At 63.1% G+C, this 57671-nt stretch carries 54 protein-coding genes (2 of these 54 only partly in view); 32 read left to right on the forward strand and 22 right to left on the reverse strand.

The window, feature by feature from the left end:
• Positions 1 to 2061, reverse strand: partial view of a metallophosphoesterase gene (locus GR167_RS05870; protein ID WP_160972487.1) — the 5' portion only. Its footprint begins 1047 nt before the window's first position; the window shows 2061 of its 3108 coding nt (coding positions 1-2061); its start codon is at positions 2059 to 2061; its stop codon lies off the left edge, out of view.
• 602 nt (positions 2062 to 2663) lie between these two features.
• Here GR167_RS05870 and GR167_RS05875 point away from each other — a divergent pair.
• On the forward strand, positions 2664 to 2906 hold the full coding sequence (locus tag GR167_RS05875) for a helix-turn-helix domain-containing protein (RefSeq protein WP_090270951.1): 243 nt from the start codon (positions 2664 to 2666) through the stop codon (positions 2904 to 2906).
• An 836-nt stretch (positions 2907 to 3742) separates the two neighbouring features.
• Here GR167_RS05875 and GR167_RS05880 read toward each other — a convergent pair.
• The 3 genes from GR167_RS05880 to GR167_RS05890 all read right to left on the reverse strand — a co-directional run bounded on the left by GR167_RS05880 (position 3743) and on the right by GR167_RS05890 (position 10455).
• Positions 3743 to 5623 (reverse strand): sel1 repeat family protein, encoded by a 1881-nt coding sequence (locus GR167_RS05880; RefSeq protein WP_160972488.1) that lies wholly within the window; start codon positions 5621 to 5623, stop codon positions 3743 to 3745.
• Between the two features lie 48 nt (positions 5624 to 5671).
• A complete protein-coding gene (locus GR167_RS05885; protein WP_160972489.1) occupies positions 5672 to 8473 on the reverse strand; it encodes a Stk1 family PASTA domain-containing Ser/Thr kinase in 2802 nt (933 codons plus the stop codon).
• A gap of 236 nt (positions 8474 to 8709) precedes the next feature.
• On the reverse strand, positions 8710 to 10455 hold the full coding sequence (locus tag GR167_RS05890; RefSeq protein WP_160972490.1) for an SLC13 family permease: 1746 nt from the start codon (positions 10453 to 10455) through the stop codon (positions 8710 to 8712).
• Positions 10456 to 10611: 156 nt separating this feature from the next.
• Between GR167_RS05890 and GR167_RS05895 the strand changes: the two genes are divergently transcribed.
• A complete protein-coding gene (locus GR167_RS05895; RefSeq protein WP_160972491.1) occupies positions 10612 to 12000 on the forward strand; it encodes an SLC13 family permease in 1389 nt (462 codons plus the stop codon).
• Positions 12001 to 12003: 3 nt separating this feature from the next.
• Here GR167_RS05895 and GR167_RS05900 read toward each other — a convergent pair whose 3' ends face one another.
• Positions 12004 to 12495, reverse strand: a complete 492-nt coding sequence (locus GR167_RS05900; protein WP_160972492.1) for a MarR family winged helix-turn-helix transcriptional regulator — start codon at positions 12493 to 12495, stop codon at positions 12004 to 12006.
• 215 nt (positions 12496 to 12710) lie between these two features.
• Between GR167_RS05900 and ectA the strand changes: the two genes are divergently transcribed.
• From ectA to ptsP, 8 genes are all read left to right on the forward strand, one after another.
• The gene (ectA, locus tag GR167_RS05905) at positions 12711 to 13241 is read left to right on the forward strand and encodes a diaminobutyrate acetyltransferase (protein ID WP_160972493.1); all 531 of its coding nucleotides are present in this window, start codon (positions 12711 to 12713) and stop codon (positions 13239 to 13241) included.
• Between the two features lie 56 nt (positions 13242 to 13297).
• Complete coding sequence (gene ectB / locus GR167_RS05910; RefSeq protein ID WP_160972494.1) at positions 13298 to 14584, forward strand: diaminobutyrate--2-oxoglutarate transaminase; 1287 nt, start codon at positions 13298 to 13300, stop codon at positions 14582 to 14584.
• A 5-nt stretch (positions 14585 to 14589) separates the two neighbouring features.
• Positions 14590 to 15003 (forward strand): ectoine synthase, encoded by a 414-nt coding sequence (locus tag GR167_RS05915; RefSeq protein WP_160972495.1) that lies wholly within the window; start codon positions 14590 to 14592, stop codon positions 15001 to 15003.
• Between the two features lie 14 nt (positions 15004 to 15017).
• On the forward strand, positions 15018 to 16442 hold the full coding sequence (locus tag GR167_RS05920) for an aspartate kinase (protein WP_160972496.1): 1425 nt from the start codon (positions 15018 to 15020) through the stop codon (positions 16440 to 16442).
• A gap of 148 nt (positions 16443 to 16590) precedes the next feature.
• Complete coding sequence (locus GR167_RS05925) at positions 16591 to 17055, forward strand: DUF1178 family protein (RefSeq protein WP_160972497.1); 465 nt, start codon at positions 16591 to 16593, stop codon at positions 17053 to 17055.
• Positions 17056 to 17113: 58 nt separating this feature from the next.
• Entirely contained in the window at positions 17114 to 17758 is a 645-nt protein-coding gene (locus GR167_RS05930) for an SDR family NAD(P)-dependent oxidoreductase (protein WP_160972498.1), read from the forward strand.
• Positions 17759 to 17908: 150 nt separating this feature from the next.
• On the forward strand, positions 17909 to 19147 hold the full coding sequence (locus GR167_RS05935; protein ID WP_160972499.1) for an aspartate kinase: 1239 nt from the start codon (positions 17909 to 17911) through the stop codon (positions 19145 to 19147).
• A 69-nt stretch (positions 19148 to 19216) separates the two neighbouring features.
• Positions 19217 to 21457: a phosphoenolpyruvate--protein phosphotransferase gene (ptsP, locus tag GR167_RS05940; protein WP_212769835.1), complete on the forward strand. Its 2241-nt coding sequence runs from the start codon at positions 19217 to 19219 to the stop codon at positions 21455 to 21457.
• A 4-nt stretch (positions 21458 to 21461) separates the two neighbouring features.
• Here the strand turns inward: ptsP and GR167_RS05945 are convergent, their stop codons facing one another.
• From GR167_RS05945 to GR167_RS05955, 3 genes are all read right to left on the reverse strand, one after another.
• Positions 21462 to 22622 (reverse strand): cytochrome P450, encoded by a 1161-nt coding sequence (locus GR167_RS05945; RefSeq protein ID WP_160972500.1) that lies wholly within the window; start codon positions 22620 to 22622, stop codon positions 21462 to 21464.
• A gap of 63 nt (positions 22623 to 22685) precedes the next feature.
• Positions 22686 to 23453 carry an EcsC family protein gene (locus tag GR167_RS05950; protein WP_160972501.1) on the reverse strand — a complete coding sequence of 256 codons (768 nt, stop codon included), beginning with the start codon at positions 23451 to 23453 and terminating at the stop codon, positions 22686 to 22688.
• Positions 23454 to 23504: 51 nt separating this feature from the next.
• On the reverse strand, positions 23505 to 23993 hold the full coding sequence (locus GR167_RS05955; RefSeq protein ID WP_160972502.1) for a GNAT family N-acetyltransferase: 489 nt from the start codon (positions 23991 to 23993) through the stop codon (positions 23505 to 23507).
• A 116-nt stretch (positions 23994 to 24109) separates the two neighbouring features.
• Here GR167_RS05955 and GR167_RS05960 point away from each other — a divergent pair, with 116 nt between their 5' ends.
• Both GR167_RS05960 and GR167_RS05965 read left to right on the forward strand, forming a co-directional pair.
• Entirely contained in the window at positions 24110 to 24715 is a 606-nt protein-coding gene (locus GR167_RS05960; protein ID WP_160972503.1) for a flavin reductase family protein, read from the forward strand.
• A gap of 69 nt (positions 24716 to 24784) precedes the next feature.
• Positions 24785 to 25654, forward strand: coding sequence for an S-methyl-5'-thioadenosine phosphorylase (locus GR167_RS05965; protein WP_160972504.1), 870 nt, complete (start codon positions 24785 to 24787; stop codon positions 25652 to 25654).
• 75 nt (positions 25655 to 25729) lie between these two features.
• Here GR167_RS05965 and GR167_RS20110 read toward each other — a convergent pair whose 3' ends face one another.
• Entirely contained in the window at positions 25730 to 25900 is a 171-nt protein-coding gene (locus tag GR167_RS20110) for a hypothetical protein (protein ID WP_212769872.1), read from the reverse strand.
• Between the two features lie 337 nt (positions 25901 to 26237).
• Between GR167_RS20110 and GR167_RS05970 the strand changes: the two genes are divergently transcribed.
• The gene (locus GR167_RS05970; protein WP_160972505.1) at positions 26238 to 26780 is read left to right on the forward strand and encodes an adenine phosphoribosyltransferase; all 543 of its coding nucleotides are present in this window, start codon (positions 26238 to 26240) and stop codon (positions 26778 to 26780) included.
• Positions 26781 to 26848: 68 nt separating this feature from the next.
• On the opposite strand, the gene GR167_RS05975 is transcribed toward GR167_RS05970, so the two are convergent.
• Complete coding sequence (locus GR167_RS05975; protein WP_160972506.1) at positions 26849 to 28264, reverse strand: FAD-binding oxidoreductase; 1416 nt, start codon at positions 28262 to 28264, stop codon at positions 26849 to 26851.
• Between the two features lie 39 nt (positions 28265 to 28303).
• Positions 28304 to 29137, reverse strand: a complete 834-nt coding sequence (locus GR167_RS05980) for an MBL fold metallo-hydrolase (protein ID WP_160972507.1) — start codon at positions 29135 to 29137, stop codon at positions 28304 to 28306.
• A 238-nt stretch (positions 29138 to 29375) separates the two neighbouring features.
• Here GR167_RS05980 and GR167_RS05985 point away from each other — a divergent pair, with 238 nt between their 5' ends.
• A complete protein-coding gene (locus GR167_RS05985) occupies positions 29376 to 30272 on the forward strand; it encodes a DMT family transporter (protein ID WP_160972508.1) in 897 nt (298 codons plus the stop codon).
• A gap of 22 nt (positions 30273 to 30294) precedes the next feature.
• On the opposite strand, the gene GR167_RS05990 is transcribed toward GR167_RS05985, so the two are convergent.
• The 9 genes from GR167_RS05990 to coxB form a co-directional block, all read right to left on the reverse strand.
• A complete protein-coding gene (locus GR167_RS05990) occupies positions 30295 to 30879 on the reverse strand; it encodes a GNAT family N-acetyltransferase (RefSeq protein WP_160972509.1) in 585 nt (194 codons plus the stop codon).
• Positions 30879 to 32141: a M16 family metallopeptidase gene (locus GR167_RS05995; protein ID WP_160972510.1), complete on the reverse strand. Its 1263-nt coding sequence runs from the start codon at positions 32139 to 32141 to the stop codon at positions 30879 to 30881. The genes GR167_RS05990 and GR167_RS05995 overlap by 1 nt, the downstream gene beginning before the upstream one ends.
• On the reverse strand, positions 32138 to 33526 hold the full coding sequence (thrC, locus tag GR167_RS06000) for a threonine synthase (protein WP_160972511.1): 1389 nt from the start codon (positions 33524 to 33526) through the stop codon (positions 32138 to 32140). The genes GR167_RS05995 and thrC overlap by 4 nt, the downstream gene beginning before the upstream one ends.
• Entirely contained in the window at positions 33523 to 34221 is a 699-nt protein-coding gene (locus GR167_RS06005) for an SURF1 family protein (RefSeq protein ID WP_160972512.1), read from the reverse strand. The genes thrC and GR167_RS06005 overlap by 4 nt, the downstream gene beginning before the upstream one ends.
• A 244-nt stretch (positions 34222 to 34465) precedes the next feature.
• Positions 34466 to 35266 carry a cytochrome c oxidase subunit 3 gene (locus tag GR167_RS06010; protein ID WP_160972513.1) on the reverse strand — a complete coding sequence of 267 codons (801 nt, stop codon included), beginning with the start codon at positions 35264 to 35266 and terminating at the stop codon, positions 34466 to 34468.
• A gap of 24 nt (positions 35267 to 35290) precedes the next feature.
• Positions 35291 to 35869: a cytochrome c oxidase assembly protein gene (locus GR167_RS06015; RefSeq protein WP_160972514.1), complete on the reverse strand. Its 579-nt coding sequence runs from the start codon at positions 35867 to 35869 to the stop codon at positions 35291 to 35293.
• A gap of 1 nt (position 35870) precedes the next feature.
• The gene (locus GR167_RS20115; protein ID WP_212769836.1) at positions 35871 to 36047 is read right to left on the reverse strand and encodes a cytochrome c oxidase system small membrane protein; all 177 of its coding nucleotides are present in this window, start codon (positions 36045 to 36047) and stop codon (positions 35871 to 35873) included.
• Between the two features lies 1 nt (position 36048).
• On the reverse strand, positions 36049 to 36987 hold the full coding sequence (gene cyoE, locus GR167_RS06020) for a heme o synthase (protein WP_160972515.1): 939 nt from the start codon (positions 36985 to 36987) through the stop codon (positions 36049 to 36051).
• An 88-nt stretch (positions 36988 to 37075) separates the two neighbouring features.
• Positions 37076 to 37924: a cytochrome c oxidase subunit II gene (coxB, locus tag GR167_RS06025; RefSeq protein ID WP_160972516.1), complete on the reverse strand. Its 849-nt coding sequence runs from the start codon at positions 37922 to 37924 to the stop codon at positions 37076 to 37078.
• Between the two features lie 195 nt (positions 37925 to 38119).
• On the opposite strand from coxB, the gene tldD reads away from it, so the two are divergent.
• Together tldD and dprA are read left to right on the forward strand one after the other, a co-directional pair.
• Positions 38120 to 39541, forward strand: coding sequence for a metalloprotease TldD (tldD, locus tag GR167_RS06030; protein ID WP_160972517.1), 1422 nt, complete (start codon positions 38120 to 38122; stop codon positions 39539 to 39541).
• A 96-nt stretch (positions 39542 to 39637) separates the two neighbouring features.
• Positions 39638 to 40780, forward strand: coding sequence for a DNA-processing protein DprA (dprA, locus tag GR167_RS06035; protein WP_160972518.1), 1143 nt, complete (start codon positions 39638 to 39640; stop codon positions 40778 to 40780).
• An 8-nt stretch (positions 40781 to 40788) separates the two neighbouring features.
• Here the strand turns inward: dprA and GR167_RS06040 are convergent, their stop codons facing one another.
• Positions 40789 to 41232, reverse strand: a complete 444-nt coding sequence (locus GR167_RS06040) for a hypothetical protein (RefSeq protein ID WP_160972519.1) — start codon at positions 41230 to 41232, stop codon at positions 40789 to 40791.
• A 152-nt stretch (positions 41233 to 41384) separates the two neighbouring features.
• On the opposite strand from GR167_RS06040, the gene topA reads away from it, so the two are divergent.
• The 3 genes from topA to GR167_RS06055 all read left to right on the forward strand — a co-directional run bounded on the left by topA (position 41385) and on the right by GR167_RS06055 (position 45510).
• Complete coding sequence (gene topA / locus GR167_RS06045; RefSeq protein ID WP_160972520.1) at positions 41385 to 43979, forward strand: type I DNA topoisomerase; 2595 nt, start codon at positions 41385 to 41387, stop codon at positions 43977 to 43979.
• A 203-nt stretch (positions 43980 to 44182) separates the two neighbouring features.
• Positions 44183 to 44887 carry a CoA transferase subunit A gene (locus tag GR167_RS06050; protein WP_160972521.1) on the forward strand — a complete coding sequence of 235 codons (705 nt, stop codon included), beginning with the start codon at positions 44183 to 44185 and terminating at the stop codon, positions 44885 to 44887.
• The gene (locus tag GR167_RS06055; RefSeq protein WP_160972522.1) at positions 44887 to 45510 is read left to right on the forward strand and encodes a 3-oxoacid CoA-transferase subunit B; all 624 of its coding nucleotides are present in this window, start codon (positions 44887 to 44889) and stop codon (positions 45508 to 45510) included. The genes GR167_RS06050 and GR167_RS06055 overlap by 1 nt, the downstream gene beginning before the upstream one ends.
• Before the next feature lie 33 nt (positions 45511 to 45543).
• On the opposite strand, the gene GR167_RS06060 is transcribed toward GR167_RS06055, so the two are convergent.
• The gene (locus GR167_RS06060; RefSeq protein ID WP_160972523.1) at positions 45544 to 46380 is read right to left on the reverse strand and encodes a lytic transglycosylase domain-containing protein; all 837 of its coding nucleotides are present in this window, start codon (positions 46378 to 46380) and stop codon (positions 45544 to 45546) included.
• 358 nt (positions 46381 to 46738) lie between these two features.
• Here GR167_RS06060 and GR167_RS06065 point away from each other — a divergent pair, with 358 nt between their 5' ends.
• The 13 genes from GR167_RS06065 to GR167_RS06125 form a co-directional block, all read left to right on the forward strand.
• Positions 46739 to 46933, forward strand: coding sequence for a Flp family type IVb pilin (locus GR167_RS06065; RefSeq protein WP_160972524.1), 195 nt, complete (start codon positions 46739 to 46741; stop codon positions 46931 to 46933).
• Between the two features lie 247 nt (positions 46934 to 47180).
• A complete protein-coding gene (locus GR167_RS06070; RefSeq protein ID WP_160972524.1) occupies positions 47181 to 47375 on the forward strand; it encodes a Flp family type IVb pilin in 195 nt (64 codons plus the stop codon).
• A gap of 220 nt (positions 47376 to 47595) precedes the next feature.
• Entirely contained in the window at positions 47596 to 47820 is a 225-nt protein-coding gene (locus GR167_RS06075) for a pilus assembly protein (RefSeq protein WP_370741251.1), read from the forward strand.
• A gap of 175 nt (positions 47821 to 47995) precedes the next feature.
• Complete coding sequence (locus GR167_RS06080) at positions 47996 to 48202, forward strand: hypothetical protein (protein ID WP_160972525.1); 207 nt, start codon at positions 47996 to 47998, stop codon at positions 48200 to 48202.
• A gap of 119 nt (positions 48203 to 48321) precedes the next feature.
• Entirely contained in the window at positions 48322 to 49188 is an 867-nt protein-coding gene (gene cpaB / locus GR167_RS06085; protein ID WP_160972526.1) for a Flp pilus assembly protein CpaB, read from the forward strand.
• Positions 49189 to 49395: 207 nt separating this feature from the next.
• A complete protein-coding gene (locus GR167_RS06090) occupies positions 49396 to 50823 on the forward strand; it encodes a type II and III secretion system protein family protein (RefSeq protein WP_160972527.1) in 1428 nt (475 codons plus the stop codon).
• A 4-nt stretch (positions 50824 to 50827) separates the two neighbouring features.
• On the forward strand, positions 50828 to 51496 hold the full coding sequence (locus GR167_RS06095) for an OmpA family protein (protein WP_160972528.1): 669 nt from the start codon (positions 50828 to 50830) through the stop codon (positions 51494 to 51496).
• A gap of 214 nt (positions 51497 to 51710) precedes the next feature.
• A complete protein-coding gene (locus GR167_RS06100; RefSeq protein ID WP_160972529.1) occupies positions 51711 to 52982 on the forward strand; it encodes a CpaE/TadZ family protein in 1272 nt (423 codons plus the stop codon).
• A 22-nt stretch (positions 52983 to 53004) separates the two neighbouring features.
• Entirely contained in the window at positions 53005 to 54459 is a 1455-nt protein-coding gene (locus tag GR167_RS06105) for a TadA family conjugal transfer-associated ATPase (protein WP_160972530.1), read from the forward strand.
• Between the two features lie 5 nt (positions 54460 to 54464).
• Positions 54465 to 55433 (forward strand): type II secretion system F family protein, encoded by a 969-nt coding sequence (locus tag GR167_RS06110; protein WP_212769837.1) that lies wholly within the window; start codon positions 54465 to 54467, stop codon positions 55431 to 55433.
• 11 nt (positions 55434 to 55444) lie between these two features.
• Positions 55445 to 56401, forward strand: a complete 957-nt coding sequence (locus GR167_RS06115; RefSeq protein ID WP_160972531.1) for a type II secretion system F family protein — start codon at positions 55445 to 55447, stop codon at positions 56399 to 56401.
• A 10-nt stretch (positions 56402 to 56411) separates the two neighbouring features.
• On the forward strand, positions 56412 to 56972 hold the full coding sequence (locus tag GR167_RS06120; protein ID WP_160972532.1) for a tetratricopeptide repeat protein: 561 nt from the start codon (positions 56412 to 56414) through the stop codon (positions 56970 to 56972).
• A gap of 30 nt (positions 56973 to 57002) precedes the next feature.
• Positions 57003 to 57671, forward strand: partial view of a tetratricopeptide repeat protein gene (locus tag GR167_RS06125; protein WP_160972533.1) — the 5' portion only. It continues 180 nt past the right edge of the window; 669 of the gene's 849 nt are visible here — the first part of the coding sequence; its start codon is at positions 57003 to 57005; the stop codon falls past the right edge of the window.

A 57671-nucleotide genomic window follows, 5' to 3' on the forward strand; every position in this document is an offset into this window, starting at 1 on the left:
GAAGGAGAAAAGATAGTCGCCTCGGAATGTAATGCTCTTATTGTAGACTGTAAGAATACCCTTCTCGATAAACTCATCAAGCAATCCAGATGGCAGATCTATGAGATATTGTTCGCTATAGCTCGAGGTTAGAGAGGACCATTTATTTTCATCAATTCCTTGAATATCATTCTCAAGCATTGATCTCGCAATAAAGCTAAGCAGATCAATTTTATCACTCGACGCGAAAGCGCCCTCCTGAACATCTTCAATATTAAAGCGCCCCAAAAGGCACTCGACATACCGCTCCAGCAAGCGAGCTTTATTCAACGGTTTAAATTCAGGATCCTGACTGAGCGTTTCGACTACAACAGCAACACTGCTAGCAAAGATAGGCTCATCCATTTGCCGAAAAGATTCGACTACCTGGGAGACAACGCCATTGATAAACGCCTCCCCAGTCCCCTGTCTTCGCGCAGAAACCATTTCTCTAATATCAGAGACATCCAGCTCTACGAAATCATAGATTTCGTCGTGTGTTGCGTCCAACTTTGGACTAAAGCTACCAGAGTGGACAGGACCTCTCCGCTCTGTGCTTATGAAATAGAGAAAGCGGACACTCGGAAAATACTTTTCCGCTACATCCCTGAAAAGGTTGAATTGTTCGGGGGCGGATAGACTTAGGCCATCAACAATTACAGATAAAGAACCTTTCAAGGCAAGAGTTTCAATTTCCGCATGCGTATACCTGACAAGCAAAGTTCGAGATACCTCTCGAAGAATGGATGCCCTGTCAATTTTGTGTTCCCTAGCATCAAAAAATGCCGCAACCCTACCACTCTCATCAAAGTTCTCACTAAGCGTTTTGAAGGTCACGAAAGCAGCGGTTGTCAACCCGGAGTCGGGTGGAGCGATGTAGAACTGATCTCTAATTGAATTTTTTACAGTTTCGCTAATCAGCTGCGCAGGCTGTAGCCATTTATCGTCTTGATTGGCTGGTAGTGCTCGCACCTTAGGAATGGAAAAATCCGTTTGCTTTTTTGATTTTGCGCGAATATTTTCACGATACCAAGCAGTGTAGTCAAACGAATCTGCGTCTCGGTATCTCATTAACAGTGAATCTTCTGATGGTCTTTCACGGTAGAACTTTCCATCTTCCGGGCGAGGATAGGAACGACCGTTTTTAGCGAAATCTTCTCCGGCAACGAACAGCCTCCGGCTAGCGGAGTAGGATCTGTATTCGACCTCAAATCTTTTCTCAATTACATTTGCGCGAATGATAGAGTACCCATTTGTGCCCTTGGACCAGTTAGCCCGCAAAGGCGGTGATTGCATATACAGACAATCAGAATGTCCTTGACTCAACTTCGATGCATCGTTGGTGTGCACGTGACCAAATAGCGCTATGTCAAAATGCTGTGTCAGCAATTTAGTCACTGCCGACCTGGTATGCTCTTCGAGCCAATCCAATGGATGGTGTAGCAAAGCGATTTTTAGGTTTGTCGGAGGAAGTGACTTGGCCAATTTCTCCAGCACAAACGGCTCAATTCTCAGTTTGCCTCTATCACTTTCGTTCTCAGACCTACTACGGGACAGCCAAGTAGAGTTCATGCCGACAAAAGAGATTGACCCCTTTGTTTTTGAGTAACCATAGTAAGAGTGTTGGTCATAAGGTCCTAGGAGTTCTTCAAGCTCCATATAGTTGGCAAGAGGATTCTGCCTTTCTACCTTGTCAGGTGGATAAATATCGTCATGATCCCCGAATAGATAAGAACTACCGGTGTCTTGAAGATAACCATCCGTGAACTCTTCACTGGTGGTAGATCGTTGGATATCGTGGTTCCCGGGAACAGTCAGAACTTCATGTCCGAGCTCTGTCAATGGGCCAATCAAGAGTTCAAACAAGTGTTCGTAGTCGCTTTGGTTGTCACCTGAGTTTACCAAGTCACCTGTAAAAGCCGTATAGATTGGACCGGAGGTTCGTAGACGCTTTAGGTCATCAAGCAGATATTCCAGGCGCTTTCTGTTCTCTGCGTCGTTTTTAAAATGAAGGTCACTTAGGTGAACAATATGAGCTTCCATGGCCGCCTTGATGCTACAAATTTGTTTGACGCATTATAGATGTCATCCAACACTTGGATGTACAATGTATTTTGCTGACAACCTTCCATCCACAGTGGGGGCGAGCTCTGGCAGGATATATGAACGATGGCTGGGCAGCTGTCTCAAACGACAATAATTGTGTGCCCTTGGCAGACCGCTGTCTGCGCAAAGCTGACTTAGGTGTTGCACCTGGGCGCTGTTCATCGATGCTTTACTTACCTTTGTACCCTTTAGAGCGCGCCAAGTGGATCAGCGGTAACTGCTTGCCTGCGAAGTGCATATCAGCAATGGACTTGGCGCGCTGAGTGGCTAGTTGATCGCAGTCAGGGTTTGAGTTGGGGGTGAACAAATTGCTTGAAAGGTCGTTTGCTTCAGCCACCGAAGCTCCCGCATCTATCATCCGTAGGTAGTCTACAGCGCGAACAAAAGTCCGCCCTCGCTGCACTACGTGACGCACTACGAAGAATGCAACTACCGTCAGTCCAAAGATCCACATGTGACACCCGTAAATATCCATTTTTTAGATAACTGAATTATGGATATAAGTGCTTGCACCATCTGACAAGGGTGGAATGCGGTGAATGCCAAAGACGCTAGGTGATAAAAGGCACGACGCACTCGTTGCATATATCAAAACATGCAGGTTGGCCGCAGGACTGAACCAAGCCGAAGTTGCCCAACGTTTGGGTGTATACCAGTCACACGTAGCGCGCATCGAGAGCGGGCAGCGACGTATCGACGTTATTGAGCTGATCAGACTTGGAGAAGCGCTTGGATTTGACCCAGCAGAGGCGGTCCGTAACCTTTCGGAACTCAAGGCATAATGCTGCGATAAAATTTTTCGAGGGGGGTATCTACCCTATCCGCGCGGCCAGCTTCCCCCGTAGGGCCTGCCCTGAGCAAGCCGCTAGGGCCAGCCCGAGCTTAGCCGCTAGAGCCTATAGGGCCAGCGCTGAGAGCGATCTGAGGGTCGGGTGGGGCCCATGCCTAGGGATACACCCATCGCCTGCCTTGTGCTTGATCTGAGCAAGCCTGCCCTGCCCGCCCTATCTGTCTCTTTTCTGCCCTGCCCTGACTTGTGTGCCCCCTTCAGAGAGAAAGCCCGATTTGCCCTGTTTTGAGCTGTATCTGTCTCAAAAAAGAGCGGAGCTCAGCCCCGGCGCTAGCCCAATAGCAGCCCATAGAGCTAGAGCAGGTCAGCCCTAGGCCGGTGAATGCAGGCATAGAGACGCCCAGAGAGCTAGTTGAGAGCTAGCCCGAGAGATGGAGATGAGATTAGAGGCTCAGTAGGTAGGACCGCATTAAGGCTATAGATGATCCCTGCATCTAATAAGCTGGATTCAGCTCAGAGCCGGGATAGAACTAGCCCTATGCATGTCAAATGAACAGTAATGCCGTCGGGTTTAGAATAGACTTCCTGTTCAAGTTAATTCTGCTTGCAGTTCGCTCTAGTGTGACACAAAGTGGGACACGCAAGCAAACCACACGCTTGATAGCCAAATCCTTTCAGTGGCTTAGAGAAATGGTAGCGAGTCCGGTACTCGCCTCCACGATTTTCCTAAAATCCATCCCATCCCGGCCCGCAACGGCAGCACTGCTTCGGCGTGCGATTTTTCACGGACTTCCGGACATTTTTCCCATCCGGAACGCCCTACCCCGATCACTCCTCAATCCGCGCCCGCAGCGCGCGCAGCGTCTGCGGACCGAAGGCACCGTCCAGGGCACCGGTGTAGAGCCCGTCATTGCGCAATATTTTCTGCACCGCGATGCGGGTATGCGGTGACAGTTGGTTGGGGTTTCCCAGCAGGATATTCTGCGCGTGATCCGATCCCATCGCCAGACCCGCCATCAGGTTGGCCGCCGCTTCCTCGGGGTCGTAAGGCACGCCCTGGCCGTTGTCGTAAAGCACCCCGAGATTGGCCATCGCTTCGCCGCTGCCGTGATCGGCGGCGGCCTGATACCATTCGGCAGCGGCTTGGGCGTTATAGGGCACGCCCTCGGCGTTCAGGTGCATCGAGGCGGCGAAATGCATGGCGACGACATTTCCGGCCCGCCCGCCGTTTTCGAACCATTTCAGCGCCTCTGCGGGGTTCTTGGCAACGGATTGGCCGTTCTTGTAGAGCGCAGCAAGGATCGCCATCGCCTGACCGCTGCCCAGCTCCGCCCCCTTTTGCGCCGCCTGGAACGCATCGGCATACTGGCCCGCCTTGTGATAGCCACGGGCGATCTGGGCATAGAACCGGGCGGTATCGGGCCATTGTTCGATATCCGCGCGGCATTCGGCGATCACCGCCTGTTCGTCCAGATCGCTATAGGCGATGCCGAGATTAGGCCCCGGGCGATCGGGATCGAGCGGGGTCGCCGCGACCCGGTCGCAATCCTGCACCTCGTCGGTCACCCGCGGGGCCTGCGCGACCGGTTCCGGCGCCGGTCGCGCCGCCGGGACATAGCATTCCCACCAGCTCAGGCAGCGCGGGTCGCTCAGGTAATCGGGGCGCGGCGCGGCAGTGCGGGCCGCGTTCGACCAGCGCGCGGCATCGCCGCCGCCATTTTCTTCGTAGAATTCCGCCAGCTGCCGCATGGCCCCGGCATGACCGGCCTGCGCCGCCCGGAGCCAGTAATTTTCGGCCTTGCCCTTATCGGCGGCGATAATCCCGTCCTCGCCATCCTCGTAGATGTCGCCGAGAATGAACATCGCCTCCAGATGGCCAGCCGCCGCTGCCGCTTCGAGCCATTTCACCAACTCGGTCATACTGGCACTGACGCCGATGCCGTCCTCATGCAGCAGCGCCAGGATATACATCGCCTGCGCGTTTCCGGCGGCAGCAGCCAGAAAGAAGGAGCTCGCCGCGGCGCCCTGATCGACCGGAACACCCCGCCCGGCCATACGGATCAGCCCCAGCCGCAGCATGGCCTGCGCATCGCCCATGCCGGCGGCGCGTTCGTGCCAGCCGATCGCGGTGGCGTCGTCACGTTCCACCCCGCGCCCGAACCCGTAAAGCGCACCAAGCGCCGTCATCGCGCCCACATGCCCCATATCGACCGCCTTGCGATAGAGATCCGCCGCGCGGACATGGTCCGACGGATTGTCCGACAGCGCCAGCTGCCGCGCGCCGAGATAAAGCGTCTCCGCCTCGGGCGGCACCGTCTGCGGTGCCTCCTCAGCCTCGGCAACCGGGGCCGGTTCGGGGCTGGCCGTTTTCTCCTCGGCCACCGCTTCGGTTTCGATCCGGGCGGTATAGCCGATCTGGGGCGCGCCGGTCGGCGGGCTGTCCGGCGCGGCGATGGCGACGCCGTCGGCATAGCTTTCCACCGTCCAGGGCGTTGAAATCGCGGTCAGGCCCAGGCCGGGAATATCGGCCAGCAGCCGCACCGAATCGCCCGGCGCAACCGGGGTGTTGTCGGGCAGCGTGATAAAGACCCGCGCGCCGTCCCCGACCCGGGACACCCGGCCTTCGACCTGATCGGCATATCCCGGCAGGGCGAAGCTCAGCACCCCGGACAGCGCCAGGGCCACGGTTAGGCTATTACGCAACTTCATGTATCTTCTCCCCTCCCGGGCACCCGGCCCCGATAAATCCTGCCCACGTCATTGCGAAGCCCCCTCTTCCCGGATGCACGAAAAGGCCAGTGTCATCGGCCCCTTCTTCGGGTCCGTGACGGTGAGGGCGCATTGCTCCCCCTGCCGGGAAATTGCCAGCGTCTTGAGGATTTCGCGGAACATCAGGGCGATCTTGCTCACTTCCTGGCCGATGATGCCGCCACTGCTTTCGGACCCAGCCCCGTCGTCCTCCATCGATTTCAGCGCGGAGGGATGCAGCCGCAAAACGTTGTCTGCACCGTTTGCCATCGGCAGCTTGATGACCTCCTTGAGCGCGCCGTCCTTTTCCGTCGACCAGGTCAGGATCAGGATGCCCTGCTCCTGCGCGATTTCCATCAAGCCGCGAATCTCGGTGGTCTTGCCGCTGTCGCTTGTATGGGTTCCGGCAACCCGCCAGCGTCCGATCCAGCCGCCGCCATCGCCCTCGGGTTCGGGCTGGGCCGTGTCCTCTTGCGGCGCTGGAGCCTCATCGCCGCCCTGCACCGGCATCACGATCAGCATGTTCACCACCGTTCCCTTGGGCTGCGGCGATCCGATGGCGGGAACGGTCGACTGCACCATGCCAGGCACTTCATCGTCCTTGGCGGGATTGCCGGGGCTGATCGACCCGGCGACGAAGAAGTCATCCGCCTCGATCATCGACGTCGCGACCGCCGGGGGCTTGCCGCTCACCGTCGGGATGGGGCGTGTTTCGGCCTCGTCGTCGCCCTCACCCTCGTCGTCGCCTTCGTCACCCGCTTCATCGCCCCCCTCTTCGCCGGGCTGCTGAGCGCGCAGCCCATAGACCAGCGGCTGCACCGTGGTGAACATTTCCTGTTCGCTTTCCGCCTCGGGGATGCTGCCGTAGATTTCGCCGGGTTCCTTGCCCTCGGGCGGCGGATCGCCTGCCGCCGGGTCGCCGGGGGTAAGCCCGGCGGCGCTCAGGATGCCCCGCGCCTTGGCGATATCCGGTCCCGCGATTGTCGGGACTTTGACCATCGGGCGCGGGCCGTATTTGGTCATCACCACCTCGGTCAGCGGCGGCAGCATGTCGCCTTCGTCATGGGTGGCGTGATAGATGTACTCGGGCTTGTATTCGATCTTGTTGGCCGCCAGCCCCTTCTTGACCACCGGTGTCAGCCCGGCATCCGAAACCGCCTCCTTGGCGGCGGTCTCGGTCAGGCCCAGGACCTCGGGCATCTCGACCAGTTCCTCCTCTTCCTCGGGGAACTTGTCGAGCACGGCCAGCTTCACCCCGGTCCAGATCCGCGCGCTGCTGCCCGGCTTGGGATCGCTTTTCACCACCGTGCCCGGGGTCTGGCCCTCTTTCGGTTCGACCATTTCCGGCTTGCCCGAAATCACCAGTTCCGCGTCGTTCAGCATCCCCGCCGCCGTCGCCAGCGATTGGCCCACGATTTCCGGCACGGTGGTTTTGCGGCAATGGGGCAGCGGGGCGAATTTGTCTAGCGTCTCCATCAGGACCGGCTGGTCGACGGGTTTGCAGCCATCCTCGGTCACCAGCACGATCGGGTCGGCCTGGACCTTGCTTTTCAGCGCCGCGATCCGGCTGAACCCTTCGCCCTCGCGGCAAGTGTTGAACAGGGTGCGGATCTGGCTCACCTCACCCCACCATTCCGACGATTTGCGGCTGGCGACCAGGTAGAGTTCCTGTTCCACCGCTTCGGGCTGACCGTTCAGCCCGGCCAGCGGCCCGCGGAAAAACGACGCCCGGCAGGCGCCGGTCTTGTCGCTCAGCAGGTTGCGCAATTCGCCGATCGCGTAACAGGCCGCCGGGCCGTCCAGCGCCTGCCGCGTCCGTTCGAGCTGCCGGGCGTAATCCGCCTGTTCCTTTTCGAATTGCCAGGTCAGCCGTTCGAGCGCCTTGTCCTTCTTTTCCAGCTCGTCGAAGTTCTTCACGTAGTCCAGCACTTCGTTCTTCGCGTCGACAAGGTCGCGCTTCATGCTGCGCTGCTGGTTGCGTAAAAGCACCATGGCGGGATCGTCACCGATCAGGTCCTGCCCCATCACTTCCCAGTTGCGGTAGATGCTGGAAACGATCTCCTGTTCGAGAAGCCGGTATTCATGCCCCAGGGCGCGGCATTCCCTGTCGGCCAGCTTGATGGCGCGATCCAACGCGGTCCGCGCCAGCCCGTAGCGGCATTCCTTGACGTATTGGTCGTATTCTTCCAGCACCACGGGAAGTTCGCCGTAGAAATAGATACTGACATCGCGCCAGCTCTGTTCCATCGCAGCCTTCATCGCCTCGGAAAAGGATTTCGCCTCGGACATGCGTTCCAGGCTCGCCGCCGAGAATTCGACGAAGGCCTTGGTGACCTTTGCCGCATCCGGATCGGCGAATTCCTTGATATTGCCGGCAAACCCGGCCCAGTCCTTCACCGCGAAACCCGCGTCGATCCTGCCGCGCCAGTTGTCTTTTTCACTGCTCGACAAACTGTCCGAGGCCTCGACATAGGCTTTCATCAGGCATTTCACGCCATCGGATTTCAGCTCGGACGCGGTATAGGGCGCCAGATAGACCCCCGCCGGGGTCAGCGATCCGGCGCCAAGCGCCATGTATTTGATCAGTTGCGTCGTGGTCATGTTTTCGCTGACACAGGTATCGAAGGCCTTGCCCCCGACACGGACCCAGAACGGATCGAGCTGGATCGAATAGGACGGCGGCAGGCAGTCGTGCCCGTCCTCCTTCACCTTATCCATCTGGTCCTGAAAATCGTAATCCGGCTGAAAGCCCACACGTTCAGCGAACCCCGGAAGCGCGGCCAGCCAGAGCATGATCGCAGCAATCACCATGACGGCGGCCCGGTTCAGAAGGCGGGGGATTGGGACCAATTTCGAAAGCAGGGACATCGCGAATATCTCATGACCGCGCCGGACCGCCGCACTGCCGGGGGTATCCCCGGAAACCTTTGGCTCAGCGTAAAAAATCGTTGCACCGACGATGCTTCGGCCCCGGGGGTGGCAACAATGACATAGGTCAACAAACCGCGCCTTGTGCCGAAGGCCAAGCCGATCCAGACCGCCCCGGTTCAGAACGGCCAGAGCAGCGGCACCAGCAGCAACACGATCGCCACCGACACCGCCGTCAGCGGCACCCCGGCCAGCACGAAATCGCGCAGCCGGTAATGGCCCTTGCCGTACACCAGCAGCAGCGCCGGTTCGAGCGGCGCGATGAAGGACAGGGACGCCGACAGGGTGACGATCACCGCCAGCGGCCGCGGATCGATGCCAAGCCCGTCGGCAATCGCCACCGCGACCGGCAGCACGGTCAGCGCGGCGGCGGCGTTCGACAGCGCCTGGGTCAGCAGGATCGTCAGCAGCGACAGCATGATCAGGACGGCAGTCTGCCCCAGCGGCGCGACATGGCGCAGGATGCCCCCGGCCAGCCAATCCGCCGCCCCGGTCTGCAGCATGGCAAGGCCAAGGCTCGACATGCCGCCGATCAGGATCAGGATGTGCCAGGACACCTTGGAAAAGGCATCGCGCAGGGTGAAGCGCCCGGCCAGGATCAGCGCCATCACCGCGCTCAGCAGCGCCACACCCATCGGCAACAGCCCCAGCGACGACACGATGATCGCCGCAAACAGCGCGACCAGCGTGTACCAGCCCTCCCTGCGGCTGGGCGCGACCTGTTCGGACCGCCCCGACAGGTAGATATCGACATCGTCGTCGATGCGTTCCATCCCCTCGGCATTGCCCGCCAGCGACAGGATATCGCCCGCCCGCAACCGCATCAGCCCGATCCGGGCGGTGCGGTCATAGCCCGCGCGCCGCACCCCGATCACCGACACGTCCGGGGCCAGCCGGCGCCGCATCCCCGCCACCGACAGCCCGGTCCAGCGCGATCCGGGCAGCAGGATCGCCTCCGCCGTGACCTCTACCGGGGCGCCTTCGGCCACCCCGTCGAGCTGAAAACGTTCGTCCGCCGCCAGCCGTGACAGGGCGGCGGCGGAGGCGTGGACAAGGATATGATCCCCCGCGTGGAGCTTGCGGCGGGCATGCGCCGCGACCCGCCCCGTTTCGATATCGATGGCCAGGGCCGTGGCACCGAGATCGGCCAGCGCCAGATCGCTGAACGCCGCCCCATCCGCCTTGCCTTCGGCCACGACGATGAGATCGGCGAGGAACTGATCTTCGCGCAAGACCCGCCCGACGCCGCGTTCGCGTTCGGGGATGAAGTGATTGCCCAGCAGCACCACGGTGACGATCCCGGCCCCGGTCACCGCGAACCCGACCCAGAAGAATTCGAACATGCCGAACGGTTCCAGCCCCATCCGCGTGATCACCCCGCTGGCCGCGATATTGGCCGAGGTGCCGATCAGCGTCGCGCAGCCGCCCATCATCGACGCGAAAGCCATCGGCATCATGAACCGCCCCGGGCTGACCTTGGCCTTGTCCGCCGCATCGCCCGCGATGGGCATCATCACGGCGGTGGTGCTGGTGTTGCTGAACACCATCGACAGCGCCGCCGAAGAGGCCATCAACCGCGCCACGATGGCCGCGGGCGCCCGGCCGCCGCGCCCGGCCAGCCAGGCCGACAGCCCGCTCATGGCGCCCGATTCCGACAAGCGCCGCGACAGGATCATCACGCAGGCCAGCACCACGATGGCTTCGCTGGAAAAACCCTGGAACGCTTCCTCCACCGTCATCACGCCGCTGGCGGCCAGCAGCAGGACCAGGCTCAGGGAGGTGACTTCGGGCGGCACGATTTCGGTCACCAGCAGCGCCGCGGCGGCGATGAAAAGCAGCAGAACGAAAGCGATTTCAACTGTCACGGCGCGCGCCTCTCCTGCCCGGGGTTTGCCCCATGGTGCGGATTGGCGCGGATTTGTCCATGACCTCTTCGACGTCAAGGACAGGAAAGCCGCACCGTGCTGGGGGCCGCACCTGCCGGGCCTTTTCAATCCCGCAGGCGCTGCTAGGGTGCCGCCATGAGCTTCAAATCATCCGCTATCGCGCTTGGTCTTCTGCTGCTGATCCTGCCGGTCATCCTGCCCGCCCCGGCGGGGATGCCCGATGCGGCGTGGCTGGCCGCCGGGCTGGCCCTGACCATGGCCGCCTGGTGGCTGTCCGAGGCCCTGCCGCTGTCGGTAACCGCCCTGCTGCCGCTGGCCGCCGCACCGCTTCTGGGCATTTCCGGCATCGCCGAGGTATCGGCGCATTACAGCAATCCGCTGATCATCCTGTTCCTTGGCGGCTTCCTTCTGGCCCGGGCGATCGAACGCTGCGGGCTGCACCGGCGGCTGGCCATCGCGCTGCTGGGCGCCGCAGGCAAGCGGCCGACGCATATCCTGGCCGCGGTGATGGCGACCACCGCCTTTCTCAGCCTGTGGATCAGCAACACCGCCTCGACCATGGTGATCGCGCCGATTGCCGCCGCCATCGCCGCGTCGCAGCCCGACCGGCCGCGTTTCGGCACCGCGCTGATGCTGGGGGTGGCATTCGCCGCCACCATCGGCGGGATGGGATCGCTGATCGGCACCCCGCCCAACGCGATCTTCGCCGCCCATGTCAATTCCGCCTACGGGATCGAGATCGGGTTCGCGCAATGGGCGGCCATCGGGGTTCCGGTGTCGCTGGTGCTGCTGGCGGCGGCCTGGCTGGTGCTGTCGCGGCTCACCCCGGGGCTGCGGGCCGAGGAGCTGAGCCTGTCCTTCGGCAATCAGGACGGACCGATGAGCGTGGCGGAAAAGCGCGTCGCGGTGATCGCCGCGCTGACCGCGCTGGCCTGGATCGCCCGGCCACTGCTGGAATGGCTGCTGCCGTCACTGGTGCTGTCGGATGCGGGCATCGCGATGCTGGCGGCGATGGCGCTGTTCATCTCCCCTGACGGCAAGGACGGCAGGCTGCTGGACTGGGACACCGCGGCGGGGCTTCGCTGGGACGTGCTGATCCTGTTCGGCGGCGGGCTGGCCCTGGCCGGGACGCTGGATCAGACCGGGCTGGCGGGATGGATCGGCGGCAAGATCGACACCATCGATCACTTACCGCAAATCCTGCTGCTGCTGGTGATCGCAGCGCTGATCGTCTATGTCGGCGAATTAGCCAGCAACACTGCGATGGCGGCGATTTTCCTGCCCATCGCGGGGGCGGCAGCGGCGACGCTGGGGGCCGATCCGGTGATCTTCATGCTGCCGGTTGCGCTGTCCGCCTCGGTGGGCTTCATGCTGCCGGTGGCCACGCCGCCCAACGCCATCGTGTTCAGCAACCCCTCGGTGACGCGCGGCGACATGCTGCGCGCGGGCGCTCTGCTGGACGTGATCGGGATCGCGGTGGCGGTGGCGGCGGGCGTTGTGCTGGCCCCGGTCTTCTTCGGCTGAACCTTATCCGCCGACGTCAGGCGTCGCCCGGTGGATGTCGCCGGTATCCAGAACCGGCGAGGCATCGATATCCTCGGCATCCAGCATCGAGGCGACCCGTTCCAGCGACGCCACCAGCATCGCCTGTTCCCAGTCCTCCATCGCGGAAAACTTGCGCACGAAGCGCTGCTGTAGCGGATCGGGCGCGTCGCGCAGCGTCTGCTGCCCCTTGTCGGTCAGCACGATATTGGTCTGCCGACGGTCGACCGAGGATTTTTCCCGGCTGACCAGCCCCTGCTTGACCAGCTTGTCGACCAGCGAGGTCACGGTGGCCTGCGACACCCGCATGCGCTGCGAAATCTCTTTCGCTGTGGTCAGCCCCTTTTCGCCTACGATCTGCAGTACGCGGAACTGAACCGCCGTCACGCCGGAAGACTGGGCCAGTTCCCGCCCGAACAATTCTGTCGCCCGCATGATGCGGCGAAGTGCAATCAGACTGACGTCAACGCGATCCATGACACGCCCCTAAGATAGAACTGCGAAAGGATAGAAACAGTTCCTTCGCACATCAACACAATAATAATTTAGTATTTCGAAGTATAAAAAGGCGGAATTCTGCAGTTTTTCCAAGCAAAACAAGGGGTATTGACCCATTTTTAGTTAGGCTGTTGAATTTTTTGGAAGCAGGTGTTATTTAGCCTCTCGAAGCAATAAAGGAGCCAGTTCACGCAATGCGACACACACGGAGTCCAGAAGGCAAAGCACTCCCGACTCTCCGAGAGCCCCGCGCAGAAGACGGCGCGGATATCTGGGGGCTCGTGCGCAGCTGCAAACCGCTCGATGAGAACTCCATGTATTGCAACCTGATCCAGTGCGATCACTTCCGCGAAACCTGCGTGGTGGCCGAGCTGGACGGCGAAATCACCGGTTGGATTTCCGGCTACATCCTGCCCTACGATCCCGAGACGCTGTTCATCTGGCAGGTCGCCGTCGCCAAAACTGCGCGTGGCATGGGGCTGGGCAACGCGATGCTGCAAAGCATCCTCGGCCGTGACGCCTGCGACACTGTCCGCCGGGTCCAGACTACGATCACCAGCGACAATGACGCGTCCTGGTCGCTGTTCCGCAAATTCGCGCGCGTCAGGGAGGCGGAGATCGACTCAGCCCCTTATTTCACCCAGGCCCTGCACTTCCGCGATCTTCACGCGACCGAAAACATGGTCACGATCACCCTGAAGCAGCAGATGCGCGCCGCCGCCTGATCATGTGGCGCCAGCCGGCCCTCACCTTTCCCATCAAGTTACCCGAAGGAAGTCATATGTTGACGTCTCCGTCCGACCCCACCGTATTCCAGCGCCGCGAATCCGAGGCGCGTTCCTATTGCCGCGGCTTCGACGCCGTCTTTTCCCAGGCGGCCGGTTCCGAACTGATCGACGCCGACGGCAACCGCTACATCGATTTCCTGGCCGGTTGTTCGTCGCTGAACTACGGCCATAACGACCCGGATATGAAACAGGCACTGATCGATCATATCGCAGGTGACGGGATCGCCCACGGTCTGGACCTGCATACCGAGGTCAAGGCCCGGTTCCTGACCGCGTTCGAAACGCACATCCTGAAGCCGCGCAACATGGACCACCGGGTGATGTTCACCGGCCCGACCGGCGCCAACGCCGTCGAGGCGGCGATGAAGCTGGCCCGCAAGGTCACCGGCCGCACCAACATCGTCGCCTTCACCAACGGTTTCCACGGCGTTACCCAAGGCGCGCTGTCGGCCACCGGCAACGGCTATCACCGTGGCGGCGCGGGCATCGTCCTGGCAGGCGTGACCCGCCTGCCCTTCGAGGGCTACATGGGGTCGGATATCGACACCGCTTTGATGCTGGAAAAGATGCTGGGCGACCCGTCCTCGGGCGTGGAGCCGCCCGCCGCGATCATGTTCGAAACCATCCAGGGCGAAGGCGGGCTGAACGCCGCCAGCGCCGAATGGGTCCGCCGTGTCGCCAGGATCGCCAAGGACCACGGCGCACTGCTGATCATCGACGATGTGCAGGCCGGGTGCGGCCGCGCCGGCAGCTTCTTTTCCTTCGAAGACTTCGGCGTGATGCCCGATATCGTCACCATGGCGAAATCCATCTCGGGCTTCGGCCTGCCGATGGCGCTGATGCTGGTGCGCCCGGAACACGACAAGTTCGGCCCGGCCGAACATAACGGCACCTTCCGGGGCAACACCCACGCCTTCGTCACCGCCCGGATCGCGATCGAAAAATTCTGGGCCGATGACAGCTTCCAGGAGCAGCTGAAGCAGAAGGAACGGATAATCCTGTCGGGTCTGGCCGCCATTTCCGAAATGGTGCCGGGCGCGCGGCTGAAGGGCCGCGGGCTGATGCGCGGCGTCGATGTCGGATCGGGCGATCTGGCCGCCGCGATCTGCCGCCGCGCCTATGACAACGGGCTGGTGATCGAAACCTCGGGTCCGAACGACGAGGTGGTCAAGATCCTGGCCCCTCTCACCACCCCCGACACCGTGCTGCGCAAGGGGCTGAACATCCTGATGGATGCCGTGCGCGACACCGTAACAGACATGAAATTCGCAGCGGAGTAACGCAAATGATCGTCAGAGACTTCAACAAGATCGTTCAGGATGAACGCGACCGTGTCGTATCGGACGCACAATGGACCAGCGTGCGGATGCTGCTGGCCGATGACGGGATGGGCTTTTCCTTCCACATCACCTTCCTGCAGGAAGGGTCGGAACACACGTTCGAATACAAGAACCATTTCGAAAGCGTCTATTGCATGCAGGGCAAGGGGTCGATCACCGACCTGGCCACCGGCGAAACCCACCATATCGAACCGGGCGTCATGTATGCGCTGAACGAACACGACCGCCACATCCTGCGTGCCGAGGAAGAACTGGTGATGGCCTGCGTCTTCAATCCCCCGGTCACCGGCACCGAGGTGCACCGCGAAGACGGGTCCTACGCCCCGGCCGAGGACCTGGCGGAGCAACCGGCGGAGTAATCCGGAGTTATCCCATGACCCATACCGTTGAAAAAATCGGCGGCACCTCCATGTCGCGGATCGATACTTTGCGCGACACCCTGTTCATCGGCACCCGCGAGGGCGACGCGCTTTACGGCCGCGTCTTCGTGGTGTCGGCCTTTGGCGGCATCACCAACCTGCTGCTGGAACACAAGAAAACCGGCGAGGCCGGGGTTTACGCGCTGTTCGCCAACGCCGATTCCGATCATGGCTGGCACGAAGCGCTGGACCGGGTGTCGGCGGCGATGATCGAGGCCCACGACGCGGTTCTCGATCACGATGCCGACCGTGAACGCGCCACGCAATTCGTGCAGGAACGCATCGAGGGCGCGCGCAACTGCCTGATCGACCTGCAGCGCCTGTGTTCCTACGGCCATTTCCGGCTTGCCGAACACATGCTGCAAATCCGCGAATTGCTGTCCGGCCTGGGCGAGGCGCATTCGGCGATGGTCACCACGTTGATGCTGCAACGCCACGGCGTGAACGCGCGGCTGGTCGACCTGTCCGGCTGGCGCGACGACGGCGAGGTGACGCTGGACGAACGGATCAATTCGGCGATGGCGGGCATCGATCCGGGTGTCGAAATGCCGATCGTGACCGGTTACGCCCAATGCGCCGAAGGCCTGATGCGCGAATATGACCGCGGCTATTCCGAAGTGACCTTTTCGCGGCTCGCCGCGCTGACCGGCGCGCACGAAGCGATCATCCACAAGGAATTTCACCTGTCCTCGGCCGATCCGAACCTGGTTGGTCAGGACAACGTGCGCAAGCTGGGCCGGACCAATTACGACGTGGCCGACCAGCTGTCCAACATGGGGATGGAGGCGATCCACCCCAAGGCGGCGAAAACCCTGCGCCAGGCCGAGGTGCCGCTGCGCGTCACCAATGCGTTCGATCCGGGCGACCCGGGCACTTTGATCGACGACCAGCCGGCCGAGGCGCCCGAGGTGGAAATCGTCACCGGGCTGAACATCATCGCGCTGGAACTGTTCGAACAGGATATGGTGGGGGTCAAGGGCTATGACGCCGCGATCCTCGACGTGCTGACCCGTCACGACGTGCGCATCGTGTCGAAAGTGTCGAACGCCAACACGATCACCCATTACCTCGACACCTCGCTGAAAGCGATGCGGCGGGTCGAAAAGGATCTGGCCGAACGCTATCCGCAGGCGACCATTACCAGCCGCAAGCTGGCGCTGGCCTCGGTCATCGGGCGCGATCTGAGCGGGCTGTCGGTGCTGACCCGGGGGCTGCAGGCGATTGCCGAAAACGGCATGGAAGCGGTCGGCGCAAGCCAGGGGCCACGAAATGTCGACACCCAGTTCATTGTCGAACGCGATGACCTGAAACCGGTGATCAAGGCGCTGCACGACGCCTTCATCGTGACCCCGAAAAAGGCCCTGCGCAAGGCCGCATGACCCCGGGCCTCGCGGTGGAACCGGACCAAAAGCCCGCGCCCCCATCGACGGTGCGCGGGCTTTTCCTTTGAGGCGACTTTCGGAACCGGGATTGATCCGCCCCATCCTTCTGCTATCTAATGATCAGCCTGAGGCACGGAAAAATCTCATGATTCAGTACTCTTTGAAATGTGCGCAAGACCACCGGTTCGACAGCTGGTTCCAATCCGCCGAAGCCTTCGACAAGCTGAAAGCCGCCGGGATGGTCACCTGCAGCATCTGCGGCTGCAGCGATGTGCAAAAGGCGATCATGGCACCGCGCGTGCGCCCGTCGCGCACAGCGCAACCGGCACAATCCGACGCCGCACCCGAAGACCAGCCGCAACCGCCCGCCAGGCTCAGCGAACCGGCTAGCGTGGCCGAACAGGCGCTGTCGGAACTCAAGCGCGAGATCGAGAAGAATTCCGAATATGTCGGCGACAAATTCGTCCGCGAAGCCCGCGCCATGCACGAAGGCGACGCGCCCGAACGGGCGATCTATGGCGAGGCGAAGCTGGAAGAGGCCAAGCAGCTGATCGAGGACGGGGTGCCCGTCACCCCCCTGCCCTTCCGCCCCGGCCGCAAAACCAATTGACAGAAGAAAACCTATCTGGGACCAAAGGTCTCAACCGCAAGTAGCGAGAGGCATTCCCATGCATGTCATCATCACCGGCGCCAATCGCGGGATCGGCCATCAGCTTTTTTCCAATTACCGCGATCAGGGCCACGAGGTGACCGGTACCGCGCGCGCGGGCGACGCCTACCTGCCGCTGGATGTGACCAAGCCCGATCAATTCGCCGGACTGGCGCAGGCGATGGACGGCAAACCGGCCGACCTGCTGATCTGCAATGCCGGGGTGTACCTCGACAAGGGGCAATCGCTGGCCGGGGGCTATCCGGCGGAAATGTGGGCCGAAAGCTTCGCCGCCAATGTCACCGGCGTGTTCCTGACGGTCCAGACGCTGCTGCCCAACCTGCAGATGACACCCGGGGCAAAAATCGCGATCATCTCGTCGCAGATGGCGTCGCACACGCGCGCGCCGGGCGGCAGCTATATCTACCGCGCCTCCAAGGCGGCGGTGCTGAACCTGGGCCGCAACCTGGCGGCCGACCTGAAGGGGCTGGATATTTCGGTGGGCATCTACCACCCCGGCTGGGTGAAAACCGACATGGGCGGCGAGGCGGCCGATATCACGGTGGAGGAAGCCGCCAGCGGGTTGATGGATCGCTTCACCGAACTGGGCCCCGAAACGACCGGCTGTTTCCGCACCTGGGACGGGCGCGATCACGCCTATTGAGGCTGTGACGCGCGGCTGGCTCTAACAGCCGAAAGGTCAGTATTTCAGACACAAATAGGCGATCCTACTCCGCCCCGCCCCTTCTAATCCTCTTGCCCTTGGCCCCCGCTTTGCATAAACCCGGCGCGATTGAAGGGACCAAGGAAAACCATGCCCGTTCTCGTGATGAAATTCGGCGGCACCTCCGTCGCCACGCTCGACCGGATCAAACGCGCCGCCAAGCGGGTGGGGCTGGAAGTGGCCAAGGGCTATGACGTGATCGTCATCGTGTCGGCCATGTCCGGCAAGACCAACGAACTGGTCGGCTGGGTCAACGAAACCTCGCCGCTTTACGACGCGCGTGAATACGATGCCGTCGTGTCCTCCGGCGAAAACGTCACCGCCGGTCTGATGGCGCTGACGCTGCAGGAAATGGGCGTGCCGGCGCGCAGTTGGCAGGGCTGGCAGGTGCCGGTGAAAACCACCGACGCCCACGCCAATGCCCGGATCGAGGAGATCCCGCCGGAAAACATCACCGCCAAGTTCGGCGAGGGCATGAAGGTGGCCGTGGTCGCCGGGTTCCAGGGCATCAGCCCCGAGGGCCGCATCACCACGCTGGGCCGCGGCGGGTCGGACACCACGGCGGTGGCCTTCGCCGCCGCTTTCGACGCGGAACGCTGCGATATCTATACCGACGTGGACGGGGTTTATACCACCGACCCGCGGATCAGCTCGAAGGCCCGCAAGCTGCACAAGATTTCCTTCGAGGAAATGCTCGAACTGGCCTCGCTCGGTGCGAAGGTCCTGCAAACCCGATCCGTCGAACTGGCGATGCGCTACAAGGTCAAGCTGCGCGTGCTGAGCTCGTTCGAAGAACCGTCTGATGAGGCAGGCACGCTTGTCTGCGCCGAGGAGGAATCCATGGAAAACCGCCCTGTATCCGGCATCGCCTATTCGCGCGATGAAGCTAAGATGACCCTCATCTCGGTCGCCGACCGCCCGGGCATCGCCGCCGCCATCTTCGGGCCGCTGTCCGACGCCGGCGTCAATGTCGACATGATCATCCAGAACATCGCCGAGGAAGGCCGCACCGACATGACCTTTTCCTGCCCCACCGATCAGGTGCTGCGGGCCGAAAAGGCGCTGAACGAAGCCAAGGACCGCGGCGACATCAATTTCCACGAACTGGTCGCGGATACCGATGTTTGCAAGGTCTCCGCGGTGGGCATCGGCATGCGGTCGCAGTCGGGCGTCGCCGCCAAGATGTTCAAGACACTCTCGGATGAGGGTATCAACATCAAGGTCATTGCAACTTCCGAGATAAAAATTTCCGTCCTGATCGATCGGAAATACTTGGAACTTGCCGTCCAGTCGCTGCATGATGCGTTTGAACTGGATAAAGCGGCCTGAACCGATGCGCCCGCCCGAGGGTCGGCGTACGAGGTGACCGGTCGTGCCGAAACGGGTTGATGTTGGATAATGGACGGAACCGAAACGGAAAGCCGTAAACTGCTGCGCCGTCTGCGCGATGCGATGGCCGAAGACCGCGCCGGCCAGGCGCGGCTGGACAACATCACCCACCTGATCGCCGATTCGATGGGCACCGAAGTGTGCTCAGTCTACCTGTTCCGCGACGCCGAAACGCTGGAACTCTGCGCCACCGAGGGCCTGAAGCCCGAGGCGGTGCACGAAACCCGGATGAAGGTGGGCGAAGGGCTTGTCGGCCGGGTCGCCAAATCCGGAAACGTGGTTAACGAAGCCGACGCGCCCTCCGCCAAGGGGTTCCGCTACATGCCCGAAACCGGGGAGGAGATTTATTCCTCCTTCCTCGGCGTGCCGGTGCAGCGGCTGGGCGAAATGCTCGGCGTGCTGGTGGTGCAGTCGAAACAGGCACGCGAATTTTCCGCCGACGAGGTCTATGCGCTGGAAGTCGTCGCCATGGTTCTGGCCGAGATGACCGAACTGGGCGCCTTCGTCGGTGAAGGTGCGGCGCTGTCCGCGCGACACCAGCAATCGGTGCTGCTCCGCGGCACCACCGGGCAGGAAGGCGCCGCCGAGGGCCATGTCTGGCTGCACGAACCGCGCGTGGTGGTGACCAACCCGATCGCCGAGGACCCGCATAAGGAACTGACCCGGCTGCACGAAGCGGTGGATACCCTGCGCATCGGCGTCGATCAGATGCTCGCCGGGGCCTCGGGCGGGGATGCCGAACAGGTGCAGGTGCTCGAAGCCTACCGGATGTTCGCCAATTCCAAGGGCTGGATGCGGCGGATGGAAGAAGACATCAGCCGCGGGCTGTCGGCCGAGGCGGCTGTGGAAAAGGAACAATCCACCGCCCGCGCCCGGCTGAGCCAGGTCACCGACGCCTATCTGCGCGACCGGTTGCACGATCTCGACGACCTTTCGAACCGGCTGCTGCGCATCCTGACCGGGCAAGGGACGAATACCGGGGCGGAAATGCCCACCGACCCGATCCTGATCGCGCGCAATATCGGCCCGGCGGAACTGCTCGATTACGGACGGTCGCTGAAAGGCATCGTGCTGGAGGAAGGATCGGTCGGCAGCCACGCCGCCATCGTGGCGCGCGCGCTGGCGATCCCGCTGGTCATCCACGCCCAGGGGTTGGTGACCGAGGCGCTGAACGGCGACCACATCATGGTCGATGGCGATCAGGGCATCGTGCACCTGCGCCCCGACGACACCGTCGTCGCCGCCTTCCGCGACAAGATCGCGATGCAGGCCAAGGCGCAGGAACGCTATGCCTCGATCCGTGACAAGCCCGCGCTGACCAAATGCGGCAAGACGATCACGCTGAAGATGAATGCCGGTCTGATGGCCGACCTGCCGTCGCTGGAAGGCTCCGGCGCCGAAGGCGTGGGCCTGTTCCGCACCGAATTGCAATTCCTGGTGCGCAACCAGATGCCGAAACGGTCGGAACTGTCGGCGCTTTACGCCAAGGTTCTGGATGCCGCCAAGGGCAAGCGTGTGGTGTTCCGCACGCTGGATATCGGGTCGGACAAGGTGTTGCCCTACATGAAGCCGCACGACGAACCCAACCCGGCGCTTGGCTGGCGCGCCATCCGGGTCGGGCTGGACAAGCCGGGCGTGATGCGGATGCAGTTGCAGGCGCTGCTGCGCGCGGCGAATGGCCGGCCGCTGTCGATCATGTTCCCCTTCGTCGCGCAATACGAAGAATTCATCGCCGCCAAGGCCGAGATGAACAAGGCGCTGGAACGCGAACGCATCCTCGGCCATCCGCTGCCGGAAAAGCTGGAAGTGGGTGCGATGCTGGAAACGCCGTCGCTCGCCTTCGCGCCGGACAAGTTCTACGAAGAGGTCGATTTCCTGTCGATCGGTGGTAACGACCTGAAGCAGTTCTTCTTCGCCGCGGACCGGGAAAACGAACGGGTGCGGCGGCGCTACGACACGCTGAATGTCAGCTTCCTGACCTTCCTCGAAGGGATCGTGAAACGCTGCGACGCCTCCGGCACCGCGTTGAGCTTCTGCGGCGAAGACGCCGGCCGCCCGGTCGAGGCGGTCTGCCTTGCCGCGATGGGGATACGCACCCTGTCGATGCGCCCGGCCTCGATCGGGCCGGTCAAGAACATCCTGCGCAATGTCGATCTGGACGGTCTGCGCCGGGTGATCGAGGATGCCGGACGGCGCGGCGAACAATCGGTGCGCACCTCCGCGCTGGACTATCTGCGCAACCAGGCCTGAGCGCTCAGCTCAACCGCACCGGCATCGACAGCGGCCCGCGAAAGGCCCATCCGCCAAAGGGTGCCGCGCCCGCCAGCGCCATATCCGGGAACCGCTCGAACAGCATCGGCAGCGCCACTTCGGCGATCAGGCAGCGCGAGGCCCAGGCCCCGGCGCAGAAATGCGGCCCGGCGCCAAATGAAATCGCCGCCGCGATATCCTGCGTCGGGTCGAAGATATCGGGGCGCGCGAATACCGTTTCGTCCCGGTTGCCCGATCCGAACATGAAAAACAGCCGGTCCTCGGGGTCCAGACGCACCCCGTCCAGGTCGTATTCCTGCGCGATGCGGCGCGGCGACATGCCGATCGGGCTGATCCAGCGGGCGTATTCCTCGAACACTTGCAGCCAGGTGATGTCGCCCGCCCGCGCGGCGCGCAACCACTCGGGATGTGTCAGCAAAGCCCAGGCCGCCCCGGCGATGGCGTCGCGCGGTTCGTTCTGCCCGCCCGAGATCGCCAGTTTCACGTTGGCGCGCATCTGCGCCTCATCCATCCCCGCCTGCAGCTGCACCGCGATCAGCGACGTATCGGGGGCGTCCCGCAACGCCGCAATCCGCTGATCGATATGGCGGTCGATCGAGGCGGTGCAATCGTTGCACGTCGCCATCACCGCCGGGTCGCCCGCGTAATTGGCGCAGCCGTCGATCATGCCCTGGCTGACCCTATCCATTTCGCGCCAGTCCATGTTGGTCAGCCCGGTGATGGATTTCAGCGCCTCGGCGCTGACCTCCATCGCGAAATCCTTCACCAGGTCGGCCCGGTCCTGCCCCGCCAGCCGGTCCAGCGCCCGCGCGGTGGCGGTTTCAAACTGGGCCTTCCACACGTTTTTCACCGTCTTCGGCGACACGGTGGGGAAAATCGCGCGGCGTTCGCGCATGTGATCCTCGCCATCCTTGCGCATCATGTTCTGCCCCATCAGGACGGTCATCAACCCCTCGGGCTGGTCGGAGGAAAACACCTCGATCTTCTTTTCGTTGGTAAAGATGTCGTCGCGCCGGGTGATCAGCGTGGCGCCCAGCTGCGGCACGAAGCAGATCGGCGCCTCGGCCCGCATCCGCGCCAGATCGGGATAGGGATCGGCCCAGAAGGCGGCGGGATCGATTTCGTAAACCGGTGCGTTGGACATTTGATTTCCTCCCGCCCCAGATTGGGACAGGGGCCGCGCCCCGGCAAGGGATTTGAAACCGCCCTAGCCTTGGGAAATCCACGGCCGGACCCTGGCGCGCAATTCCTCGACCAGATCGGCCTGCGGCGTATCCGCCTCGATCGCCAGGCGGCGCAAGCGGAAATGCACATGCGCCATGTCCTGGTAATAGCTGGTATAGGCGTAATTCGTCGCCGCGCCCGCCATCGCTCCCAGCACCGGCACCGTCTGCGCCGCCAGCTTCTGGCCCAGCACATGCGCCAGGCGCGGCGCGACCTTGGAGATCAAGGCCTGTACGGTGGCACCATTCATGGTCAAGCGGGTGGTCAGAAAGGCCGTGTCGGCCCCGTCATCATGATCCAGCGGCCCGGCAGAGGCGAAGACGCGGATGCAGTCGAATTGCACGTTTTCCGCCGCCGGATCGAAGCCCTGTTCGGCCGCCACGCCCTGGATCGCGCGCAGCAGGATGGTGGTGGTCACCGGCAATTCCGCCAGCGCAGACGGCAAGCCGCCGAAACCGCCCGCCGCGCCCATCGCCGTGGTCACCGTGGTGGTCAGCCATCCCGGCTGATCCCCGATCAGCCCGCGCGACCGGTGCGCCGCCTTCATCGACAGGCTCAGCGCCTTTTCGGTCGCCCCGTCCAGATTGCTGCGTACGGATTCCGGCAGCCGGTCCAGCAGCTGTTCGGCCTGCCCGCCGATCATGTTGAGCACCTGAATGCCGACGCCCCCGGCCCCGCGATAACGTGCAGCCAGAGCGTCAAGCTCCGTTTCCAGATCAAGCAATTCGGTCGATGCGTTTTCAATCAGCATGGGGGTTTCCGTTTCTATCCTACATTAGAAATGGCCATCTCCCCGGCAGATTCAAGCGTCGATGCGGGTGACCTCGCCCCTCACGCCGTCCCAGGCGCCGTCGCGCAACGCGTATCCCAGCACCCGGTCGGGGTTGGTCGGCGGCGGCATGATCACGCCCTCGAGCTTTTCGAATCCGAAGCGGCGGTAATAGGGCGCATCGCCCACCAGCATCACCCTGTCCCAGCCCTCGGCCCGGCCCCGTTCCAGGCTGGACTGGATCAGCAGCCCGCCCAGGCCCTCGCCCTGCCGCGTCGGGTGCACCGCCACCGGCCCCAGCAGAAGCGCGGGCGTGCCGCCGACCAGCACCGGCCAGAACCGGATCGCGCCGGCCAGGATGCCGTTTTCGTCGCGCGCCACCAGCGACAGCCCCTTGACCGGATCGACCCCGTCGCGCAAGCGATAGGAGGACAAAGCGGTCCGTCCGGGCGCGAAGCACAGATCATAAAGCGCCTCGACTTCCCACCAATCCTCGGCTGTTTCTGGTTTCAGCGTGTACAAGGGCGCCTCGATTTTTTCCTGCCCGCATTTGACTTTCGGGTGGAAACGCCCCTAGCACGACGCTAGGTCTGACACAAACCACAAAGGGCCGCCGCGAACAGGAGACGATCGGGCAGATGTTTTATGAACCGAAAGACGGACACGGGTTGCCGCACAATCCGTTCAACGCCATCGTGACACCGCGCCCGATCGGGTGGATTTCCACCCGCAGCAGCGACGGGCATGACAACTTGGCGCCCTATTCCTTCTTCAACGCGATCGCCTACACCCCGCCGCAGGTGATGTTCAGCTCCACCGGGCACAAGCCCGATCAGCCCGACAGCAAGGACAGCGTCGCCAATATCCGCGACACCGGCGTCTTCGCGGTCAATGTGGTGTCCTATGAGCTGCGCGACGCGATGAATGCCAGCTCCGCCACCCTGCCCGCCTCGACCGACGAATTCGCCCATGCCGGGCTGGAAAAGGCCGACTGCCGCACCATTCCCTGTTCCTATGTCGCCGCCGCCCCGGCGGTGCTGGAATGCAAGCTTTACAAGATCGTGGAACTGGCCGGTGAAGCCAACCGCATGGTGATCGGCGAAGTGACCGGCGTGCATCTGCGCGACGATTGCATGAAGGACGGGGTTTTCGACGTCACCACGTTCCAACCGCTGGCCCGGCTGGGCTATCGCGACTATTCCGTGGTCAAGGACCTGTTTTCGCTGTCGCGTCCCGACGACTAAGGCGCTGACGGCTTGCCACCCGGGCAAGGCCGCGTAATCTGACCCGGGATCAACAGGGGATACAGGCACATGGACACTTATATCGGCGTCATCGGCGGATCTGGCATCTACGACATCGACGGGCTGGAACAGGCGGAATGGACCACCGTGACCGGCCCCTGGGGCGCGCCGTCGGACCAGATCCTGACCGGCATCTACGAGGGCGTGAAAATGGCCTTCCTGCCGCGTCACGGCCGCGGCCACGTGCATTCGCCCTCCACCGTGCCCTACCGCGCCAATATCGACGCGCTGAAACGGCTGGGCGTGACGGACGTGATTTCGGTGTCCGCCTGCGGGTCGTTCCGCGAAGAAATGGCGCCGGGTGATTTCGTCATCGTCGATCAGTTCATCGACCGCACCTTCGCGCGCGAAAAAAGCTTCTTCGGCACCGGCTGCGTCGCCCATGTCAGCGTCGCCCACCCGACCTGCCCGCGCCTGTCCGACGCGTGCTATACCGCCGCCAAGGATGCCGGGATCACCGTGCACAAGGGCGGCACCTACCTGGCAATGGAAGGGCCGCAGTTCTCGTCGCTGGCGGAATCCAAGCTCTACCGTGAAAACTGGGACTGCGACGTGATCGGCATGACCAACATGCCCGAGGCGAAATTGGCCCGCGAGGCCGAACTTTGCTATGCTTCCGTCGCGATGATCACCGATTACGACAGCTGGCACCCGCATCACGGCGAAGTGGATATCAGCGACATCATCGCCACGCTGACCGGCAATGCCGACAAGGGCCGCAACCTGGTGAAGCGCCTGCCCGCGCTGCTGGGGGCCGAGCGCGACGCCTGCCCGCATGGCTGCGACCGGGCGCTGGAATATGCCATCCTCACCGCGCCTGACGCCCGCGACCCGGCGGTAGTGGCCAAGCTCGACGCGGTGGCGGGACGGGTTCTGTAAACCATCCGCAATAGCCCCAAACGACAAAGGCCCCTCAACGGGACCTTTTTCACCTCTGCGCCGGATCGCGGGCCGCTATTCGGAATTTTCCTTCATGAACTCCCGGATGAAGCGGCGGATTTCGCGGGCGGCGCTGGTGTCGAGCTCCTTGCACAGCTCGACGAAGGCGTCGCGTTCTTCCTTGTCCAGCCGCAGAACCAGCTGGCTGTCCTTCTTGTGAGACTTCTTCCCGTCTTTCTTCGGCACGCTTCATCCCCGCAGCGCTTGAATTTTCCGCATATACCGTGTATATACATATTACAGCAACAAGCTGCACAGTTAGATATCTGCGGCATTACAGGCGAAAAGGAAAGACAAAATGAACCTTGTTTCAGCCAAAAGCATGCTTGTTCGCGACCGCATGGATTGGCGCAAGCCGCACGTTCCGTGGTTGTCCAACAAGTTCTACCGGTTTTTCACGGATTTCCGGAAATAACCCATCGACGCCGCCGTTTCGGGCGGCGTCGGTCGTTTCGCCCCCTTGAAACCGCGCCCCGGCCTTGTCAAACGGGGCATGAGAAACGTTTCAAGGAAAGGCCGTCCCATGGGGCAGACCCAAAAAACCGTCAAGGATTACATCCGCACCATCGTCGACTTCCCGCATGAGGGGATCATGTTCCGCGACGTGACCACGCTGTTCGCCGATCCGCGCGGGTTCCGCATGGCGGTGGACCAGATGCTGCACCCCTATGCCGGGCGGCGCATCGACAAGGTGGTCGGGCTGGAAGCGCGCGGCTTCATCCTGGGCGGCGCGGTGGCGCATCAGCTGGGCACCGGCTTCGTGCCGATCCGCAAGAAAGGCAAGCTGCCGCACACCACGATTTCTCAGGAATACCAGCTGGAATACGGCGAGGCGATCGTCGAGATCCACGATGACGCGATCGAGGCGGGTGAAACCATCCTGCTGGTCGACGACCTGCTGGCCACCGGCGGTACCGCCGAGGCCGGCATCAAGCTGGTCGAACGGCTGGGCGGGCAGATCGTCGGCTGCGCCTTCGTGGTCGACCTGCCGGAACTGGGCGGCCGCAAGCGGCTGGAGGGCATGGGCATGGATGTGCATGCGCTGTGCGCCTTCGAGGGGCTGTGACGCCGACGTGAGGCCGGGATTGGGGGCCAGCCCCCAAACCCCCGGGATATTTCTGAACAGAAGAAGGATCAGGCGCGCAATACGGCGCCCGGGTTCATGATGCCGTTCGGGTCGAAGGCGGTCTTGATGGCGCGCATCATCTGCAGCTTGACCGGGTCGCCGTAGCGTTCCAGATCCTCCACCTTCAGCCGCCCCAGCCCGTGTTCGGCGCTGAACGACCCGCCGAATTCATGCACCAGGTCATGCACCGCGCGCTGCACCGTATCGCGGGCGCCAGGGTAATCGGTCTTGTGCCGCCCCTTGGCCGGGAAGACGTTGTAATGCAGGTTGCCGTCGCCCAGGTGGCCGAAGCAGTTGAGGCGGAAATCGCCCATGCCCTGCAGGATGGCATCGCCCCTTTCGATGAAGTCGGGGATGGCGCTGAGCGGCAGCGAGATGTCATGCGAGCTGATCGAGCCGATCAGGCGGTTGGCCTCGGGGATCTGTTCGCGGACTTCCCAGAACTCGTGGCGCTGCTGTTCGGACTGGGCGATCAGCCCGTCCGAGACCAGACCCTCTTCCAGTCCGGCGGCGAACAGCGTTTCCAGCGCTTCGGCCGGGTCGAGGCCACGGGCAAGCCCGACATCGATCAGCACCATCCAGTGCGGGTTTTCCGGGAAAGGGCGGCGCAGCTGCGGCAGTTTTTCGGCCAGGAAATCGAGCCCGGTGCCGTGCATCAGCTCGAAGGCCGACACGCCTTCGCCCATGTGATCGCGCGCCAGTGACAGCAGCGACAGCGCGGCGGCGGGGCTTTCCACCACCATCAGCGCGGTGCCTTCGCCCGCCGGGCGCGGCGCCAGTTTCAGCGCGGCGGCGGTGATGACGCCCAGGGAGCCCTCGGCCCCGATAAGAAGGTCGCGCAGGTCGTAGCCGGTATTGTCCTTCCTGAGCCGAGTGAGCCCGTTCAGGATGCGCCCGTCGGGCAGCACCGCCTCGATCCCCAGGGTCAACTCGCGCGTGTTGCCGTAGCGCAGCACGTTGACGCCGCCCGCGTTGGTGGACAGGCAACCGCCGATCCGCGCCGATCCCTTTGCGGCGATGGTCATCGGGAACAGCCGGTCGACCGCTTCGGCGGCAGAGTGGACATCCTGCAGGATCGCGCCTGCCTCGGCCACCAGCACGTTTTCTTCCGGGTAGACGGCGCGGATCGCCGTCATCCGTTCCAGCGACAGCAGTAGCGGTGCGGGGCCGTCGGTCATGATCTGGCCACCGACCAGCCCGGTGCCGCCACCATAGGGGATAACGCCGATCCGGGCGGCGTTGGCCGCGCGCAGCACCACGGCCACCTGATCGGCGCTTTCGGGTGCGATGACGGCCCCGGCCTGGCCCTGCCAGTGGCCGCGCGGTTCTTCGAGATAGCGCGGCTCGATGGGGCGGAAGCAGCGTTCGGGGATATCCGTGCGCAGCGTGTCGAGAAAGGCGGGGGTTACCGGGGTCAGGGTCATGGCGACAGGATTAGCACGATCGCGCGCCCCGTCCAGCCCTCAGCGCAGATAACGCGGTTGCAGCACCATCACCGTGGGCTGGCGCGGCAGGGTGCGGAGCGACAGTTCCAGCGCGCTGTCGCCGGTCTGCACCACCTCGAATTCGCTGCCGATGCCGCGCAGGAAGACCGACAGGGTGCCGTCGCCGAACCAATGCATCGGGATCACCACCGAGGAGCGCAGCCGCTGCAGCACCCGGATCATCGTCGGCAGGTCGAGCGTCAGCCCGCCATCGACCGGTGCCATCACCACGTCGAGCCGCCCCAGAGCGGCATATTGCGCGGCGTCCGGTTCATGGTGCAGATGCCCCAGGTGGCCGATGCACAGCCCCGCCACTTCGAAGACGAAGATGGAATTGCCCTTGGGCTCGATCCCGCCGGCAGAGCGGATATCGGTGGGCACGTTGCGGATCACCATGTCGCCGATTTCGACATAGTGGTCGATACCCGCGCCGTGATCGTGGCCCCAGCCCTGCAGCACATGCGGGATCGCTGGGTCCGGCGCGGCGGTCCAGTGGGTGCCGTGGGCGTGGTTCATGGTGACCGCGTCGGGGATGTAATCCACGTTGCCGATGAAGCCGGTGTAATCGGTCACTGCGCCAATGCCGCCGGGCGACTGGATCAGGAAGGAGGCATGGGAGATATAGCTGATCCGCACGGTGTAATCGGGCAAGGGAGTGCGGAACGACGCCTTGTGCAGGTATTCGATCCCCGGCGCGGCATCGGCGATTGCGATGCAATGGCTGGGCTTGCGGGGCTGGGCCCGCGACTGCGTCTGGGCCTGGACGGTGCCCGCCAGCAGCAGGGCGATCAGGGGGATGAGAATTCGGATCATGGCGCGGTTCTCCCTTCCGTAAGGGAAGGATAGGCCGGACAGGGAATTTGTCACGTCTTATGCCCGCTTTCGGCAGCTATCCAGTAGGGCGCCCGCCCTGTCCCGGGGATACCGCTGATCGCCCACCCCCAGGTCATCCCGCCCGCAAGCGCCCGAAACCGGTATGAATTTTCCCCTTGATCTAAAGTTGGGTTGAGGTTGCAGGGTGCCTCCGGATCAAGAAAACGGAGCTCAGACCATGACATCACTATGGATTTTTGCAGCCTTTGGCACGGCGGCCTGCTTTGCCGTGTCAAATGTGTTCGCCTACGACGCCGCCCGGGCCTTGGGGGCGGTGAAGTTCAGCTTCGTGCGAATGTCGCTGGTGGCCCTTGGCTTCGCCGCCCTGCTGGCGATCACGGGGTTCGATCCGTCGATAAACCTTGCGGATGTGAAGCTGCTCATCCTGTCCGGCATTTCGGGCGTGTTTCTGGCCGATACCTTTCGCTATTCGTCGCTTGCCCGGGTTGGCCCGGCGCTGCAATCGCTTTTGGCCACGACGACGGCGCCGTTCACCTTGCTGCTTGGCTTCGTGATCCTCGGGCAGGTGGTGGGCGGTCTGCCCTTGCTGGGCACCGCGATCGTGTTCACGGGCATCCTGCTTGCCGTCATCTCGCGCAACTCCGAAGCGCTGACGCGGTTTTCCGGCGTGCAAACCGGGCTCGGTTCCGGCATCTTGTTCGGGCTGGCGGCCGCGCTGACGCAGTCGGGCAGCATTCTCATCGCGGCGCCGGTGATGCTGAAAGGGGTCGATCCGATATCCGCCACTTTCATCCGCTCGGCCGCGGGGTCCGCCAGCCTCATCCTCCCCGCGCTGTTCACCGCAGCGAACGGGGCCCGGATCAGGACGATGAGCCAGTCTATCATGCAACAGGTTCTGCTGAGCGCGGTGGTCGGAACCGGGTTGGGGATGACCTTGCAGCTTTATGCGCTGCGCAACGGCCCGGCCGGGATCGTGTCCACCCTGTCCTCAACGACCCCGTTGGTCATCCTGCCGCTGATCTGGATCGTCGGAAAATCCCGTCCGCACCGGCTTGCCTGGATCGGGGCGGCCTTCGCGGTGGCGGGCGTGGGGCTGATCGTCAACAGCGGCTGAGCCCGGGGGGCCCGGGCCGCGATCAGATCGGTTCGGTGCGCCCGCGCCGGTCGAGCCGGATACAGGCGTACAGCACATGGGTGCGCCAGCGGCCGTCGATTTCCAGATAGCTTTGCGCCACGCCTTCGTATTTGAAGCCGCATTTTTCCAGCAGGTCGCGCGAGGGTTTGTTTTCCGGCAGGCAGGCGGCCTCGATCCGGCTCAGGTCCATGCGGTGGAAGCAATGATAGGTCAGCGCCTCGATCGCTTCGCGCATATAGCCCTGGCGGGCGAATTCTTCGCCGACCCAGTACCCCAGCGTGCCCGCCTGCGCCGGGCCGCGGCGGATGTGGTCGAGGGTGATCGCCCCCACCAGCACGTCGTCATGGCGGCGGAACATGAACAAAGGCAGCGCGGTGTCGTTCTTCACTGCCCGGTTGGACCAGTAGACCCGGTTGGCGAAGGCCTTGCGGCCCAGGTGATCGGGCGCCCAGGACGGTTCCCACGGTTTCAGGAAGCTGCGGCTGTTGCGCCGCAGGTCGGACCAGGGGCGGAAATCGGCATGCACGGGGGGCCGCAACGTCAGGCGTTCGGTTTCGATCCGGACCTGTCGTTTCAGCTTCAGCATCAGGCGGCGCGCCTTTCCTGCAATTCGGCCAGGCTCGGGGCGCGGTCCACCGGGCCGTAAAGCGCCAGCGCCGCCGGGGCGGTGACCGCCATGACCTCGGCGAAGTCCCGGACGTCCTGCAAGCCGACCGCGTCGATCTTGGCGACCACCTCGGCCAGCTCGGGCACCCGGCCCCAGATCTGCACCATGCGCGCCATCCGTTCGGCCCGGTTCGACGGGCTTTCCAGCCCCATCAGCAGCCCGGCCTTCATCTGTGCCCGGGCGCGGTCGATTTCCTCTTCCGACATGTCCTCGGCGGCGCGCTTCATTTCGTCCAGCGTGACGACCGACAGCTCTTCCAGCTGATCGGCCGAGGTGCCGGCATAGACGGTCATCATGCCGGTATCCGCATAGGCGCCGGCCTGGGCGAAGATCGTGTAGCACAGGCCCCGCTTTTCGCGGATTTCCTGGAACAGGCGGCTCGACATGCCGCCGCCCAGGGCATTGGCATAGATTTGCGCGGCATGGATCTTGTCGCTGCCGTAATCGGGCCCTTCGAAGGCGATGGCGAAATGCGCCTGTTCCAGCGTCTTGACCTGCCGGTGTTCGCCGCCGTGGAACTGCGCCGCGTCATGGCTGACCGAAATCAGCGGAGACAAGTGACCGAACAGCTTCTCGGCCTCGCGCACCAGCACGTCGTGATCGACGGCACCGGCGGCCGACAGGATCATCTGCCCCGGCCCGTATTGTTCGGCGACGAAACGCGCCAGGTCTTCTCGGGTGAAGCTGCCGACCCGTTCGGCCGGGCCCAGGATGGTGCGGCCCAAAGCCTGATCGGGATAGGCCTGTTCCTGCAACCAGTCGAAGATCACGTCGTCGGGCGTGTCCAGCGCCTGGCCGATTTCCTGCAGGATCACGCCGCGTTCGACCTCGATCTCGCGCTCGTCGAAGACCGGGTTCAGCACGATATCGGCCAGCACGTCCAGCGCCAGCGGCACATCGGCCTGCAGCACGCGGGCGTAATAGGCCGTCACCTCGCGCGAGGTATAGGCGTTCAGGTAGCCGCCCACATCTTCGATCGCCTCGGCGATCTGTAGCGCGCTGCGCGTCTTGGTCCCCTTGAACGCCATATGTTCGAGGAAATGCGCGATGCCGTTCTGTTCCAGCCGCTCGTGCCGGCCGCCGGCCAGCACCCAGATGCCGATCGAGGCCGATTGCAGCCCGGGCATATGTTCGGTGACGATCCGGAAACCGTTGGACAGGGTATGAAGTTGCACAGTCACTTGGCGATGCGGTCCTTGATCAGCGTCTCGATGGCGTCCAGATCGTTGGCGATCCGGGTCACCCGTTCGGTACGGTCATACAGGTCGGCCATGCGGGTGGGCAAGTCCGGGTGCTGGCCGCTGGCTTCTTCCACCGCGGCCGGGAACTTGGCCGGGTGCGCGGTGGCCAGGGTGATCATCGGCACATCGCTCTTGCGCGTTTCGTTGGCGACCTTCACGCCCACCGCCGAATGCGGGCACAGCAATTCGCCAGTCGTGGCGAACATGTCGCGGATCGTGGCGCGGGTTTCGTCTTCGGAACAATGGCCGCTGTCGAACACCTCGCGCAGCGCCTGCAGCGCGCCCTGGCTGACGTTGAAGCCGCCTTCGTTCAGTTCGTCCATCAGCTGGCTGACCGCCGCGCCGTCCTGGTCATAGGCATAGTACAGCGCGCGTTCGAAATTCGAGCTGACCTGGATATCCATCGACGGGCTGATCGAGGGGATCACGCCGTCGGGCTTGTATTCGCCGCTGCTCAGACAGCGATGCAGGATGTCGTTCTGGTTGGTCGCCACCACCAGTCGGTCGATCGGCAGGCCCATCTGCTTGGCGATGAAGCCTGCGAAGATATCGCCGAAATTGCCGGTCGGCACGGTGAAGCTGACCTTGCGATGCGGCGCGCCCAAGGAGACGGCGGAGGTGAAGTAATAGACCACCTGCGCCAGCACCCGGGCGAAGTTGATCGAATTGACCCCGGCCAGGCCAACCCCGTCGCGGAAGTCGAAATGGTTGAACATGTCCTTCACGCGGGCCTGGCAATCGTCGAAATGCCCGTCCATCGCCAGTGCGTGCACGTTGCTTTCGGGCGGCGTGGTCATCTGGCGCCGCTGCACCTCGGACACCCGGCCATGCGGGAACAGGATGAAGACGTCGACCGCATCCAAGCCCTTGAACGCCTCGATCGCTGCCGATCCGGTATCGCCGCTGGTGGCGCCCGCGATGGTCACCCGCTTGCCCGACCGTTTCAGCGAGGCCTGGAACAGCTGGCCGATCAGCTGCATCGCGAAATCCTTGAAGGCCAGCGTCGGGCCGTGGAACAGTTCCAGCAGGAAATGGTTGCTGTCCAGCTGCACCAGCGGCGCGCGGGCGGCATGGCCGAAGCCCTCGTAGGCGCGCGCGATGATGGCGCGGAATTCGTCATCGGTGAAGGTGTCGCCGATGAAGGGCCGCATCACGCGGAAGGCGACCTCCTCATAGCTCAGCCCTGACAGCGCCGCGATTTCCTCGGCGCTCAGCGTCGGGATGGTTTCGGGCAGGTACAGCCCGCCGTCGCGGGCCAGCCCGGTCAGCATCGCTTCTTCGAAATTCAGAACGGGCGCCTTGCCACGGGTCGAGATATATTTCACAGGTCGGTTCCCTTTCGCGGGTTACGTGTGCTGTTGTACATGCGCCAGAGGAACAGGCCAAGCATCGCAAGCCATACAGCGGCTAACCCATACCATGTAACGGCATATTCGAAGTGATCGTTAGGAATGCCCTCGATCCCCACCGGCAGCGGCGCGACCGGGGCGTCGTCGAAAGATGTCGCGCGGGCGATCACCAGAACCGGTTCGGTGCCCAGTTCGGCCGCCAGGACATCGACCTCGCGCGCGAACCAGATATTCGCGGCGCGGTCGTTGTCCGGGGTGAAACTGTCGCGCTCCTCGGGCCAGTGCAGGTTGCCGGTGACGGTGACATCGGCGAAGGGCGGCTCGGGCGGCGTGGCCTCCAGCCGGACGAAACCGCGGTCAATCAGAACCCGGCGCCCGTCTTCGGTCTGCATCGGGTTGATCAGCCGGTACCCCGCCCCGACGGTTTTCTGGCTGACCAGAACCCGGATCGTCGGGGCTTCGATGGTGCCCTTGACCTCGACCGGCAGGAACCGGTCGGCTTCGGGGTCGGGTGCTACCGGCAGGGCCACCGGATCGGCATGGATGCGCGCCTCGATCTCGGCCAGCACGCCCTGTTTCCAATGCAAACGCTGCACCTGCCAGGTCCCCAGTGCGATCAGCACAGCGGCCCCCAGCAATCCAAAGAACAGCGGTAGGATCAATCGGCGCATACGGTCTTTCTGGTCTCAATGACGTCACGGGCGCGCAACTGCTGCGCCCCGATGCTTTCTTGCCTGTAACAAAGGGATTTTCAACCGCAATCCCGCCTCTTCTTCTGTTCACAAATATCCCGGGGGTGAATTGGCCGCCAGGCCAAGAGGGGGCAGCGCCCCCTGCCGCCTTGCTGTCTCAGCCCCCGAAAAAGAAAAACCCGCACCGAAGCGCGGGTTTTCCAGATCTCGCTCAAGGCCCGGCTCAGCCGCCCCAGATATAGACGGCCGCGAACAGGAACAGCCAGACCACGTCGACGAAGTGCCAGTACCAGGCGGCGGCTTCGAAACCGACATGGGAATCGGCGGTGAAATGTCCCTTCATCGCGCGCAGCATGCAGATCGCCAGGAAGATGGTGCCGACCACCACGTGGAAGCCGTGGAACCCGGTCGCCATGAAGAAGTTGGCGCCATAGATGTTGCCCGAGAAGCCGAAGGAGGCGTGGCTGTATTCATAGACCTGGAACACGGTGAACAGCATGCCCAGCAGGACCGCGATCAGCAGACCGTTGACCATGTCCTTGCGGTTGTTCTCATGCGCAATCGCATGGTGCGCCCAGGTCGCAGCCGCGCCCGAGCACAGCAGGATCAGCGTGTTGATCAGCGGCAGGTGCCAGGGGTCGAAGGTCTCGATGCCCGCGGGCGGCCAGACGCCGTCGACGGCGGGCGATTGCGGCCCCATCGGGTACAGCGCGTGCTTGAAGAAGCTCCAGAACCAGGCCGAGAAGAACATCACCTCGGACATGATGAACAGGATGAAGCCATAGCGCAGGCCGATCTTCACCACCGGGGTGTGGTCGCCTGCGAAGTTTTCCTTAATCGTTTCCGACCACCAGCCATACATCACGTAGAGCACGCCGGCGAAGCCTGCCAGCAGCATCCAGGGGCTGTCGGTGTGGAAATAGATCACCGCCCCGAACAGCATGATGAACCCGAACACCGCGCCCAGCAGGGGATACAGTGAGGGGGGCAGAATGTGATAGTCGTGATTTTTCTCGTGCGCCATCGCGTTTCCCTCGTTGGAAGGTCTTTAGTTTAAGTTGCTCTTGCTGCCGGTATCGAGCGAGGCCTGAACCTCCTCGGGCAGGTCGATTTCGTAAAAGGTGTAGGACAGGGTGATCTCGTGCAGATGCTTGCCCTCGCTGTCCTCGACGATCTCGGGATCGACATAGAAGGTCACCGGCATCGTCACCCGTTCGCCCGGCTGCAGCACCTGTTCGGTGAAGCAGAAGCAGTCGATCTTGGTGAAGAATCCGCCCGCCGCGAAAGGCGCCACGTTATAGGCGGCCTGCCCGGCAATGGGGTGGTCGGTCGGGTTATAGGCCTCGTAGAAGGCCAGCCCGGTTTCGCCGATGCGCAGCTCCATCTCGCGCTGCACCGGCTTGAATTCCCAGGGGAAGTCGCGTTCCTTCGAGGCGTCGAACCGGACCTTGATGGTCTGATCCAGGATCGTGTCGGCGCCCTGTTCGGATACCAAAGTAGTGCCGCCGAAACCGGTCACCTTGCAGAACAGGTTGTAAAGCGGCACCGAGGCCCAGGCCATCGCGCCCATGAAAAGCACGATGCCGACCAGTTGGGTCACGGTCTTGGTCTTGCCATCCATCGCCATATCAGTTGCCCCCCTGCTGCTGTTGCTGCTGCTGCGCCGGGGTTTCGCCGATGCGGGTGACCTTGACCACGGTCAACCCGAACACGATGGCGATGAATACCGCCAGAACCAGACCGACGCCCAGATTGCGGCTCGACCGGCGCTTGTGCAGTTCATGTTCGACGTTTTCGAATCCCATCTTACCAGCCTCCCAGCCCGTAGGGCTTCAGCGCCGCCTCGGCCAGGATCGCGCCGAAATGCAGGAACAGATACATCAGCGACAGGCCGAAGAAGCTTTTCTCGGTACGGTACTTGTCGGCCTGGGCCGCGTCTTCGTCGCGGCGCCAGATCTTCACCGCCCCCAGCAGGAACAGCGCGTTCAGCACCACCGACACGGTCATGTAGACCGGCCCGCCGATCGAGGTCAGCCCGGTGCCGATCGCCAGCGGTGCCAGCAGGATCGTGTAGACCAGGATATGGCGGCGGGTCACCTTGCGGCCGTGGGTCACGGTCAGCATCGGCACGCCCGCTTCCTCGTAATCGGCCTTCATGAACAGGGCCAGGGCCCAGAAATGCGGCGGCGTCCACATGAAGATCAGCATGAACATCAGCACCGATTCGACGCTGACGCCCCCGGTCGCCACGGCCCAGCCGATCATCGGCGGGAAGGCCCCGGCGGCGCCGCCGATCACGATGTTCTGCGGCGTCCAGCGCTTCAGCCACATGGTGTAGACGACGGCGTAGAAGAAGATGGTGAAGGCCAGCAGCCCGGCGGCCATCCAATTGGCGGCCAGACCCAGCATCACCACAGCGAAGACCGACAGGGTCACCCCGATGGCCAGCGCTTCCTGTGGGTCTACCTTGCCCGACGGGATCGGGCGCGACGCGGTGCGTTTCATCACCTCGTCGATATCGGCGTCCCACCACATGTTCAAAGCGCCCGAGGCACCGCCGCCCACGGCGATGAACAGGACCGAACAGAAGGCGATGAACGGATGCACGCCGATGGGCGCCGCCAGCAGCCCGACCAGGGCGGTGAACACCACCAGCGACATCACCCGCGGCTTGAGCAGGGCGAAATAATCGCCAAAGCCCGCTTCGCCGGGTTGCGCCTGGGTATTGAGACTTGCGTCGCTCATCTTCTGCCTTCCAAAGCCGCGCTTGGATACGCGGGTCTGCTTGGTGGGATGGGGATGCCGCCCCGCACTGGGGCGGCGTTCCGTAAGATTAGTCGGCCGAGGCGAGCGCCACGCCCGGTGCGGTCGACATGTCGCCGGCATATTCCTCGATCGCGCCGGTCAGCCATTCTTTATAGGCGTCTTCCGACACCACCTTGACGGTGATCGGCATGAAGGCGTGGTCCTTGCCGCACAGTTCCGAACACTGGCCGAAATAGATGCCTTCGCGTTCCGCCTTGAACCACAACTGGGCGATCCGGCCCGGCACGGCATCCTGTTTTACGCCGAAGGCGGGGATGGTCCAGGAATGGATCACGTCGGCGCCGGTGACGTCCATCACGACGACCTTGTTGACCGGAACCACGACCTGGGTGTCGGTGGCCAGCAGGTATTCGTCTTCGGCGTAGCCGTGATCGGCCAGTTCGTCGCGCGCCAGCAGGAAGCTGTCGAAGGCGAATTCGTGGTCGGTATATTCATAGCCCCAGTACCACTGGTAACCGGTTACCTTGATGTGGATGTCGCCTTCGGGGATTTCCTGCTGCTTGAACAGAACCGGCAGCGAGAACGCGCCGATGACCACCAGGATCAGGATCGGAACGATGGTCCAGGCGATTTCCAGCGGCGAATTGTGGGTGAAGCTCGACGGGTTCGGGTTGGCCTTGCGGTTGTAGCGCACGATCACCACGCCGATCAGCGCAATGACGAACAGGCAGATGGCGGTGATGATGAACACAAGCAGATGATCCAGCGACTGCAGGTCACGGGCCAGTTCGGTTGCGGCCGGCTGGAAACCCAGCGCGCCGGAAACGGGCTTGCCGACGGTTTCGACATCTTGGGCAAAAGCCGGTGCTGCGATGGCGGTCGCTGCTGCGGCCGAAAGGCTAGTAAAAAGTCGCATATGTCACCCTGATCGGTTGAGGTGTATTCTTTGGTTTTCGGCAGGATCCCGGTCCTTGCGGTCGAAATCCCGTTGTTTTGTCGCCGCTAGAAACCATATTCTGCCATACAGAACAGAAATTCCCATTGCGGCAAACGGACGCTTTTTTTGATTTAGATCAAATCTGGCCCGCTGGAAAGACAGGAAAAAACAAACATGAGCGATACTCCTTTTCGCCCCTTCGAGCAGGCACTGGATTCCGAACAGGCCCTTGCGACACTGCGCAGCGCGACTTTGGGCGCCGAAGACGGCGAGCTGTTTCTGGAACGCCGACGCGGCGAAGCTCTGGTTTTCGACGACGGCCGGGTGCGCAACGCCTCCTATGACGCGTCCGAGGGATTCGGCCTGCGCGCGGTGAATGGCGAAGTCACCGGATACGCCCATTCCTCGGAAATTTCGCAGGCCGCGCTGGATCGCGCCGCGACCACCGCGCGGCTGGCGGTGGGCGCTGGTGGCGGCACGTTGGCCGATGCGCCGCAGCCGACCAACAAGCGGCTTTACACCGACGAAGACCCGATCGCCGGGGCATCCTTCCCGGTCAAGATCGAAACCCTGCGCGAAATAGATGCCTTTGCCCGCGACCTCGATTCGCGGGTGGTGCAGGTGTCGGCGACCATCGCCGCCTCGCTGCAGGAAATCGAAATCCTGCGCCCCGAGGGCATCCATCTGTGCGACGTGCGCCCGATGACCCGGGTGAACGTGAGCGTGATCGTCGAACAGAACGGGCGGCGCGAAACCGGCACAGCGGGCGGCGGCGGGCGCGTGGGTCTCGACGGGCTGCTGGACCCGGCCGACTGGCAGGACAAGGCGCGCGAAGCGCTGCGCATCGCGCTGGTCAACCTCGACGCGGTGCCGGCGCCTGCGGGCGTGATGGATGTGGTGCTGGGGCCGGGCTGGCCCGGTATCCTGCTGCACGAAGCGATCGGTCACGGGCTGGAAGGCGATTTCAACCGCAAGGGATCATCCGCCTTCGCCGGGCTGATGGGGCAACGCATCGCGGCCCCGGGCGTCACGGTTCTGGATGACGGCACCATCCCCGACCGGCGCGGATCGATCAGTTTCGACGACGAAGGCACGCCTTCGGGCAGGAACGTGCTGATCGAGGACGGTATCCTGGTCGGCTATATGCAGGACCGGCAGAACGCCCGGCTGATGGGGGTGAAGCCCACCGGCAACGGGCGGCGCGAATCCTACGCCCATGCGCCGATGCCGCGGATGACCAACACCTATATGCTGGGCGGCGACGCACGGCCCGAAGACATCGTGGCGGACCTCAAGGACGGCATCTATGCCGTCGGTTTCGGCGGCGGCCAGGTCGATATCACCAACGGCAAGTTCGTGTTCTCCTGCACCGAGGCCTACCGCGTGCAGAACGGCAAGGTCGGCGCGCCGGTGAAGGGCGCCACCCTGATCGGCGACGGCGCCACGGTGCTGACGCAGATCAGGGCGCTTGGCAACGACATGGCGCTGGACCCGGGCATGGGCAATTGCGGCAAGGCCGGGCAATGGGTGCCGGTCGGCGTCGGCCAGCCGACGGTGATGATCGGCGGGCTGACCGTCGGCGGGTCGGCGACCTAATACACTCAGCGCCCCCTCCCCGGGGGGCGCGTTATGCTTTACCGGCCATTAACCACGCACGGGCAAACTCCGAACCAGCAAAAGGACGGAGTCCCGATGACCGATTCGACTGAGCCTGCCACTCACCCGCTGCGCCCGCCCCTGACCGAAGACGACCGGCTGGCCTGGATACGTCTGATCCGGTCGCCCCGGGTCGGGGTTTCGACCTTCTACCGGCTGATGGGCGAACACGGATCGGCGCAGGCCAGCCTCGGCGCACTGCCGGAAGTGGCGAAAGCCGCCGGGGTGGAAAAATACACCCCCTGCCGCGCCGAGGCGGCCAACGCGGAACTTCAGGCGGCAAAGGCCAACGGCGCCAGCATGATCTGCATCGGCTCGCCCGATTACCCGCGCCAGCTGGCCGAAATCGCCGATGCGCCGCCGTTTTTCTGGCTGATCGGACGGCAGGATGTCCTGCAGCAGCCGATGATCGCGCTGGTCGGCGCGCGTAACGCCTCGTCGCTCGGCACCCGGATGGCGCGGGGGCTGGCCAAGGATCTGGCGGCGCAGGGTTACATCATCGTGTCGGGACTGGCGCGCGGCGTCGATGCGGCTGCGCATCAGGCCAGCCTCGACACCGGCACGGTGGCGGTATCTGCGGGCGGCGTCGACGTGCTTTATCCGGCCGAAAACGCCCGGCTGGGCCGCGACATCGTGAAAACCGGCGCGCGGATTTCCGAACGCCCCTTCGGCATCGCGCCGCGCCCGCGCGATTTCCCGCGCCGCAACCGGATCATTTCCGGCCTAGCCCGCGCCGTCGTCATCATCGAGGCGGCGGCGAAATCGGGCAGCCTGATCACCGCGCGCAACGCGCTGGACCAGGGGCGCGAGGTTCTGGCGGTACCCGGCCATCCGTTCGACGCGCGCACCGGGGGCTGCAACATGCTGATCCGCGACGGTGCGCGGCTGATCCGCAACGCCGAGGACGTGATCGAGGCGCTGCCCCCGCAAAGCGCCGCGAAGGATCAAAACGAATTGCCCCTGCTCGCCCCCGCAGAACCCAAGCGCGACCTGCATCAGACCGCCGCGCTGCATCAGCAGATCCTCGACCGCCTCGGCCCTTCGCCGCTGGCCGAGGATCAGCTGATCCGCGACCTGCGGGTCCCGGCGCAATCGGTAATGCCGGCGCTGACCGACCTGGAACTGGGCGGCCGGATCAAACGGCAGCCGGGCGGGTTGCTATCGCTGTCGCCAGACTAGCGGCCGGGTCAGTCGCCGCAGACTTCCGGGATCACCGCCGCCCAGTCGGCGCAATGGAATCCGTCCGCCCACCAGACATCGGTTGCGCCGATGGCGAAATCGACCACCACCCACATATTGCCGGATTTGACATAGAGCGCTTCCATGTTGAACCCCTCCATATACTCGGGGTCGTAGCCCTCGCGCAGCGCCATCGGGGTCGTCGCGGGATCGATCGCGCCGCCGCCGGGGCGCTGCGGTACCACCATGGCGAAAGCCACGTCACCCGACACCCGCAATTCGTTCACCACGAATTCCACCGGCCCGCCCAACCGCCACCAGGCATGCGGCCGCAAGGCATCCATCAGGTCGCGGCGCAGCGCGCTGCCGCGCTGCGGCTCATACCAGCCGCCCGCCTGAACGGAGGCGCCGCTTGCCAAAATCAGGGTCAGTACCGTCAGCAGCATCCTCATCGGCAAATCCTCCTCCGGGCGGGCTCAAAGTCGCGGCATATTGGCCCGGAAACTGTGCAGATTACCATGCGGATTGACAATCCCCACTTGCAGCCCCCATTTTGCGCCGCCATAGAACGTGCCGTATTCGTTGCGAAAGGTCGCCCTTAAAAATGCCCGTTGTCGTCGTAGAATCTCCTGCCAAAGCCAAGACAATCAACAAGTACCTGGGGTCTGATTACACGGTTCTGGCATCCTACGGGCATGTGCGCGACCTGCCGCCCAAGGACGGGTCGGTCGATACCGAGCACGATTTCGACATGACCTGGGAAATCGGCAACGATTCCCGCAAACATGTCAAAGCGATCGCCGACGCGCTGAAGGACGACAACGAACTGATCCTCGCGACCGACCCCGATCGCGAAGGGGAAGCGATTTCCTGGCACCTGGAAGAGGCGCTGCGCAAGCGCCGGGCGATCAAGAAGGACACGCCTGTCAGCCGCGTGGTGTTCAACGCGATCACCAAATCGGCGGTGACCGAGGCGATGAAGAACCCGCGCCAGGTCGATAACGACCTGGTCGACGCCTATCTGGCGCGCCGGGCGCTGGATTATCTGGTCGGCTTCAACCTGTCCCCCGTGCTGTGGCGCAAACTGCCCGGCGCGCGCTCTGCGGGACGGGTGCAATCGGTCTGCCTGCGGCTGATCGTCGAACGCGAGATGGAGATCGAGGCGTTCAATCCGCGCGAATACTGGTCGGTCAAGGCGATGCTCGCCACCCCGCGCGGCCAGGAATACGAAGCCCGGCTGACCGTGCTGGGCGGCGACAAGCTCGACAAGTTCGGCATTGAGAACGAGACCCAGGCGGAAATCGCGGTTCAGGCGATCACCAGCCGCGACCTGGTGGTGAAATCGGTCGAGGCGAAACCGGGCAGCCGCAATCCGTCGGCACCGTTCATGACCTCGACCCTGCAGCAGGAAGCCAGCCGCAAATTCGGCATGGGCGCGCGGCAATGCATGAACGCGGCGCAGCGGCTCTATGAGGCGGGCTACATCACCTATATGCGGACCGACGGTATCGACATGGCGCCCGAGGCGGTGATGGCCGCGCGCGACGAAATCGCCAGCCGCTACGGCAAGGAATATGTGCCGTCCTCCCCGCGGATGTACAAGAACAAGGCCAAGAACGCCCAGGAAGCGCACGAATGTATCCGCCCCACGGACATGTCGCGCGATCCCGGCCAGTTGGCCAAGCTCGAAGCGGACCAGCGCAAGCTCTACGATCTGATCTGGAAACGTACGATTTCGTGCCAGATGGAAGCCGCCCGTCTGGAACGCACCACCGTCGACGTGGGCAGCAATGACGGCCAGATCGGTCTGCGCGCCACCGGTCAGGTGGTGCTGTTCGACGGTTTCCTGCGCGTCTACGAGGAAGGCCGCGACGATGACGTGGTCGATGACGACGACAAGCGCCTGCCGCAGGTCATGGAAGGCGAAAAGGCCGACAAGCGCTCGATCAGCCCGGAACAGCATTTCACCCAGCCGCCGCCGCGCTATACCGAGGCGACGCTGGTCAAGAAGATGGAAGAGCTGGGGATCGGTCGCCCCTCGACCTATGCCAGCGTTATCACCACGATCCAGGACCGCGAATATGTCCGCAAGGACAAGAACCGGCTGTTCCCCGAGGACAAGGGCCGGATCGTCACCATCTTCCTGCTGAACTTCTTCCGCAAATACGTGGGCTACGACTTCACCGCCCAGCTGGAAGAACAGCTTGACGACGTGTCGGCAGGTCAGCGCGATTACAAGGATGTGCTGGCCCGGTTCTGGCGCGATTTCTCGGCCGCGATCGCGGAAACCTCGGAACTGCGGATCACCGAAGTTCTCGACGTGCTTGACGACGCGCTGGCGCCGCAGCTGTATCCGCCGCGCGAAGACGGCTCCGACCCGCGCATCTGCCCCAAATGCGGCACCGGGCGGCTGCACCTGAAAACCTCGCGCACCGGCGGGTTCGTCGGCTGCGGCAACTATCCCGAATGCAATTACACCCGCCCCATCGCCGGCGAAGGCGCCGAGGGCGACGAACGCATGCTGGGTATGGATGGCGAGGATGAGATCTGGCTGAAATCGGGCCGCTTCGGGCCCTATGTGCAGCGCGGTGAACCGACGCCGGAAAACAAGAAACCGCCGCGCGCTTCGCTGCCCAAGGGTTGGTCCAAGGACGATATGGACCTGGAAAAGGCGCTGACCCTGCTGAGCCTGCCGCGCGAAATCGGCCAGCACCCCGACGGCGGCATGATCAGTTCCAATTTCGGCCGTTTCGGCCCCTATCTGATGCACCAGCTGCCCGATGAGGCGAAACCGGTCTACGCCAACCTGAAAGATCCCGCCGACGTGTTCGAGATCGGCATGAACCGCGCGGTGGAACTGCTGGCCGAAAAGCGCGCCAACGGTCCCGGACGTGGCCGGGGCGCGGCGGCGAAGCCGCTGAAGGAACTGGGCGAACACCCCGATGGCGGCGCGATCGCCGTGATGGAGGGCCGCTATGGGCCTTACGTCAAATGGGAAAAGGTCAACGCCACCCTGCCCAAGGATGTCGATCCCAAGGACGTGACGCTGGAAATGGCGGTCGAGCTGGCCAATGAAAAGGCCGCCAAGAAGAAACCGGCGCGCAAGACCGCCGCGAAGAAAACCGCCGCCAAGAAGACCCCGGCGAAGAAAACGACGGCCAAGAAGCCGGCCGCGAAGAAAAAGACCGACTCGGAATAAGCACTGGGCGGCGGCCGCGCGGCCGCCGCATCGCCCGGCGCGCGCCGGGCGCCCCCGCCAAAGGCGTATTACTACGTATTGGCCCAAACCCCTCAATTTCTATACAAGCAGGACGACGCGTCAGGCGGCTGAGGGCGGTGTTTCATTGACACCCGCCCTTGCCCGCCGCACTCATGACGTGAAGGGCTTTGAGGGAGACATTCATGAAAAAAGTCTACGCAAACGCCGCCGAGGCGCTGGATGGCGTCCTGTTCGACGGCATGCTGATCGCGGCGGGCGGCTTCGGCCTCTGCGGCATTCCCGAACTGCTGATCGCGGCGATCCGCGACGCCGGGACCAAGGATCTGACCATCGCGTCGAACAACGCGGGCGTCGATGATTTCGGTCTGGGCGTGCTGCTGCAGACCAAGCAGGTCAAGAAGATGATGTCGTCCTATGTGGGCGAAAACGCCGAATTCATGCGCCAGTACCTCAGCGGCGAGCTGGAACTGGAATTCAACCCGCAGGGCACGCTGGCCGAACGCATGCGCGCCGGCGGTTCGGGCATCCCCGGCTTCTACACCCGTACCGGTGTCGGCACGGTGATCGCCGAGGGCAAGGAACACAAGGACTTCAACGGCGAAACCTATATCCTCGAAGAGGGCATCTTCGCCGACCTGTCGATCGTCAAGGCCTGGAAGGCCGACACCACCGGCAACCTGGTGTTCCGCAAGACCTCGCGCAACTTCAACCCGCCGGCCGCGATGTGCGGCAAGGTCTGCATCGTCGAGGTCGAGGAAATCGTCGAACCCGGCGAACTGGACCCCGACAACATCCACCTGCCCGGCGTCTATGTGCACCGCATCGTTCAGGGCGAGCACGAAAAGCGCATCGAACAGCGCACCACCCGCAAGAAGGAGGATGCATAATGCCCTGGGATCGTAACCAAATGGCCGAACGGGCCGCGCAGGAACTCGAAGACGGCATGTATGTGAACCTCGGCATCGGCATCCCGACGCTGGTGGCGAACTATGTCGGCGACAAGGACATCACGCTGCAATCGGAAAACGGCATGCTGGGCATGGGCCCCTTCCCCTTCGAGGGCGAAGAAGACCCCGACCTGATCAATGCCGGCAAGCAGACCATCACCGAACTGCCCCGCACCGCCTATTTCGACAGCGCCACCTCCTTCGGGATGATCCGTGGCGGCAAGATCGCGGCGGCGATCCTGGGTGCGATGGAAGTCAGCGAAAAGGGCGATCTGGCGAACTGGATGATCCCCGGCAAGCTGGTGAAGGGCATGGGCGGCGCGATGGACCTGGTCGCGGGCGTCGGCCGCGTTGTCGTGGTGATGGACCACACCAACAAGCACGGCGAATCGAAGGTTCTGAAGGAATGCACCCTGCCGCTGACCGGCAAGGCGGTGGTCGACCGGATCATCACCAACCTGGGCGTTCTGGACGTGACCCACAAGGGCCTGCATATCGTCGAACTGGCCCCGGGCGTGACCCGCGAGGAAATGATCGCCTCGACCGAGGCCACCATCGTCTGATCAAGATCGCGCCCGGGTCCCCGCCCGGGCGCGTCACTTCATCGTCGTGAAGACGCAGCCGTCGGAAATCAGGACGGGCGGCGTCTGGCACAGCCCCCGCGCCACCGAATAGGCCGCCAGCACCTTGGGCACGTAATCGCGGGTTTCGCCGAAGGGCGGCACCCCGTTATGATCGCGCACCGCGCCTTCGCCGGCGTTATAGGCCGCCAGCGCCAGGATCGGATCGCCGCCGAATTCTCCCAGCAGCCAATCCAGATAGGCCACCCCGCCGCGGATGTTTTCATCCGCGTCCAGGCTATCGTCGACCCCGAACCGTTCCGCCGTCGCCGGGATCAGCTGCATCAGCCCCTCGGCCCCGGCCTTGCTGACCGCATCGGCGCGGCCGCCCGATTCCACCGCGATCACCGCCAGCACCAGCGCCGGCGACACCCGAGTGCCGATGGTGCTGATCAGCATCCGCGGCCCCTGTGCGCGCACGATCGGCAGCAGGTCGTCCAGACGCGGCGCCGCCACCGCCTCGCCCTCGGGCGGGTTGCCCAGCAGGGTCAGCGCCGGTTCCAGTCGCCCCGCCCCCGCCTGTGCAATCTCGGGCGACACGGTTTGCCAGAACCAGCCGAACCGCCCCGCCTGCGGCCCCTGCGCGGGGTCTGGGGGCTTTGCTGCTTCGGCGGGCCTGCTGGCGACCACCGCCGCCAGCCGCGCCGCCTGTTCCGCCGGATCGATCTGCACCGTGATCCGTTTCTGCCCGGGCTGGGGCGGCTTGACGCGCTTGAAGGTGAAATCGGCAAACGGCGCCGGCCCCTCGGCCCGGACAGGGGCCGCGGCTGCCGCGATGCAGATCGCGCAGGATAAAAGGACGCCCCGTTTCATGGTGCCCTGCTCTGCCTCTTTGTTATCGTTGCGCGCAGTATCGCAGAAAACCGGTTTTCAGACCAGTTTTCCGTGAAAATCGGGGGTCATTTTAACTAAAAATCGCCACATTCATCTGATCCGGCCCGTTCAAAACGACCTTTGATAAAAATTTATCCTTTAGTTTCAACGGCCCACAACTTTTGGGTTATATTTTCAAAAAAACTCTCTTTTTAAAACAATTCCGCCCAACTCCCGCCCCAATCGAAGCGCTTATTAAGGTCATACCACGACGGGGACAGGCAAGTGAGAGAGGCCTGAACGTCACCGGCGGGGGCAAAGAGAAAACCACTTGAGACAGAGTTACTGGAGAGAGACCATGATCAAATTCATCAAGAACTTCCGCAAAGACGAAGACGGCGCCGTGACTGTTGACTGGGTCGTGCTGACCGCAGCCGTCGTCGGCCTGGGCATCGCAGCCGTGACCACCGTGCGCAGCGGCATCGACACCGCCGCCACCACGCTGACCACCGACCTGGGCACCAGCATGACCGAGGCAGCCGCGGTCAACTAAGTCCGAACGACTTCGCAAAGTTCCGGGGCCGCGCCTGTCCAAGGCGCGGCCTTTTTCTATTTCCGCGCCAAGCGGGGATTGCCCCCAAAAGAACCGCGAAAACGTCGTTAACAAATCCTTTTCACGCCCAACTCCCGCCCCAATCGAGGTGCTTATTAGCGTCATACCGCGACGGGGACAGGCAAGTGAGAGAGGCCGGAACGTCACCGCCGGGGCGAGATTGAGACAGAGCAACTGGAGAGAAACCATGATCAAATTCATCAAGAACTTCCGCAAAGACGAAGACGGCGCCGTGACTGTTGACTGGGTCGTGCTGACCGCAGCCGTCGTCGGCCTGGGCATCGCAGCCGTGACCACCGTGCGCAGCGGCATCGACACCGCCGCAACCACGCTGACCACCGACCTGGGCACCAGCATGACCGAGGCAGCCGCGGTCAACTAAGACCGAACGACTTCGCAAAGGTTTTAAGGCCACGCCTGGAGAGGCGTGGCCTTTTTCTATGTCACGACCCTCACACCCAAATAGGAAAAGAACGATCTAAACGTCGCGATCCGAACCTTTTCGCGCCGCATTCCTGCCCCAATCCAGCCGCTTTCTGAAAGACGCCCCTGCCGGGACGGTCGTAATCCTTCGGAACACCGTCTTTGCCGCGGGCATTCGAATGCAACTTCCGAGCAGCTGGAGAAAGACCATGTTCAAGTTCCTCAAGACCTTCCGCGCAGATCAAACCGGTGCCGTGACCGTGGATTGGGTCGTGCTGACCGCCGCCGTCGTCGGGCTGGGCGTTGCCGCCGTCGCGACCGTATCGGATGGCATCGACACCGCCACGAACTCTCTGGTCAACGACCTGATCGCCGACACAGACACGGCCACAGCGACAAACTGATCCTCTGTGCCCCCCGTAGACCCGGGCGCCGCACCATCCCGATCGTGCGGCTTTCGGGTTTCCATACCGGAACATCGAAACCGCCACATTCTTTACACACCCTGACCACAGGATTGACGCGAGGAACCGGTACAAACCGTAGATCATTCGCCATCAATCCCGAAAGGTCAGGACCATGACCGAAGTTTCGACATTTAATTACCGACAGTTCGCCGAGGATGAATCCGGGGCGGTGACGGTCGACTGGGTCGTCCTGACCGGGGCGATAGTGGGGCTCGCCTTCGCAGCGACCATCCCCGTTTTTTCAAGCACCGAAGCCGCGTCAAATGCCGCCAGCCTCTCACTGCAAGACGCCATCGTCTCAGCTGGCGAAGTCAATTGATTTCCCGCATCCTGACGCGCCTGCTCCATCATTTCGCCCCATTTTACGCCTAGCTTGACCGGAAGCTGAGACGCGGCGGACACGAACGGTTTCCGCCGCAAGATGAGAAAGGATATGCCATGCGCGCTATTTTCGGATTGGTCCTCGTTCTGGGCCTGGGCCTTGCCGGCTTCGCCGTCTATATGGCCAATGACTATATCTCGGGCTTCGAGGCGGAACTGGCGCGCGCCAAGAGCGCCCAGAGCAGCAACGTGAAACTGGTCGAAGTGGCCGTCGCCAACCGCGCGCTGGCCTATGGCGAAACCCTGACCCCCAAGGATGCGCGATTGGTGAAATTCCCTGCCAACGCCCTGCCCGAAGGGGTGTTTTCCACCGCCGCCGACCTGTTCCCCGATGCCAACAATCCCGACAAGCGCCGCGTCGTGCTGCGCCCGATCGAAAAGAACGAAGCGATCATGGCGGTGAAGATCACCAAGCCCGGCGAAGATGCCGGCCTGACCTCGCGGCTGGAACGCGGCATGCGCGCCTTCGCCATCAAGGTGGACGTCGCCAGCGGCGTGTCGGGCTTCCTGCGCCCGGGCGACCGCGTCGATGTCTACTGGACCGGCGAAAGCATGAGCGGCCCGCTGTCCGAGCGGCGCGACGTCACCAAGCTGATCGAAAACTCGATCGAGCTGATCGCGGTGGACCAGACCGCCAATAACGACGGCACCACCACCACCATCGCCCGCACCGTGACCGTGTCCGCCACCCCGGCGCAGGTGGCCGCCCTGGCCCAGGCGCAATCCACCGGCAGCCTGTCGCTGTCGCTGGTCGGGGCCGAAGACGACACCGTCGCCGGCGCCATCGAAATCGACCAGCGCAGCCTGCTGGGCATCGAGGAAGAAGCGCCGGTCGAAACGGTCGAGGCGAAAAAGCAGGTCTGCACCATCCGCACCCGCCGTGGCGCCGATGTGGTGGAAATCCCGATCCCCTGCACCAACTAAAGGTCATCACACCTCCCCAATAGGGCGGCCGGACCTCCAGCCGCCCGTTGCATTTCAGCCTCAGGCGGCGATGAAATGGGCACAAAACACATGAAAACCGGGGCCGAACCTATTGATTCTTGCAAAATTTGGAAAATTCGCGCAGTCTGCATGAAAGAAACGGGCACAAGACCCGCATTTTGAGGCGTGATCGAAAAGGCAGGTCACATGACAAACGGTAGAATTTTCAAGGCTGCGCTGGTCGGTCTGTCGCTGGCCATCTGCGGCGTAACTGCCCCGGACACGGTCCTGGCGCAGGAATTGCGCGTGGTCAAAAACGGCACCTCATCGCGCTTGAGCGTGCCGATGAACCGCGCCGTGGTGGTGGAAAGCGAAACGCCCTTCGCCGAGCTTTCGATCGCCAACCCGGCCATCGCGGATATCTCCTCGCTGTCGGACCGGTCGATCTACGTGCTCGGCAAGGCGCCCGGCACCACGACGCTGACGCTGCTGAATGCGCAGGGCCAGCTGATCACCAATGTCGACGTGGTGGTCGCCGCCGATGTGGCGGAATTCAAGGAACGGCTGCGCCAGATCCTGCCCGGCGAAAAGATCGAGGTCCGCACCGCCAATGACGGCATCGTCCTGTCCGGCACGGTGTCTTCGGCGATGAAGCTGCAGCGCGCGCTGGACCTGGCCGAACGCTACGCGCCGGAACGGGTGTCCAACCTGATGACCGTGGGCGGCGTCCAGCAGGTGCTGCTGAAGGTGCGCTTCGCCGAAATGGAACGCAACGTGTCCAAATCGCTCAGCTCGTCCTTGTCGTTTAACGGCAATAGCGGCGGGACGACCCTGAACGGCGGCACCAACACCACCAACACCTCGGGCGGCGTGACCACCGCGCTTGGCGGCTCCATCCCGGGAGTCAACGAAAACAACGGCGCCATGCTGTTCGGCTTCGGCGTCGGATCGGTCGAAGTGGGCGTGCTGCTGGAAGCGCTGGAAAGCAAGGGCGTCGTCCGCACCCTGGCCGAACCGAACCTGACCGCCCTGTCCGGCCAGGAAGCGAAATTCCTCGCCGGTGGCGAATACCCGGTCCCGGTCAGCCAGGAAAACGGCATGATCTCGGTCGAATTCAAATCCTTCGGGGTCGAACTGAACTTCGTGCCGCGGGTGGTCGACGGCGACCTGATCAACCTGGAACTGCGCGCGGCGGTGTCGGCGATCGACCCGTCGAACGGCTACTCCACCGACGCCTTCACCATCGACGCCTTCCGCCGCCGCGAAACCTCGACCACGGTGGAAATGCGCGACGGCGAAAGCTTCGCCATCGCCGGGCTGCTGCAGGACGAATTCATCGACGTAAACGGCCAGGTGCCGTGGCTGGGCGACATCCCGGTGCTGGGCGCGCTGTTCCGCAGCGCCGAATACCAGCGGTCGCAATCCGAACTGGTGATCATCGTGTCGGCCCATCTGGTGACCCCGACCCGGGGCGAAGCGCTGGCGCTGCCGACCGACCGGATCATGCCGCCATCGGAAAAGGACCTGTTCCTGCATGGCCGCGTGGCACGCGACAATTCGCGCAAGCTGAAAGGTGCGGCTGGCGAAGTCGCCAACCAGGATTTCAGCGGCTCTTACGGCTATGTGATGGAGTGACCCGATGAAAGCCCCCCTGATCAAGATCGCGCTGTTCACCAGCGTCGCTTTCATCGCCGGGTGCGACGGCAATAACAGCTATTCCAGCTTCACCTACGAAGCCGGGGCGCTGGTCGGAGGCGGCGATTTCGGCAATTCCACCATGAACAACACGATGATCCAGACCGGCGAAAAGACCTATGTCGCCAGCCTGGCCAATCGTTTCGCCCAGGAAGTGCCCACCACGATCCATTTCGAGTTCAACTCGACCCGGATCGACGCCGAGGCCGCCGCGGTGCTGCGCCGCCAGGCCGATTGGATCCGCCAGTTCCCCGAAGTCCGCTTCCGGGTCTACGGCCATACCGACGCGGTCGGCAGCGACAGCTATAACTACCGCCTGGGCAAACGCCGCGCCGATGCCGTGGTCAGCTTCCTGTCGCGGCACGGCATCAGCCGTTCGCGGCTCGAAGCGGTCGTGTCCGAAGGCGAAACCCAGCCGCTGGTGCCAACGGAAAGCCGCGAACGCCGCAACCGCCGCACCGTCACCGAAGTGACCGGTTTCGTGCGCCGCCATCCCACCGTGATGGACGGTAAATACGCCCAGATCGTGTATCGCGATTATGTCCAGAGCGCCGTTGTCGCCACCACGCTGACCGGGATCGAAGGCAGCGTGACCATGGGCAACAGCCAATAGAACAATCCGCGCCATGGGCGCGGATCGTCCAGAAATACCGCACAATTTCGAAACTTTGGCCCTAATCTCGCCCAGATTGCCCGCGATCTTGTTCCGAGACGGAGTAGTGCGTTCGGCGTTTGCCGGACGTGGCGCTTACGGGCCGAAGGAACGGGGCAGTTAAGAAACCCCGCCTCACAGTGCCCTCGGCGCCGCAGCTGAAGGACAAGAGGCAATGACGAGTAGCGACAATTCTAATGCGGATGCCAGCCCGATTCTGGCCTGCACGATTAGTCGGGATGTTCAGAACTTCGACCTGCTGATCGAAGACATGGAAGCGATCATGGGCGAAGCCTGGGGCGACCTGGGGTTCAACGATGCGCTTGCCTTTTTCCAGCAGCCCGGGTCGGACACGCTGGAATTCATCGCCATCGCGATCGACCGCGAAGACGAAGGCAACCTGATCCTGCTGGGTGACATCATTTCCGCCGCCAAGGGGCTGGGCATCAAGGTGATCCTGATCGCCGAGGAAGTCACCCCCGCCGCGCTGCACCAGTTGCTGCGCCAGGGCGCCGACGAATTCGTCCCCTACCCGCTGCCGGAAAACGAATTGCAGGCCGCCGTCGAACGGTTGCGCGCGCCCGAACCGGCGCCCGAACCGGCCGAAGAGGCCGAGGAAGCCGAAAAACCCGCCGCCGCCCCCGAACAGCCGGTGAAATCGGCCCATAACCGCGAAGGTGTGGTTCTGGCCGTGCACGGGCTGGCAGGCGGCACCGGCGCTACCACCCTGGCGGTGAACCTGGGCTGGGAACTGATCGCCGCGGCCGGCAAGAAACAGACGCCGCCGCGGGTCTGCATCATCGATCTGGACCTGCAATACGGATCGGTTTCGACCTATCTCGACCTGGCCCGCCGCGACGCGGTGTACGAATTGCTGTCGGATACCGAAATGATGGATGACGACAGCTTCACCCAGGCACTGATGTCCTATGAGGACAAGCTGTTCGTGCTGACCGCGCCGAAGGAAATGCTGCCGCTCGATCTGGTCGGCCCGGAGGACATCCAGCGCATCATCGACGTCGCCCGGCATCACTTCGATTACGTCATCATCGACATGCCCAAGACCCTGGTGCAGTGGTCCGAAACCGTTTTGCAGGCCGCGCATGTCTATTTCGCCACGCTGGAACTGGACATGCGTTCGGCGCAGAACGCGCTGCGGATGAAACGCGCGCTGCAGGCCGAAGACCTGCCGTTCGAAAAGCTGCGCTTCGTGCTGAACCGGGCGCCGAAATTCACCGATCTGAGCGGCAAATCGCGGGTCAAGCGGCTGGCCGACAGCCTCGATATCTCGATCGAACTGCAGCTGCCCGATGGCGGCAAATACGTCACGCAGGCGGGCGATCACGGCGAACCGCTGGAAAAAAGCGCGGCGAAGAACCCGCTGCGCAAGGAAATCGCGAAACTGGCCGCCTCGCTGCATGAGCTTGGCCAATCGGACACCGAATAAGCGCGGCTAAGGGGGACACAGGATGTTTTCACGCTACAAGAAGAAAGACCACAGCGCGGCGGGCGCCACGGCCACCGCGAAAGTCGTCCAGATGCCCCAGGCCGCGGAAAAATCTGCCGCGCCGGCCAGGAAGACCGTGAGCATCCGCAAACCGGTGCAGAAGGCGCCCGCCCAGGCGCAGCCGATGGACAAGGAACGCAAGCGCAAGGAACGGCTGTCGGAAATCAAGCTCGAGCTGCACCGCGCGCTGCTGGACAACCTCAACCTCGGGGCGCTGGAAACCGCGACCGAGGCCGAGCTGCGGGCGGAAATCAGTTCCATTTCCAGCGAATTCCTGGAAGAAAAAGGCATCGTTCTGAACCGCGAAGACCGCACGCAGGTGTTCCAGGAACTCTATGACGAAGTCACCGGGCTGGGCCCGCTGGAAACCCTGCTGAAGGACGAAACGATCAGCGATATCCTGGTCAACGGACCCAAGCGGATCTTCGTCGAACGCTTCGGCAAGCTGGAACTCAGCGACGTCACCTTCAAGGACGAAAAGCACCTGTTGCGGATCATCGACAAGATCGTGTCCGCCGTGGGCCGCCGGGTGGATGAATCGAACCCTTACGTCGACGCCCGTCTTGCCGACGGGTCGCGTTTCAACGCGATGGTGCCGCCGATCGCGGTGGACGGGTCGCTGGTGTCGATCCGGAAATTCAAGAAGGACAAGCTGGGCATCGACGACCTGGTCGGTTTCGGCGCCTTTTCCGAAGAAATGGCCGCCTATCTGCAGGCCGCCGTCGCCACCCGGCTGAACATCATCGTGTCGGGCGGGACCGGGTCGGGTAAGACCACCACGCTGAACGCGCTGTCGAGCTTCATCGACAATTCCGAACGTATCCTGACGATCGAGGATACCGCCGAATTGCAGCTGCAGCAGATCCATATCGGCCGGATGGAAAGCCGCCCGCCCAATGTCGAGGGCAAGGGCGAAGTGTCCGCCCGCGACTGTCTGAAAAACGCGCTGCGGATGCGGCCGGATCGGATCATCGTCGGCGAAACCCGCGGCGAGGAAGTGATCGACATGCTGCAGGCGATGAACACCGGCCACGACGGGTCGATGACCACGATCCACGCCAACAACCCGCGCGACGGGCTGTCGCGGCTGGAAAACATGATCGCCATGGCCGGGGTGGAAATGCCGCTGAAGGCGGTGCGCAGCCAGATTTCCTCGGCGGTGAACCTGATCGTGCAGGTGTCGCGCCTGCAGGACGGGTCGCGCCGGATGACCTCGATCACCGAAATCACCGGCATGGAGGGCGACGTGATTTCCATGCAGGAAGTGTTCCGCTTCCAGCGCGTCGGCCTGACCCCGGAAAACAAGATCATCGGCCATTTCACCGCGACGGGCGTGCGCAGCCACTTCTCGGAACGGTTCCGTCTGTGGGGCTATGACCTGCCGGCCGAAATCTTCGAACCCGTCTCTGCGGAGTAAGCCTCATGACCATCCCCATTCAACCGCTTATCTACGGGCTGATCTTCGTCGGCGTCCTGGTCATCGTCGAAGGGCTCTACCTGACCGTCTTCGGCCGCTCGATCAGCCTCAACAGCCGGGTCAACCGCCGGCTCGACATGCTGGAAAAGGGCAGCGACCGCAGCGAGGTGATGGAAAAGCTGCGCAAGGAAATGAGCCAGCACATGCAATGGCGCGGGATTCCGGTCTATTCGCTGCTGGCCGCCAAGGCGCAGAAAGCGGCCATCGCCTTTTCGCCGGCGCAGCTGCTGATGATCATGGCCGCGCTGTCGGGCATGGCCTTCGTCGGGCTGACCGTCGGCACCCAGACCGGGGTGCTGATCCGTATTGGCGTGTCCATCGCGATGGGCGTCGGCGGCGTCTTCATGTGGGTGTCGAGCAAGGCCAAGAAACGAACGAGCATGATCGAGGAACAGCTGCCCGACGCGATCGAACTGATGGTACGATCTCTGCGCGTCGGCCACCCGTTCAGTTCCGCCATCCAGATCGTGGCACGCGAAGTGGCCGACCCACTGGCCACCGAATTCGGCATGATCGCGGACGAAGCCCAATATGGCCGCGATGTCGGCGAGGCGCTCAAGGACATGGCCGAGCGGCTTGACATGCAGGATTTGCGCTTCCTCGCCGTGGCGGTGACCATCCAGCAGCAATCGGGCGGCAACCTGGCCGAGATCCTGGCCGGCCTGTCCAAGGTGATCCGCTCCCGTTTCCGCCTGTTCCGCCGGGTCAAGGCGATCACCGCCGAGGCGCAATGGTCGGGCAAGTTCCTGTCGGGTTTCCCGCTGCTGGCGCTGGTCGGCATCAACCTGCTGGACCCGCATTATTACGATGAAGTGCTGGATCACCCCTATTTCATCCCCGCCTGCGTCGCGGTCGGCGTGTTCCTCGTGGCGAACATGATCGTCATGCGGATGCTGGTGAACATCAAGGTCTGAGGAGAACCATCATGGACATCGTCAACATGTTCTTCGGGGACAAGGCCAGCGACGCCGGTCCGCTTCTGCTGGTGGCATTCCTGGGCATCGCCCTGATCGTGATCACCCTGCCCTTCCTGCTGAAGACGCGCCCGGACCCGCTGGACAAGCTGAAGGCAGACGCCCGCAACAGCCGGCCCGCACATGGGGAATCCCTGCGCACGGGGAAAAGCGCCCAGAAGCTGGAAAAATATTCCAGCTTCCTCGAACCGCAGGACGAAGAGGAATTTTCCAACGTCCGCCTCAAGCTGACCCAGGCCGGGTATCAGTCGAAAGAGGCGGTGATGATCTATCATTTCGCCCAGTTCGCGCTCGGCCTCGGGCTGCTGGCGGTGGGCGTGCTGTATTACCTGCTGTTCATCGCGGGCGATCAGGCCGACGTGCAACAGGCGATGATGTATATCCTCGGCCCGGGCATTGTCGGCTACATGGCGCCGAAATACTGGGTCACCCGTCGTCAGCAGGAACGCCAGGAGGCGATCACCGACGGCTTTCCCGACGCGCTGGACATGATGCTGGTCTGCGTCGAGGCGGGCCAGTCGATGGACCAGGCGATCATCCGGGTGTCGCGCGAAATCCGCGCCTCCTTCCCGGCGCTGGCCGACGAATTCGAAATCGTGTCGCAGCAGATCAAGGCCGGCAAGGACAAATCCACCGTGCTGTCCGACATGGCCGAACGCTGCGGCGTGCCGGACGTGTCGAGCTTCGTGACCGTGATGGTGCAATCGCAGAGCTTCGGCACCTCGATCGCCGAGGCGCTGCGCGTCTATGCCGGCGAAATGCGGGATAAACGCGTGATGCGCGCCGAAGAGAAGGCAAATAAGTTGCCTACCAAGATGACCCTTGCCACAATGATGCTGACCGTGCCGCCGCTGCTGATCATTCTGGTCGCGCCGTCGGTGATCGGGATCATGGCACTGGGGCAATGAGCAGATCAAAATGAAACATATTCGCGCCGGGCTTGGCCTGGTTGCACTGACCGCTCTGGCCGCCTGTTCTTCGGGCGGCCTTGGCGCATCCGATGACGTCTATGCGCCGGGCATCGCCCCGCGCGGACAGGCGGTTGACGGGCTGGTGGTGGCGCAGCGGCTGATGGATGCGGGGGAATACGAACTCGCGCTCGAAGCCTATTCCCGCGCCGCGCTGGAACATGGATTCACCGTCGACGTGCTGTCGGGCCTGGGCACCGCCAACCTCGGCCTGGGCCGGCTAGGGCAGTCCGAAAAGCTTTTGCGCCGGGCGATCGACACCGACGAAGCGCGCCCCGAAGTGTGGAACAACCTCGGCGTGGTGCTGATGGAGCGCGGCAAACTGCCCGAGGCGGTGCAGATTTTCAAAACCGCCTATGCGCTCGACAATGGCGAAAGTGACGCGATTCGCGATAATTTGCGCTTGGCACTCGCAAAATCCGAAAATCCGGATTATGATGAAGACTTAGAACAAGAATATAAATTGGTGCAGCGCGGCACGGGCAACTATGTCATCCGCCGGATACCATGATTGGGCAAGAGCAGTACAAGGACGCAAACGATGCGCCATTCCCTTCTTGTGACCCTGGGTCTGACCACCGCGTTGGGCCTGTCGGCCTGCGATAAGATCCGCGGCGACAACCAGGTCGACCGTGCCATGAGCGCGGTGAACGCGATCGAGGACAACAACCTCAGCGACATCATGCTGACGGTGGCCGATGCTGGCGAGGCGGTGACTTATTTTCAGCGCGCCTCGGCCGAAAATCCCGAAAAGCTGGAGCTGAAACGCGGCTTGGCGAAATCGCTGGTCCGTGCCGGCCGCGCCACCGAGGCGGTGCCGGTCTGGCGCAAGGTGGTCAAGGCGCCCGAGGCGACAAATGACGACCGCGTCGACCTGGCCGAAGCGCTGATCCGCACCGGCAAGTGGGACGAGGCCGACGAAGCGCTGGACGCGATCCCGCCCACCTTCGAGACCTTCAAGCGCTACCGGCTGGAAGCCATGGTCGCCGACAGCAACCAGGAATGGGACAAGGCCGACAGTTTCTATGAAATCGCCGTCGGCCTGACCACCCGGCCCGCCAGCGTGCTGAACAACTGGGGCTATTCCAAGCTGACCCGCGGCGATTACGCCGAGGCCGAACGGCTGTTCGCCGATGCGATCCGCAACGATCAGACCCTGTTCACCGCCAAGAACAACATCGTTCTGGCCCGGGGCGCGCAACGCAACTAC

The organism is Thalassovita mangrovi (assembly GCF_009857745.1).
GTDB lineage: Bacteria > Pseudomonadota > Alphaproteobacteria > Rhodobacterales > Rhodobacteraceae > Thalassobius > Thalassobius mangrovi.

Coding starts and splice junctions, on each gene's coding strand:
- GR167_RS05875 (WP_090270951.1), top strand. CDS start 2,664: ATGCCAAAGACGCTAGGTGATAAAAGGCACGACGCACTCGTTGCATAT.
- GR167_RS05880 (WP_160972488.1), bottom strand. CDS start 5,623: ATGAAGTTGCGTAATAGCCTAACCGTGGCCCTGGCGCTGTCCGGGGTG.
- GR167_RS05885 (WP_160972489.1), bottom strand. CDS start 8,473: ATGGTGATTGCTGCGATCATGCTCTGGCTGGCCGCGCTTCCGGGGTTC.
- GR167_RS05895 (WP_160972491.1), top strand. CDS start 10,612: ATGAGCTTCAAATCATCCGCTATCGCGCTTGGTCTTCTGCTGCTGATC.
- GR167_RS05900 (WP_160972492.1), bottom strand. CDS start 12,495: ATGGATCGCGTTGACGTCAGTCTGATTGCACTTCGCCGCATCATGCGG.
- ectA (WP_160972493.1), top strand. CDS start 12,711: ATGCGACACACACGGAGTCCAGAAGGCAAAGCACTCCCGACTCTCCGA.
- ectB (WP_160972494.1), top strand. CDS start 13,298: ATGTTGACGTCTCCGTCCGACCCCACCGTATTCCAGCGCCGCGAATCC.
- GR167_RS05915 (WP_160972495.1), top strand. CDS start 14,590: ATGATCGTCAGAGACTTCAACAAGATCGTTCAGGATGAACGCGACCGT.
- GR167_RS05920 (WP_160972496.1), top strand. CDS start 15,018: ATGACCCATACCGTTGAAAAAATCGGCGGCACCTCCATGTCGCGGATC.
- GR167_RS05925 (WP_160972497.1), top strand. CDS start 16,591: ATGATTCAGTACTCTTTGAAATGTGCGCAAGACCACCGGTTCGACAGC.
- GR167_RS05930 (WP_160972498.1), top strand. CDS start 17,114: ATGCATGTCATCATCACCGGCGCCAATCGCGGGATCGGCCATCAGCTT.
- GR167_RS05935 (WP_160972499.1), top strand. CDS start 17,909: ATGCCCGTTCTCGTGATGAAATTCGGCGGCACCTCCGTCGCCACGCTC.
- ptsP (WP_212769835.1), top strand. CDS start 19,217: ATGGACGGAACCGAAACGGAAAGCCGTAAACTGCTGCGCCGTCTGCGC.
- GR167_RS05945 (WP_160972500.1), bottom strand. CDS start 22,622: ATGTCCAACGCACCGGTTTACGAAATCGATCCCGCCGCCTTCTGGGCC.
- GR167_RS05950 (WP_160972501.1), bottom strand. CDS start 23,453: ATGCTGATTGAAAACGCATCGACCGAATTGCTTGATCTGGAAACGGAG.
- GR167_RS05960 (WP_160972503.1), top strand. CDS start 24,110: ATGTTTTATGAACCGAAAGACGGACACGGGTTGCCGCACAATCCGTTC.
- GR167_RS05965 (WP_160972504.1), top strand. CDS start 24,785: ATGGACACTTATATCGGCGTCATCGGCGGATCTGGCATCTACGACATC.
- GR167_RS05970 (WP_160972505.1), top strand. CDS start 26,238: ATGGGGCAGACCCAAAAAACCGTCAAGGATTACATCCGCACCATCGTC.
- GR167_RS05975 (WP_160972506.1), bottom strand. CDS start 28,264: ATGACCCTGACCCCGGTAACCCCCGCCTTTCTCGACACGCTGCGCACG.
- GR167_RS05980 (WP_160972507.1), bottom strand. CDS start 29,137: ATGATCCGAATTCTCATCCCCCTGATCGCCCTGCTGCTGGCGGGCACC.
- GR167_RS05985 (WP_160972508.1), top strand. CDS start 29,376: ATGACATCACTATGGATTTTTGCAGCCTTTGGCACGGCGGCCTGCTTT.
- GR167_RS05990 (WP_160972509.1), bottom strand. CDS start 30,879: ATGCTGAAGCTGAAACGACAGGTCCGGATCGAAACCGAACGCCTGACG.
- GR167_RS06005 (WP_160972512.1), bottom strand. CDS start 34,221: ATGCGCCGATTGATCCTACCGCTGTTCTTTGGATTGCTGGGGGCCGCT.
- GR167_RS06010 (WP_160972513.1), bottom strand. CDS start 35,266: ATGGCGCACGAGAAAAATCACGACTATCACATTCTGCCCCCCTCACTG.
- GR167_RS06015 (WP_160972514.1), bottom strand. CDS start 35,869: ATGGCGATGGATGGCAAGACCAAGACCGTGACCCAACTGGTCGGCATC.
- GR167_RS20115 (WP_212769836.1), bottom strand. CDS start 36,047: ATGGGATTCGAAAACGTCGAACATGAACTGCACAAGCGCCGGTCGAGC.
- cyoE (WP_160972515.1), bottom strand. CDS start 36,987: ATGAGCGACGCAAGTCTCAATACCCAGGCGCAACCCGGCGAAGCGGGC.
- coxB (WP_160972516.1), bottom strand. CDS start 37,924: ATGCGACTTTTTACTAGCCTTTCGGCCGCAGCAGCGACCGCCATCGCA.
- tldD (WP_160972517.1), top strand. CDS start 38,120: ATGAGCGATACTCCTTTTCGCCCCTTCGAGCAGGCACTGGATTCCGAA.
- dprA (WP_160972518.1), top strand. CDS start 39,638: ATGACCGATTCGACTGAGCCTGCCACTCACCCGCTGCGCCCGCCCCTG.
- GR167_RS06040 (WP_160972519.1), bottom strand. CDS start 41,232: ATGAGGATGCTGCTGACGGTACTGACCCTGATTTTGGCAAGCGGCGCC.
- topA (WP_160972520.1), top strand. CDS start 41,385: ATGCCCGTTGTCGTCGTAGAATCTCCTGCCAAAGCCAAGACAATCAAC.
- GR167_RS06050 (WP_160972521.1), top strand. CDS start 44,183: ATGAAAAAAGTCTACGCAAACGCCGCCGAGGCGCTGGATGGCGTCCTG.
- GR167_RS06055 (WP_160972522.1), top strand. CDS start 44,887: ATGCCCTGGGATCGTAACCAAATGGCCGAACGGGCCGCGCAGGAACTC.
- GR167_RS06060 (WP_160972523.1), bottom strand. CDS start 46,380: ATGAAACGGGGCGTCCTTTTATCCTGCGCGATCTGCATCGCGGCAGCC.
- GR167_RS06065 (WP_160972524.1), top strand. CDS start 46,739: ATGATCAAATTCATCAAGAACTTCCGCAAAGACGAAGACGGCGCCGTG.
- GR167_RS06070 (WP_160972524.1), top strand. CDS start 47,181: ATGATCAAATTCATCAAGAACTTCCGCAAAGACGAAGACGGCGCCGTG.
- GR167_RS06075 (WP_370741251.1), top strand. CDS start 47,596: ATGCAACTTCCGAGCAGCTGGAGAAAGACCATGTTCAAGTTCCTCAAG.
- GR167_RS06080 (WP_160972525.1), top strand. CDS start 47,996: ATGACCGAAGTTTCGACATTTAATTACCGACAGTTCGCCGAGGATGAA.
- cpaB (WP_160972526.1), top strand. CDS start 48,322: ATGCGCGCTATTTTCGGATTGGTCCTCGTTCTGGGCCTGGGCCTTGCC.
- GR167_RS06090 (WP_160972527.1), top strand. CDS start 49,396: ATGACAAACGGTAGAATTTTCAAGGCTGCGCTGGTCGGTCTGTCGCTG.
- GR167_RS06095 (WP_160972528.1), top strand. CDS start 50,828: ATGAAAGCCCCCCTGATCAAGATCGCGCTGTTCACCAGCGTCGCTTTC.
- GR167_RS06100 (WP_160972529.1), top strand. CDS start 51,711: ATGACGAGTAGCGACAATTCTAATGCGGATGCCAGCCCGATTCTGGCC.
- GR167_RS06105 (WP_160972530.1), top strand. CDS start 53,005: ATGTTTTCACGCTACAAGAAGAAAGACCACAGCGCGGCGGGCGCCACG.
- GR167_RS06110 (WP_212769837.1), top strand. CDS start 54,465: ATGACCATCCCCATTCAACCGCTTATCTACGGGCTGATCTTCGTCGGC.
- GR167_RS06115 (WP_160972531.1), top strand. CDS start 55,445: ATGGACATCGTCAACATGTTCTTCGGGGACAAGGCCAGCGACGCCGGT.
- GR167_RS06120 (WP_160972532.1), top strand. CDS start 56,412: ATGAAACATATTCGCGCCGGGCTTGGCCTGGTTGCACTGACCGCTCTG.